Annotated in this window: 52 protein-coding genes and 6 pseudogenes (2 of these 58 cut by a window edge); 29 read left to right on the forward strand and 29 right to left on the reverse strand. The window is 69.9% G+C overall.

Annotation, left to right across the window (positions count from 1 at the left end):
• Nucleotides 1-309 carry the beginning of a dihydrodipicolinate synthase family protein gene (locus FB563_RS31885; protein WP_055707388.1) on the reverse strand. The gene continues 618 nt to the left of window position 1, outside the view, so 309 of the gene's 927 nt are visible here — the first part of the coding sequence; its start codon is at nt 307-309; the stop codon falls past the left edge of the window.
• A 71-nt stretch (nt 310-380) separates the two neighbouring features.
• Here FB563_RS31885 and FB563_RS31890 point away from each other — a divergent pair, with 71 nt between their 5' ends.
• Complete coding sequence (locus tag FB563_RS31890; protein ID WP_055707387.1) at nt 381-1,316, forward strand: LysR family transcriptional regulator; 936 nt, start codon at nt 381-383, stop codon at nt 1,314-1,316.
• Nucleotides 1,317-1,476: 160 nt separating this feature from the next.
• Here the strand turns inward: FB563_RS31890 and FB563_RS31895 are convergent, their stop codons facing one another.
• Both FB563_RS31895 and FB563_RS31900 read right to left on the reverse strand, forming a co-directional pair.
• The gene (locus FB563_RS31895) at nt 1,477-1,815 is read right to left on the reverse strand and encodes a hypothetical protein (protein WP_055707386.1); all 339 of its coding nucleotides are present in this window, start codon (nt 1,813-1,815) and stop codon (nt 1,477-1,479) included.
• Nucleotides 1,816-1,981: 166 nt separating this feature from the next.
• Nucleotides 1,982-2,995, reverse strand: coding sequence for an alpha/beta hydrolase family protein (locus FB563_RS31900; RefSeq protein ID WP_234357824.1), 1,014 nt, complete (start codon nt 2,993-2,995; stop codon nt 1,982-1,984).
• A gap of 122 nt (nt 2,996-3,117) precedes the next feature.
• Between FB563_RS31900 and FB563_RS31905 the strand changes: the two are divergent.
• Both FB563_RS31905 and FB563_RS31910 read left to right on the forward strand, forming a co-directional pair.
• Nucleotides 3,118-3,327 (forward strand): annotated as a pseudogene (locus tag FB563_RS31905) (TetR-like C-terminal domain-containing protein); the annotation flags it as partial.
• A 758-nt stretch (nt 3,328-4,085) separates the two neighbouring features.
• A complete protein-coding gene (locus FB563_RS31910; protein ID WP_142219124.1) occupies nt 4,086-4,460 on the forward strand; it encodes a hypothetical protein in 375 nt (124 codons plus the stop codon).
• Nucleotides 4,461-5,072: 612 nt separating this feature from the next.
• Here FB563_RS31910 and FB563_RS31915 read toward each other — a convergent pair.
• The 4 genes and pseudogenes from FB563_RS31915 to FB563_RS31925 form a co-directional block, all read right to left on the reverse strand.
• Nucleotides 5,073-6,575 (reverse strand): ArnT family glycosyltransferase, encoded by a 1,503-nt coding sequence (locus FB563_RS31915; protein WP_055707384.1) that lies wholly within the window; start codon nt 6,573-6,575, stop codon nt 5,073-5,075.
• A gap of 68 nt (nt 6,576-6,643) precedes the next feature.
• Nucleotides 6,644-6,831: pseudogene (locus FB563_RS45590) on the reverse strand (transposase family protein); the annotation flags it as partial.
• Between the two features lie 338 nt (nt 6,832-7,169).
• Nucleotides 7,170-8,045, reverse strand: coding sequence for a PhzF family phenazine biosynthesis protein (locus tag FB563_RS31920; RefSeq protein ID WP_055707383.1), 876 nt, complete (start codon nt 8,043-8,045; stop codon nt 7,170-7,172).
• Nucleotides 8,046-8,616: 571 nt separating this feature from the next.
• Complete coding sequence (locus FB563_RS31925) at nt 8,617-8,946, reverse strand: helix-turn-helix transcriptional regulator (protein ID WP_055707408.1); 330 nt, start codon at nt 8,944-8,946, stop codon at nt 8,617-8,619.
• A gap of 139 nt (nt 8,947-9,085) precedes the next feature.
• On the opposite strand from FB563_RS31925, the gene FB563_RS31930 reads away from it, so the two are divergent.
• Nucleotides 9,086-9,454, forward strand: coding sequence for an STAS domain-containing protein (locus FB563_RS31930; RefSeq protein WP_234357823.1), 369 nt, complete (start codon nt 9,086-9,088; stop codon nt 9,452-9,454).
• 52 nt (nt 9,455-9,506) lie between these two features.
• Here the strand turns inward: FB563_RS31930 and FB563_RS31935 are convergent, their stop codons facing one another.
• Together FB563_RS31935 and FB563_RS31945 are read right to left on the reverse strand one after the other, a co-directional pair.
• Nucleotides 9,507-11,201: a SpoIIE family protein phosphatase gene (locus tag FB563_RS31935; protein WP_055707382.1), complete on the reverse strand. Its 1,695-nt coding sequence runs from the start codon at nt 11,199-11,201 to the stop codon at nt 9,507-9,509.
• 897 nt (nt 11,202-12,098) lie between these two features.
• Nucleotides 12,099-13,088: a helix-turn-helix transcriptional regulator gene (locus tag FB563_RS31945; protein WP_055707381.1), complete on the reverse strand. Its 990-nt coding sequence runs from the start codon at nt 13,086-13,088 to the stop codon at nt 12,099-12,101.
• A 93-nt stretch (nt 13,089-13,181) separates the two neighbouring features.
• Between FB563_RS31945 and FB563_RS31950 the strand changes: the two genes are divergently transcribed.
• The 5 genes and pseudogenes from FB563_RS31950 (at nt 13,182) to FB563_RS31965 (ending at nt 15,504) form a co-directional block, all read left to right on the forward strand.
• Entirely contained in the window at nt 13,182-13,580 is a 399-nt protein-coding gene (locus FB563_RS31950) for a VOC family protein (protein ID WP_055707406.1), read from the forward strand.
• A 128-nt stretch (nt 13,581-13,708) separates the two neighbouring features.
• Nucleotides 13,709-13,854, forward strand: a pseudogene (locus tag FB563_RS45595) (NF041680 family putative transposase); the annotation flags it as partial.
• 32 nt (nt 13,855-13,886) lie between these two features.
• Entirely contained in the window at nt 13,887-14,495 is a 609-nt protein-coding gene (locus FB563_RS44425) for an SDR family oxidoreductase (RefSeq protein WP_234357822.1), read from the forward strand.
• Between the two features lie 130 nt (nt 14,496-14,625).
• A complete protein-coding gene (locus FB563_RS31960; protein WP_055709291.1) occupies nt 14,626-14,976 on the forward strand; it encodes an antibiotic biosynthesis monooxygenase family protein in 351 nt (116 codons plus the stop codon).
• Nucleotides 14,977-15,117: 141 nt separating this feature from the next.
• Nucleotides 15,118-15,504 carry a VOC family protein gene (locus FB563_RS31965; RefSeq protein ID WP_055709292.1) on the forward strand — a complete coding sequence of 129 codons (387 nt, stop codon included), beginning with the start codon at nt 15,118-15,120 and terminating at the stop codon, nt 15,502-15,504.
• An 87-nt stretch (nt 15,505-15,591) separates the two neighbouring features.
• On the opposite strand, the pseudogene FB563_RS31970 reads toward FB563_RS31965, so the two are convergent.
• Nucleotides 15,592-15,727 (reverse strand): annotated as a pseudogene (locus tag FB563_RS31970) (IS5/IS1182 family transposase); the annotation flags it as partial.
• A 196-nt stretch (nt 15,728-15,923) separates the two neighbouring features.
• On the opposite strand from FB563_RS31970, the gene FB563_RS31980 reads away from it, so the two are divergent.
• A complete protein-coding gene (locus FB563_RS31980) occupies nt 15,924-16,532 on the forward strand; it encodes a GNAT family N-acetyltransferase (RefSeq protein ID WP_324615876.1) in 609 nt (202 codons plus the stop codon).
• 312 nt (nt 16,533-16,844) lie between these two features.
• Complete coding sequence (locus FB563_RS31985; RefSeq protein ID WP_324615877.1) at nt 16,845-17,588, forward strand: transposase family protein; 744 nt, start codon at nt 16,845-16,847, stop codon at nt 17,586-17,588.
• A 78-nt stretch (nt 17,589-17,666) separates the two neighbouring features.
• Here the strand turns inward: FB563_RS31985 and FB563_RS31990 are convergent.
• From FB563_RS31990 to dnaN, 3 genes and pseudogenes are all read right to left on the reverse strand, one after another.
• Nucleotides 17,667-17,867 (reverse strand): annotated as a pseudogene (locus FB563_RS31990) (IS5/IS1182 family transposase); the annotation flags it as partial.
• Nucleotides 17,868-17,962: 95 nt separating this feature from the next.
• The gene (locus FB563_RS31995; protein WP_055709294.1) at nt 17,963-18,484 is read right to left on the reverse strand and encodes a hypothetical protein; all 522 of its coding nucleotides are present in this window, start codon (nt 18,482-18,484) and stop codon (nt 17,963-17,965) included.
• 49 nt (nt 18,485-18,533) lie between these two features.
• Complete coding sequence (dnaN, locus tag FB563_RS32000) at nt 18,534-19,673, reverse strand: DNA polymerase III subunit beta (protein ID WP_055709295.1); 1,140 nt, start codon at nt 19,671-19,673, stop codon at nt 18,534-18,536.
• Between the two features lie 418 nt (nt 19,674-20,091).
• Between dnaN and FB563_RS32005 the strand changes: the two genes are divergently transcribed.
• The 5 genes from FB563_RS32005 to FB563_RS43240 all read left to right on the forward strand — a co-directional run bounded on the left by FB563_RS32005 (nt 20,092) and on the right by FB563_RS43240 (nt 22,901).
• Nucleotides 20,092-20,634 (forward strand): hypothetical protein, encoded by a 543-nt coding sequence (locus tag FB563_RS32005; RefSeq protein WP_425281748.1) that lies wholly within the window; start codon nt 20,092-20,094, stop codon nt 20,632-20,634.
• A 530-nt stretch (nt 20,635-21,164) separates the two neighbouring features.
• The gene (locus tag FB563_RS32010) at nt 21,165-21,701 is read left to right on the forward strand and encodes a rhomboid family intramembrane serine protease (protein WP_234357972.1); all 537 of its coding nucleotides are present in this window, start codon (nt 21,165-21,167) and stop codon (nt 21,699-21,701) included.
• Nucleotides 21,698-21,898, forward strand: coding sequence for a hypothetical protein (locus FB563_RS44430; protein ID WP_234357973.1), 201 nt, complete (start codon nt 21,698-21,700; stop codon nt 21,896-21,898). Before FB563_RS32010 ends, FB563_RS44430 begins: the two co-directional genes overlap by 4 nt.
• An 82-nt stretch (nt 21,899-21,980) precedes the next feature.
• Nucleotides 21,981-22,532, forward strand: coding sequence for a YwqG family protein (locus FB563_RS32015; protein ID WP_063797145.1), 552 nt, complete (start codon nt 21,981-21,983; stop codon nt 22,530-22,532).
• Nucleotides 22,533-22,586: 54 nt separating this feature from the next.
• The gene (locus FB563_RS43240; RefSeq protein ID WP_167528540.1) at nt 22,587-22,901 is read left to right on the forward strand and encodes a hypothetical protein; all 315 of its coding nucleotides are present in this window, start codon (nt 22,587-22,589) and stop codon (nt 22,899-22,901) included.
• Between the two features lie 354 nt (nt 22,902-23,255).
• On the opposite strand, the gene FB563_RS32020 is transcribed toward FB563_RS43240, so the two are convergent.
• The 5 genes from FB563_RS32020 to FB563_RS32035 form a co-directional block, all read right to left on the reverse strand.
• Entirely contained in the window at nt 23,256-24,407 is a 1,152-nt protein-coding gene (locus FB563_RS32020; protein WP_055709297.1) for an ARPP-2 domain-containing protein, read from the reverse strand.
• A complete protein-coding gene (locus FB563_RS32025) occupies nt 24,404-25,783 on the reverse strand; it encodes a hypothetical protein (protein WP_055709298.1) in 1,380 nt (459 codons plus the stop codon). Before FB563_RS32025 ends, FB563_RS32020 begins: the two co-directional genes overlap by 4 nt.
• A gap of 90 nt (nt 25,784-25,873) precedes the next feature.
• Entirely contained in the window at nt 25,874-26,536 is a 663-nt protein-coding gene (locus tag FB563_RS32030; protein ID WP_234357974.1) for a TFIIB-type zinc ribbon-containing protein, read from the reverse strand.
• A gap of 48 nt (nt 26,537-26,584) precedes the next feature.
• A complete protein-coding gene (locus tag FB563_RS44435) occupies nt 26,585-26,800 on the reverse strand; it encodes a DUF4339 domain-containing protein (RefSeq protein ID WP_244329065.1) in 216 nt (71 codons plus the stop codon).
• Entirely contained in the window at nt 26,701-27,639 is a 939-nt protein-coding gene (locus tag FB563_RS32035) for an SPFH domain-containing protein (RefSeq protein WP_244329061.1), read from the reverse strand. Before FB563_RS32035 ends, FB563_RS44435 begins: the two co-directional genes overlap by 100 nt.
• 381 nt (nt 27,640-28,020) lie before the next feature.
• On the opposite strand from FB563_RS32035, the gene FB563_RS32040 reads away from it, so the two are divergent.
• Both FB563_RS32040 and FB563_RS32045 read left to right on the forward strand, forming a co-directional pair.
• The gene (locus tag FB563_RS32040; protein ID WP_055705918.1) at nt 28,021-29,451 is read left to right on the forward strand and encodes a M14 family zinc carboxypeptidase; all 1,431 of its coding nucleotides are present in this window, start codon (nt 28,021-28,023) and stop codon (nt 29,449-29,451) included.
• Between the two features lie 184 nt (nt 29,452-29,635).
• The gene (locus tag FB563_RS32045; RefSeq protein WP_055705919.1) at nt 29,636-29,860 is read left to right on the forward strand and encodes a hypothetical protein; all 225 of its coding nucleotides are present in this window, start codon (nt 29,636-29,638) and stop codon (nt 29,858-29,860) included.
• A gap of 29 nt (nt 29,861-29,889) precedes the next feature.
• On the opposite strand, the gene FB563_RS32050 is transcribed toward FB563_RS32045, so the two are convergent.
• Nucleotides 29,890-30,384: an LUD domain-containing protein gene (locus FB563_RS32050; protein WP_107100602.1), complete on the reverse strand. Its 495-nt coding sequence runs from the start codon at nt 30,382-30,384 to the stop codon at nt 29,890-29,892.
• 481 nt (nt 30,385-30,865) lie between these two features.
• Nucleotides 30,866-32,482, reverse strand: a complete 1,617-nt coding sequence (locus FB563_RS32060) for an FAD-binding oxidoreductase (RefSeq protein WP_055705921.1) — start codon at nt 32,480-32,482, stop codon at nt 30,866-30,868.
• A 70-nt stretch (nt 32,483-32,552) separates the two neighbouring features.
• On the opposite strand from FB563_RS32060, the gene FB563_RS32065 reads away from it, so the two are divergent.
• From FB563_RS32065 to FB563_RS32095, 7 genes are all read left to right on the forward strand, one after another.
• Nucleotides 32,553-33,149 (forward strand): TetR/AcrR family transcriptional regulator, encoded by a 597-nt coding sequence (locus tag FB563_RS32065; RefSeq protein WP_055705922.1) that lies wholly within the window; start codon nt 32,553-32,555, stop codon nt 33,147-33,149.
• Between the two features lie 417 nt (nt 33,150-33,566).
• Nucleotides 33,567-34,829, forward strand: a complete 1,263-nt coding sequence (locus tag FB563_RS32070; protein WP_055705923.1) for a phenylacetate--CoA ligase family protein — start codon at nt 33,567-33,569, stop codon at nt 34,827-34,829.
• Between the two features lie 11 nt (nt 34,830-34,840).
• Nucleotides 34,841-36,097, forward strand: a complete 1,257-nt coding sequence (locus FB563_RS32075; protein ID WP_234357721.1) for an MFS transporter — start codon at nt 34,841-34,843, stop codon at nt 36,095-36,097.
• Nucleotides 36,094-37,227 (forward strand): GNAT family N-acetyltransferase, encoded by a 1,134-nt coding sequence (locus FB563_RS32080; protein ID WP_055705924.1) that lies wholly within the window; start codon nt 36,094-36,096, stop codon nt 37,225-37,227. The genes FB563_RS32075 and FB563_RS32080 overlap by 4 nt, the downstream gene beginning before the upstream one ends.
• Nucleotides 37,224-38,390 carry a LuxE/PaaK family acyltransferase gene (locus FB563_RS32085; protein WP_055705925.1) on the forward strand — a complete coding sequence of 389 codons (1,167 nt, stop codon included), beginning with the start codon at nt 37,224-37,226 and terminating at the stop codon, nt 38,388-38,390. Before FB563_RS32080 ends, FB563_RS32085 begins: the two co-directional genes overlap by 4 nt.
• Nucleotides 38,387-40,891, forward strand: coding sequence for an acyl-CoA reductase (locus FB563_RS32090; protein ID WP_234357722.1), 2,505 nt, complete (start codon nt 38,387-38,389; stop codon nt 40,889-40,891). The genes FB563_RS32085 and FB563_RS32090 overlap by 4 nt, the downstream gene beginning before the upstream one ends.
• 172 nt (nt 40,892-41,063) lie before the next feature.
• Complete coding sequence (locus tag FB563_RS32095) at nt 41,064-41,834, forward strand: class I SAM-dependent methyltransferase (RefSeq protein WP_324615835.1); 771 nt, start codon at nt 41,064-41,066, stop codon at nt 41,832-41,834.
• A gap of 66 nt (nt 41,835-41,900) precedes the next feature.
• On the opposite strand, the gene FB563_RS32100 is transcribed toward FB563_RS32095, so the two are convergent.
• The 3 genes from FB563_RS32100 to FB563_RS32110 all read right to left on the reverse strand — a co-directional run bounded on the left by FB563_RS32100 (nt 41,901) and on the right by FB563_RS32110 (nt 44,493).
• Nucleotides 41,901-42,863, reverse strand: a complete 963-nt coding sequence (locus FB563_RS32100) for a phosphotransferase family protein (protein WP_055705927.1) — start codon at nt 42,861-42,863, stop codon at nt 41,901-41,903.
• 155 nt (nt 42,864-43,018) lie between these two features.
• Entirely contained in the window at nt 43,019-43,852 is an 834-nt protein-coding gene (locus FB563_RS32105; protein WP_055705928.1) for a PIG-L family deacetylase, read from the reverse strand.
• A 317-nt stretch (nt 43,853-44,169) separates the two neighbouring features.
• Nucleotides 44,170-44,493, reverse strand: coding sequence for a hypothetical protein (locus FB563_RS32110; RefSeq protein ID WP_055705929.1), 324 nt, complete (start codon nt 44,491-44,493; stop codon nt 44,170-44,172).
• Nucleotide 44,494: 1 nt separating this feature from the next.
• On the opposite strand from FB563_RS32110, the gene FB563_RS32115 reads away from it, so the two are divergent.
• Nucleotides 44,495-44,824, forward strand: a complete 330-nt coding sequence (locus FB563_RS32115) for a hypothetical protein (RefSeq protein WP_055705930.1) — start codon at nt 44,495-44,497, stop codon at nt 44,822-44,824.
• A 158-nt stretch (nt 44,825-44,982) separates the two neighbouring features.
• Here the strand turns inward: FB563_RS32115 and FB563_RS32120 are convergent, their stop codons facing one another.
• On the reverse strand, nt 44,983-45,858 hold the full coding sequence (locus FB563_RS32120; protein ID WP_055705931.1) for an NAD(P)H-binding protein: 876 nt from the start codon (nt 45,856-45,858) through the stop codon (nt 44,983-44,985).
• A 93-nt stretch (nt 45,859-45,951) separates the two neighbouring features.
• On the opposite strand from FB563_RS32120, the gene FB563_RS32125 reads away from it, so the two are divergent.
• Both FB563_RS32125 and FB563_RS32130 read left to right on the forward strand, forming a co-directional pair.
• The gene (locus FB563_RS32125) at nt 45,952-46,800 is read left to right on the forward strand and encodes a LysR family transcriptional regulator (protein WP_055705932.1); all 849 of its coding nucleotides are present in this window, start codon (nt 45,952-45,954) and stop codon (nt 46,798-46,800) included.
• 669 nt (nt 46,801-47,469) lie between these two features.
• Nucleotides 47,470-48,165: a glycerophosphodiester phosphodiesterase gene (locus FB563_RS32130; protein ID WP_055705950.1), complete on the forward strand. Its 696-nt coding sequence runs from the start codon at nt 47,470-47,472 to the stop codon at nt 48,163-48,165.
• A gap of 81 nt (nt 48,166-48,246) precedes the next feature.
• On the opposite strand, the gene FB563_RS32135 is transcribed toward FB563_RS32130, so the two are convergent.
• The 3 genes and pseudogenes from FB563_RS32135 to FB563_RS32145 form a co-directional block, all read right to left on the reverse strand.
• Nucleotides 48,247-49,308 carry an alpha/beta hydrolase gene (locus FB563_RS32135; RefSeq protein ID WP_055705933.1) on the reverse strand — a complete coding sequence of 354 codons (1,062 nt, stop codon included), beginning with the start codon at nt 49,306-49,308 and terminating at the stop codon, nt 48,247-48,249.
• 591 nt (nt 49,309-49,899) lie between these two features.
• Nucleotides 49,900-50,109, reverse strand: a pseudogene (locus FB563_RS45600) (DUF6368 family protein); the annotation flags it as partial.
• 55 nt (nt 50,110-50,164) lie between these two features.
• Nucleotides 50,165-51,616, reverse strand: a complete 1,452-nt coding sequence (locus tag FB563_RS32145; protein WP_055705935.1) for a coproporphyrinogen-III oxidase family protein — start codon at nt 51,614-51,616, stop codon at nt 50,165-50,167.
• Nucleotides 51,617-52,109: 493 nt separating this feature from the next.
• Between FB563_RS32145 and FB563_RS32150 the strand changes: the two genes are divergently transcribed.
• Nucleotides 52,110-53,366 (forward strand): MFS transporter, encoded by a 1,257-nt coding sequence (locus FB563_RS32150; protein ID WP_055705936.1) that lies wholly within the window; start codon nt 52,110-52,112, stop codon nt 53,364-53,366.
• Nucleotides 53,367-53,437: 71 nt separating this feature from the next.
• On the opposite strand, the gene FB563_RS32155 is transcribed toward FB563_RS32150, so the two are convergent.
• The gene (locus tag FB563_RS32155; protein WP_055705937.1) at nt 53,438-54,412 is read right to left on the reverse strand and encodes an antibiotic biosynthesis monooxygenase; all 975 of its coding nucleotides are present in this window, start codon (nt 54,410-54,412) and stop codon (nt 53,438-53,440) included.
• 6 nt (nt 54,413-54,418) lie between these two features.
• Nucleotides 54,419-56,759, reverse strand: partial view of a molybdopterin-dependent oxidoreductase gene (locus FB563_RS32160; protein WP_055705938.1) — the 3' portion only. Its footprint extends 377 nt past the window's final position; 2,341 of the gene's 2,718 nt are visible here — the last part of the coding sequence; its start codon lies off the right edge, out of view; it ends in the stop codon at nt 54,419-54,421.

Here is a 56,759-nt window from a genome sequence, read left to right on the forward strand (position 1 = left end):
ACCGCTCTGAGCGAGCTCCCGCAGTGTCGTGATGGCGGCGGCGGTGTCGTTCGTGCCGACGCCGACGATCAGCGGAGCTGCGTGGGCCCGGCAGGCGGCCGAGCAGATACGGACCACGGCCTGCTTCTCCTCGGTGGTCAGCGTGGCCGCCTCCGCGGTGGTGCCCAGGGCAACGAGTCCGCGAGCCCCGCCGGCCGACAGCGCCTCGTCGGCGAGGCGGGCGAGCGCGTCCGGGGCAAGGCGCAGGTCGTCGGTGAACGGGGTCACCAAGGGGACAAACAGGCCGGTGAGGTTCGCTTCGGGCTTCATGCGCCCAGCCTGACCGACACAAACCCAATAGATCCAGTTGACGTTTCTTCGCTTATACGTAAGCTCACCTTATGCTCGATGTCCGACGTCTCCACCTGCTGCGCGAACTGGACCGACGCGGCACCATCGCGGCCGTCGCCGACGCGCTGTCCTTCACCGCCTCGGCCGTCTCCCAGCAGCTGAGCGTGCTTGAGCGCGAGGCGGGCGTACCCCTGCTGGAACGAAGCGGCAGACGGGTGGTGCTCACCCCCGCGGGCCGCACCCTCGTCACCCACGCCGACGCCGTCCTCGAACGCCTCGAACTGGCGGTCTCCGAGCTGGCCGGGGCACGCGAGGGCATCGGCGGGCCGCTGCGGATCGGCACGTTTCCCTCCGGCGGCCCCGCGATCGTGCCCGCCACACTGGCCGAACTGGCCCAGCGGCATCCCGCGCTGGAACCGATGGTGCAGGAGATCGACTCGGCGCGGGTCTCCGACGGCCTACGTGCCGGCGAACTCGACGTGGCCCTCGTACACGACTACGACTTCGTGCCCGCGTCCCCGGACACCACGGTCGACCAGGTGCCCCTGTTGGAGGAGCCGATGTACCTGGCCACGGGCGCCGCCACCGACACCGATCCCGCAAGAGGTCCCGCCGCCCGCGGTGACACGCTGGCGGAGCTGCTCGGACCGTGGGCCACGGCCCCCTGGATCACGGCCCGGGACGGCACGACCGGCCACGCGATGGCTGTACGCGCCTGTCAGGCGGCCGGTTTCCAGCCGCGCATCCGCCACCAGGTCAACGATTTCCGTACGGTCCTGGCGCTGGCCGCCATCGGGCAAGGCGCCGGATTCGTACCGGAGATGGCCACCGCACATGCCCCTGAGGACGTGGTCCTGACCCGCCTGCCCCTCTTCCGCCGCTCGAAGGTCGCCTTCCGCGCGGGTGGCGGCACCCACCCGGCGATCGCAGCATTCGTGGCCGCGGCGCGAACAGCGGTGGGCGCACGGGTCGTGCCTGAGTACTGATCGCTTCAGTGCGTTGAGTCGCGGGTCTTGTGCTCGGCGATCTTGGTCGGCAGGGTGTCCGGAGCGCGTGCTGAGCTTGTTCCTGACGACCTGTGGAGCGGCTGACCCCGCTGCTGCCGCGGGCTCGGTCCCTGAACGGGGCTATCCAGGAAGGCTCCGATCATTCCACTGCTTCAGGTGCTCCCTGCTCGAACGCGAGACGGCAGCGTTCAACCTGCCCGGCTACCTGGTCCATGAACCAGCGCATGATCTCGTAGGGGATGACGTGCTCGTCATGGCTGTGGATGTGGACGGCCGGCTCCAGGCTCCGGTCCTCGTCCGGTATCACCGCCACCATGAAGGCAGCTCCAGGCAGGTGGGTCTCCGCGTTGGGAACCTCAGCCCAGGCAGCCGGCGCCGGGACGGCCTCGCTCAGCTCCACGCACCAGGCGTCGTCCGGCAGGGCGTAGTGGAACTGGATGGCGTAGTGGCGGCCCGCATGAACGCGCAGCTCTGGCATGCCCGCAGGCTGCCACAGCCGCCACGCCGGAGTCTTGCGAGTATCCGCTCAGCACCTGGTGCCGCCGCCCCCGTCGACCATTCGCGGGACAGCCCTTAGGGGATGTCCTCAGTTGTGATCAACAGGCGTTCAGGAGACTGCTGGAGTCGTGGAGGGGCGGTGGCCGTCACGCAGCAACACCCCACCACACCGCCCAGGGCACGAACCCGACCACAGCCAGTACGACCGGGGCCAGGCGCAGCCAGACCGTCCAGCTGGGTGTCGGCCGTCGGCGCAAGAGTGCGGCTGCCGAGACACAGGCGGACACCACCGCGGCGACGGCAAGCCCCTGCACCACCAGCCACATAGCCGGACGGCCCCGTACAACGGGCGCCGCTGCACCGTTCCCCGCCGCGAAGACGGCGATCGGACAGGCCACCGTCGCCACGACCGCCAGCAGGCCGAGCCCGGCCAGCCACCGCATGGGGCGCAGGACCCGGCCCCGGAGCAGGAGGGCGCTCACCGGATAGACCGCGAAGCCCAGGAGCAGTAGCGCCGGGGCGAGACAGGTGTACCAGGCGTGGTCCGGTACGGGGGTGGCGGCGAGTGCCTGCCCGGGTGCGGGGGCGGCGCTCGACGCCGGTGGGCGGCCGGCGGCGACTGCCTGCACCCATGAGGACATGGTCTGCGCATAGAGCGGGGTCAACTCCCCTAGCTTCTTGCCGTGGAAGAGTGGGCCGCTGATCCGGTCGAACCCGCCCGACGTGCGGTGCCCGTTGTGCGCACCGTCGGTGACGAAGCCGATGACGGCGTGCTGGTTGCCTGCACAGGCCAGGGCCCCGCGGAAGGTGCGTGCGCTCTCCTGGGGCGGTACCTGCGTGTCGTGATCGCCCCACAGCGCCAGTACCGGCGTTCGGTGGAGCCGCTCCAGCACCGGCAAGGGGTCGTAGCCGGTCGTGGGGAACAGGCCTGTCGAGGCCATGAATTGGGCGGCGGGGCCGGCCACCGTGCGGCGGAACGGTCCCCCCACCCCCTGGTGCTGCAGGTGCGTGGTGAGGTTCCAGGTCTGGGTGCGCAGCGGGTCGTAGCCGGAGCCGCCGATGGTGATGACGAACGCGGCGTCGGTCGAGCGCGATGCGGCCAGCGGCGCCACCCAGCCCCCTTCGCTGAACCCCCACAGCCCGACCCGGCGTGGGTTCACCCCGTTCCTGGACTGCAGCAACCGCACTCCGGCAAGCGCGTCGTCGGCCAGCAGACCGAAGCCTCGGTGGAGCCGTGAGTAGCCGACGGTCCGCTTGTCGTAGACGAGCGTGGTGATCCCGGCCCTGCGTCCAGCAGGCCGTCGACCGGGGAGAGGTGCCCAAGGGCACCGATGTCCACGAGGTGATCCGTGCTGTCTCCGCCCCTCTCTACTACCGCCTGTTGACCACCGGCGACCGCATCGACGAAGCCGCCGCGGACCAAGCCGCCGAGGCCGCCGCGGCCGCGGCGCGTGCGGGAGCGTACGTGCGGGGCCACGAAGGCCGTGCGTGACCGGCTTCCCCCATCCGCCGCCGACGCGGGTCACCGTGCGTGATCTCCACGGTTTCCGGGCACCTCCGGCCTCGGCGGCGCGCTGCGCGGCGGCGGTCGACGCGTTCGCCGCACCGCCCACCGGCCGCCCCGCCAGGGAGCGTCCGCGCGGGGCCCAGAGGGCCGAGCCGGTCATTCGCCCCCGCCCCCACTCGGCCGGTGCCGTGCCCCGGAGCCGCACTTGCGTGATGGAGACCGGGACGGTCGGAAACGTCAGTGTTGATGCACCCCCACGGCGGTGACGCGAACGTCGAGCCGGAGCGGACTGTGCGGCAGCCCGTGTCACGGCCGGCGGGCGACATCGCGGACTGTCAGCAGCGTGAAGAGGCCCAGAACAGGACCGAGTGGTTCGCTGCGGTTGTGACGCCTCCGACGGGCAAGGCCCGGTGGACCTCGGACGACATCAACCGGCGGGTTGACCTCGCCGGCCCGCACCAGCTGGACGATCACCGGCGCCCGGTTCCCGCCGGCCGACGGCGCAGCATCCCCGGACCGAACCGCGAGAGCCGCCACGCCGCCGTCCCCCGTCCCGCGCCGATCTCATCCCCGGCCTCGTCAGCCCAGTTCAGAACGTGGGACGTCCCGAAAACGCGTCCTTTGACCGGCGGCCGCTGTGAGCCGTGAGCACAGCCGTGGAGCATGAACCCAAGCGACGTCCCGTGAGAGGGACTCGACCCGAAGGGGGAAGTATGCGGAAGACGATCACGCGATGGGCCGGCATGGCTGGCGCACTCGGTCTCGCGGCCGCGCTGATGGGTGCGGGGGCCCCGGCTCAAGCGGCGGTGGCGGCGCCTCATACGGCTGTCCAGCCGATGACCTACCGCTCCACCACGCTGTGGCTGCCGGACGGCAAGCGCACGGCGACGGTCTGGAAGACCTGGTACCGCAACTCCGACGGCCGCTACCACGGTCACTACGGCTTCACCTCGGCCAGCCACGGCGTGTCCGTCTACGTGGTCCTTTGGACCAGTGACAGGACCAAGTACCTGCCCACCGAGGGCAAGAGGTACTCCTACTCCGACGAGTCCACGGTCCAGCTCTTCGCCTGCGACAACTCCTACCCCAACGACGAGGACTGCACCGCCACCTGGTAGAGCACGTGGTGTTGCCGACACCTATGGCCAAGGCCACGGCAACACCGCCCTCGCCAGCAGCGCGCTGGGGTCGCGGATCGTGGGATGGCTCTCGCCCAGGTGAAGAATGCCAGCTCGAAGCGGCGCCGTGACCGGGCCCGCCACTCGACCAAGGGACGGGCGCCCTGCTCGTGGCCCGGGGTGCGAGGCGGCCTTCTGCTTCCAGCCGCTGCCGCTGCAGGCGTCATACAGGGGCGGGAACCGGTGCCCCTGCACGTCGGTGCCGTACTCCTGACCCTGGCCGCAGTCGCATTCGTAGATCCCGGGCTGGGGGACGATGGGAGGTGGCGCAGCCGCTCGGCCGTGGGATCGAGGGCTTCCACGTCCGTGCGTGACTCCTGTCCGGCTTCCGGCTCCTGCTCGCCGTGCCCGGCGGGCGGCGGCCGGGGGCGCGAACAGCTGCTCGGGCATCGCCGCCTGCTGATGCGCGACGACGTCGTACGCCCGAACCGCACGGCGACGGTGGTGGATTGTCTCCCACTCCCCCGGCGCCAGGTCCGAAAGCCGCGGCGCCGCGGTGTAACGAGCGCAACGGCACTGTCGTCCACGGGGCGAGGTCGTTCGTGGGGCTGCTCAGTATCGGCGCAGCAGCGGCCAGAGCACGGGCCATGGCCGGTCCGGCCCCGCGCAGAGCACCACGGCCGCGTGCTGCTCCTGGTTCGCCGTGCCGAGCCCGTTGTCGACCCGCGCCACCGTGTGGCAGGCGGTGAAGTGTTGCTCCAACTCGGCATACCCCGCTGGGTGGACGAGCAGCACCGGACCGGTGGCGCTGGCCGGTGGCGGGCCCCAGGCGTGCAGGCCCATGTGGCCGGAGTACGGTGCGGGCAGGCCGAGAGCGGGCCCGTACCGCGCGATGGCCCCGGCCTCGCCGTAGTTCGCGGTCAGCAGTACGGCGGTGGCTCGCTGGTCGGCGGGGATCGCTTCCCAGCCGGTGGCGGTGGCGCGTGCGAGCTGTGGCCAGCCGACCTCCTCACCGAGGTCGGGGTCAACGGCCATCGGCACGGTCAGCGCCGACGCGGGCAGCACCGGCAGGGCGGCCAGGGCGCCGGTGAGCAGGGCTGCGAGCAGTCCGCCGGCCAGTTTGGCGCGATGCTCGTGGATCCAGTGGGCGTATGGCTCGCAGCCGGCGGCGCTGATCGCGTACAGCAGCGGAATGGGGTAGTACCCCTTGCCGCCGCCGGCCAGCACCAGCAGGCACAGCACCACCCAGGCCACCACGACCGGTCGGGCCCAGCGCAGCTCCGGTCGGCGCGACAGCCGGCTCAACCCGGTCAGCCACAGGGGTGCCAGTACCGGGGAGAACTGGAGCAGTTGCATCGGCAGGGCGAGCAGACGCCCGCCGACTCCGACATCGGCGCTGATTCCGTGAGCCACCGTCAGCTCGGGCCAACCGCGCACGGCCTGCCACCACAGCGTGGGGATCGCGAAGGGCAGCGCGGCGAGGACCGCGGTCAGCGGGCCCAGCAGTGCGCGTGGACGCGGTACGAAGAAGCCCCGCGGTCCGGCTGTCAGCGCGCCCAACGCCAGGGCCAGCAACGGCCCCAGCACCAGCAGCTTGTTCAGCAACGCGATGCCCACCAACGCTCCCAGTACAGGCCACCAGCGGAATTCGCCCGTGCGCAGCAGTCGGAGCGTCAGCAGAATGATCGCCAGCCAGGCCGTCAGGTCGAAGGTCGCGGTGGAGAGCAGGTGGCCGATTCCCAGCGTGTAGCCCGAGCAGGCCGCGGCTCCCGCCGCGAGTACCTGCCCGCCGCGTTCGGCGCCCAGCTCTCGGGCGATCAGCGCGGTGAGCGTGATCGTGATCGCGGTGAGCAGCGCGGGCAGGATCCGCACGCCCGTCGGGGTGGGGCCGAAGAGCTCCGCGCCAAGCCGGGCCAGCAGCGGGGTGAGGGGTGGCTGGTCCGGGTAGCCCCAGGCCGGGTGCCGGCCGGCGAGCAGGAAGTACAACTCGTCGCGATGGAAGCCGTAGCGGCCCGACAGCGCGATCAACAGCGTCGCGGCCGCAGCCGCGATCCCCCCGACCGGCCCGGCTGCGAACCGCCGCGGGCACGGCTGCGCATCCCCCCGAACGTGCATGGCGGCATTCTGACAGTCCAGACGGAGCCGGAGAAGGTCCCCGAAGACGATGGGTCCCTGCTGCCGGTGAGAAGGGGTCGCTGAACGCCGTGGCTCTTCAGCCGACAGTCCCGCAGGATCCTCCAGTTCTTCAACCGCCGCAGGGCGTTTTCCACCCGGGCCCGCGCCCGGCAGTGGACGCCGTTGTCGCTTCTTGCCGTGGACTGAAGTGCATCTGACCTCACCGATTGCGGTGTGGAATGAGATCGCCACCACCGGGCGGCTGTTGGCGTCGATCACGACCGCAGGTTCGTCGAGTACCGATAGTTCTCGACAGCCGAACGGAGGGACAGGAGCATGGCCGACGGCGGCCTCCGCGGTCGTCGGCCCGCTATGGGCGATCCCGATCCGCAGGCAGGGCGAACAGGCCGACGGCGGTGGCGACTGGCCACCACCCCGAGTTGCCGCTGCCGGCTGCCCTCCGATTCGAGACGGCTTCTGTAGCCCGCCACACACCGCAGGTCGCCTCCACCGCACCCGGAGCAGGCGACCTGCACGCCGCGGGCCGGCCATGAGCCGGCACCACTTGAGTGCCCAGCCAGCTGCGCGGGGCTCTCAGCTGATGCGAGTTCCTGCGCCACTGACACGGACGCGCGGGTCACCCGCGCGCAGCGTCACCGTGAGCTCGCCAGGGCGGCCGAGGTCTTCGCCCTGGTGCAGGGTGAGGACGGCGTCCTCGGGTACCAGGCCGAGTTCACGGGCATACGCACCGAACGCTGCGGCCGCAGCGCCGGTTGCCGGATCCTCGACGACGCCGCCGACCGGGAACGGGTCACGGACATGGAAGACGGTGGCCGACTCCCGCCACACCAGTTGGAGCGTGGTGAGGTCCAAGCGGAGCATCAGCGCTTCGAGGCGCGCGAAGTCGTACGCGAGATCTGCGAGGCGCTCGCGCGTCGCCGCCGCAAGAACGAGATGCCGGGCACCGGCGAACGCCACACGGGGCGGGAAGGCCGGGTCGAGATCGGCGGCCGGCCAGCCGAGCGTGGCGAGTGCCTCCGTGAGGTCGGCGTCGGCGATCTCCTCGATGTACGGCTCGACGCTGGTGAGCGTGGCCCTGACCGTCCCGCCGTCCTCGGCCACCTCCACCGGCACGATACCGGCGCGCGTCGCGAAAACGAGTTCCCCGGGGCCCAGCCGCTCGGCGAGCGCGACGGCGGTCGCGACGGTGGCGTGCCCGCAGAACGGCACCTCGGCCTTCGGGCTGAAGTAACGGATGCTGTATGCCCGCCCCTCCTGACCGCCGAGGCCCTCCGGAGGCGCTGTCAGGAACGCGGACTCCGAGTATCCAAGGTCGGCGGCGATCGCCAGCATGTCGCTGCCGTCCAGGGCTGCGGCGTCCAGAACAACGCCGGCGGGGTTTCCGCCATCGGGGGCACTGGAGAAGGCGGTGTATCGCAGCACCTCGGGCTGCGGCGCATTCGTCGTCATGCTCGTAGCAACGCGAGGCAGCCAGCGGCTATTTCACAGGAGCAGCCCAACCGAGGAGCTGATCGCCTGCGACAGACCCCGGCGGGAACCAGTGACGGGTGTTTGCGGCCCTTCGCATCCACCGGGCCCGTCTCGCTCGCCGAATGCAGTCGGGCCCGAAGGAGGGGCTCAGCCTTCGGGTTCCCGCGCCAGGGCAGGGAGAAGGGGCAATGGCCGGGCAAGGCCTGCCGGCAAGCACTCCCCCGCGGTTGGCGGTGCCACAGCCGGCTCGGGGACCGGCCACAGCACCGCAACGCCGCCAGAGGAGTGCCGCCCCGATGAGTCCGTGACGCCACGCGGCACGTCCTACGCCTGTAGACGTGGCCGGCTCGAGCGGGCGAGAACGAAGACGGCACGGTTGCCGCTCAACGCAGTCGGGTCAGCCGCAGGCCCGCCGTCGATCGGTCCGGGTGGCAGGCGACACCGTACTCCCGGCCGAACCGATCGGCCTCCGCGACGAACCGCCCATCGGGTACCCGGCCCCATCGGGCTTCCGGTTCCGCTTCTCGCCGACGACGCTCGCCCAACGCCGCTACCGAGCAACCGGGTTACTGACGCGCTCGCTCTCATCCTGCACGAGCAATGAAAGCAGAGAGGCCACGGAGAGGCCGGCTTCCGCTGGATGGCGCAGCACCTTGTCCGGCTCGATGCGATAGGTGTTCGTGCGCCCATCACGCGTGTGGGAGAGGTAACCGTCCTGCTCAAGATCGGAGATGATCCGCTGGACGGCGCGCTCCGTCAGTCGGCAGCGGGCGGCAATGTCGCGGATCCGGACGTTCGGGTTGTCGGCGATGGCTGCCAGTACGCGCGCGTGGTTGGTGATGAACGTCCATCCGGTGTGGGGTTCGGGCACTCCAGCCATGCCCAGCATTTTACGGCACACCATTGCCGGAACCCAGATACATGACATACTTTTCACGTATTCGCTGACTACTCCCGCGTTCAAGAGGCACGGAAGGAGCCTGAGGGTGTCCTGGGATGAAGGTGTCATGCCAAGACTCATGAGCAACATCGGCGGGAAGCAGTGGTCGGACCAGGCCGGCGAGGACGTCCCGGAGGCTACGGTGATTCAGTACGAATGGCGCGGGGCCTGGGTCGTCGCCGCTCACGGCTCCTACGACATGCACTCGATCCCGCCTCTGGCGGACGCACTGAGCGCCGCCGCCAGCAAGCATCCGAAGGTGGTCCTGGACACCTCAGGGGTTGTCTTCGCGGACTCGTCGTTTCTCAATCTGTTGATCCTTACCCACCAAACGGGCACCCTGCGCGTGGTCGCCCCACCCCAGCAGCTTCAGCGGCTCTTTGAGATCACCGGAGCCGACAACGTCCTGGAGATACGAGAGACGGTGGATGACGCTGTCGTCTCCTGAGTCCCCCCGCCGGAGAGGTCGGCCGCGCGCCACTGGATTCAACCGCCACCCTTCAAAAGGACGAGGCCGGCGGCCCGTACCGTACGGCCAGCAGGGCCACGTCGTCGTCGTTGTCCGGTGGGCGCGCCCGCGCCAACAGCTCGTCTGTGAAGGATTCCAGGGGGCGGTGGGCCAAGGACGCGGCGTGGCGGCTCAGACGCGTCAGACCCTCGTCCAGGGTGTGGCTCGGGGACTCGATCAGGCCGTCGGTGTAGAGGAGCAGGGTTGCCCCGGGTGGCAGTTCCGCTGTCGCGTCGGGGCGGACCTGGGCGGGTGTGACGCCCAGCAGGATCCCGTGGCCGTCGGTCAGATAGCGGGCCATGCCCTCATGGGTGACCAGCAGCGGCGGTGGATGACCCGCGTTGGTCCAGGACAGCTCGCACTGGCCGGCGTCGTTCTCACTCATGCGGGCAAAGACCAGCGTGGCCATGGAGACCTCCGCGATGTCCAGGGTCGCCCGGTCGAGCCATTCCACGATCTTGCTCGGTGGCTTCTGCTGGGACACCGCGTACGCGCGGAGCATGTTGCGCAGCTGGGCCATGCCGGCCGCGGCGTCCAGGTCGTGGCCGACGACGTCGCCGATGGCGAGGGCGGTGGCGCCGTCCGTCAGGGTGAACGCGTCGTACCAGTCGCCGCCGACCTCTGAGGCGTCCGGCGCGGGCAGGTAGCGCGCGGTCATGCTGCGGCCGGGCGTCCGCGGGAGCTTCGGCAGCAGATGGCGTTGCATGGTTTCGGCGACCTTGCGCTGGCGCTGGTAGAGGCGGGCGTTCTCCAGGCCGAGGCTGGCACGTCGGGCGATGTCCTCCAGCAGGGCGGCGTCGGTCGCGGTGAACCGATCGGGCTGGTCGGCGCGGCCGAGGGTGAGGGCGCCCAGTACGTCGTGCAGGCTGCGGAGGGGGACCACGATCGCCGAGTGCATGCCGGTCGCCTCGAACAGGCGCCGCTGCTCCACCGCAATGCCGGAGTCGGGCGGTCCCTGGTAGGTCTCGGGGCCGGCGAAGGAGGACGTGACGCCGCGCAGCGCGCGGGACAGGGGCATCGGGGACTCCTGCGGCACCGGCGGCATGGGCCCTTGGAGGTCCTCCCGGAACACCACCGTTCCGCCTTCCGCGTGGGCGACGGCGAAGCGCGATACTTCGTCCCGCTCGCTGATCAGGTCGATGACGGCCCAGTCGGCGATGCGGGGCACCACCAGGTTGATCAGGCGGCGCAGCGCCTCGTGGATGTCCAGGGTGGAGGTGAGCAGGGTGGTCGTCTCGGCGAGCAGAGCGAGCCGTTCGAGTTCGGAGAGCCGTCCGCCGGCCGGTGGCCGCTGGGCGGGACGTCCGGCGCGGCCGACGGAGTGAAAGAGGAAGAGCGTGACCGACGGACGGATACCGATGTCGCAGGGTGTGGCCAGCCACGCCACCGGCAACAGCGTGCCGTCTCCGCGCTCGAGCCACTCGTCCTCACCCTGCTCCGTGCGCCCGCCGAGGGCGCTCTCCCGCATCCGGCACTGGGCTCTCGACACTGGTTCCCCGCAGCTGGTGCGGTGCAGTAGATCGTGGGCGTCCTGGCCGACCAGATCCGACGCGGGGCGGGCCAGGAGTTCCTCGCCACGCGCGTTGACGGCGAGGATGAAGCCCTGCTCGTCCGTCAGGTAAGCACCCGTACCGAGGGCGTCGAGAGCCCTGACAACCGCTTCCCGCGGACCATCCGGGCCCCTCATTGCTGCCTCCCGTCACTGGAGGAATCACCTGGGCCATCGCTGCGATCCGGGTTCCCCCTGGGACACGGCCGACCCTCGCAAGGCGCACCGGACCGAGCGGGGACCAGCGGGGAATCACGGTTCAAGCAGCCGCCCGACGCGACCACCGCAACGCCGTTCACCCTGGTCAGCGCGCGAGCCCGCGGCAAATGATCGCAGCTTCCCAGGCTGCGATCATGGCGAGGCGATCAACTCCGCGCCGCCCTGCGGCCCGGTCGGCGCGGCTTGCTCCCGTCGACGGCACCGCACCGTGGCTGAGGTCGGTGGGGGTGCAGCGAGGCATGCGCACGCTTATCCGTCGACACACCCGCCAATCCGCCGACGCACCCGCCAGCGTGGCTGACTGTCGTCGGATGAGGTTCATACAGTCCCCATCGAAGGTATCCGCTGTTGACGGACTGGCTGATGCGTATGGACTGGCTCTGGGCCGTCCATGAGCCGTGCGCGGTCACCCGATGCCAACCAATAACGACCGAAGCTCACGGCATCCGACCAGGTCAGAGCAGTGAGCCTTGGTTCAGTCCTGCTGGGCAGCGAGACCGGTGATCAGTAGACCGACGGCTACAAGGCGGTCTGCTCGATGAACATCACCCCGCAGCGGCTGACCGCCGCGTCGAACGCGCCCGCCTCGAAGCCGTGCACCTGTCGCCTTGGGCGAAGGAGACATTGTGATGCTCTCCCCCTCCGCACGGGACCGCGCATCGGCCAGCATGGGAGCGGAGCGGTCGAGGCTCGGCGCGTGCCCTCGGGTTGCGCGGAGGGCGGCGAGCCATGTGGTCTGCCCGGAGCCGAATCGGTCCTGCGATTGCGTGCCTTCGTTTCCAACGGCGACCTCGAATCCCACTGGCGCTTCCGAGGTCAGGCTTGGCGGGCATAGGACGCGAGACGATCGGCGAGCGCGATGACAAGGTCGCGCAGTTCATCGGGACGCTCGATGACGAACGGCCGACCGAGTGAGGCGAGTACTGGCGGCAACCAATCGAGCCGCTCCGCCCGCAGCTCGACGCGCAGCCAGCGCTCGGTCGCCCCGTCCTCGCCCACCGCGGGCGCGTGCTCCTCCACGCTGGCGACGCTGGCGGGAAGGTGGGCGTGGATCTGCTCAACCGTCCCGTGGATCCGCAAGGTCACCTCATGCCGGTACTCGGCCGTGGCGAAGCCTGACAACACGCGCTGTGCAGGAGCGGGACCCACGGGTGCTTCGAATGAGCCGGGCAGGGTCCGCGCGTCTGCGATGCGATCGAGCCGGAAGGTTCGGTCCTCGCCGATCTCGGCGTCCCTGCCCGTGACGTACCACCGGCCCGCGTGGGCGACGATCCCGTCTGCGTGCAGCGTGCGTTCGCTGCGCCGTCCGCCGCGGTCGGTGTAGCGGATCGAGACCGGTCGGCGGTGGCGCACCGCATCGGCGATGGTGAGCAGGACCTCGGCATTCGGGGTGTCGTAATCATCGAGCTGATCCGTGAAGGCGAGAGCTTCCAGGAGTGCGTCGAGCCGACGGGCGATGTGCTTGGGCAGCACCCGCCGGATCTTCGCCGATGCCGTCTCGCTTGCCGTCTGCTCTGTCGTGGTCAAGCCTGCTCGGCGGCCGGCGACCAGGCCGAGCAGCACGGCCAGCGCCTCGTCGTCGCTGAGCATGAGCGGAGGCAAACGGTACCCGGGGGCGAGCCGGTACCCGCCGTAGCGGCCGCGCACCGACTCCACGGGCACGTCCAGGTCGATCAGCTGGTCCACATACCGCCGCACGGTGCGCCCTTCGACGCCGAGTCGGTCGGCGAGTTCGGCCACGGTCCGGGTGCCGCCCGACTGCAGCAGCTCCAGGAGTGTCAGCACGCGGCCGGTAGGTCGAGGCATGGTCGCACCCTAACGCGAATACAGGACCGATTCTGTCCCCTATTTCTCCTAGCCTGCGACGTGCACGCCTCCAGCACCGCCAAGGAGAACTCCATGGACTTCGTCTCGATCCGCATCATCACCAGCGACGTAGCGCGCCTCGTCGAGTTCTACGAGCGAGCCACAGGGGCGCGGGCGACGTGGGCCACCAAGGACTTCGCCGAACTCAAAACCGCGGGCGCCACGCTCGCGATCGCCGACACCCGCACCGTCACGCTGTTTGCCCCGGGCTCTGCCCGCCCGGCAGACAACCACAGCGTGATCATCGAGTTCCTCGTCGACGACGTGGACCGCGTTCACCAGAACCTGACCGGCTTCGTCACCGACTTCGTCAACGAGCCCACCACGATGCCCTGGGGCAACCGGTCGCTGCTGTTCCGTGACCCCGACGGCAACCTCGTCAACTTCTTCACCCCCGTCACCCCAGCGGCCATCGAAAAGTTCGCACGCTGACGCCAGGCAGAGCCGCTCACGCCGGGAGCCCGGAGATCCCAGGGCTCCCGGTGCATGCGGCCGCCGAGTCCAGGAGCGCCACCAGCAGGGGACATCGGAAAGCACCGCTGCCCCCGAAGGACGTCTGGCTGGTGAACGCGTTACTGCGTCTGGACTGGCCAGGGACGGCGCCGGTGGACCTGACGCAGGTGCCGAGCACCGACGCGGACACGGCGCCATGTACGACGCGCTGAACCTCGGAACCGTGGACGTTCCCCGTTTCCCGTTTCCACGCTTGCCGAGGCTCGGGGCCGTGTCGTGGTCGGCATGGAGGCTGCTGCGCTCACTCGCATCTGCCTGAAACAGCTGGGAGCCGGCGCCGCTGCCCGGGTCCGCCAGCGTGCCCGCCGCCCGTTGCCGATGATGATCAGCTCAGCAGCGGTGGCCCAGACGTGCGGCCCGTGGCTGCTTCCGGTCCTCAACACCGGCGCCGGTCATCTCGACGCGCCCCTCGCCTTCTCCGTCAAGGGCCCGGTCGCCGCGGTGAACGCCGTCCTGCCCGGCATGCGCGCGCTGGGCAGAGGCACCCTGCTGTTCGTCAACGGCGGCAGCGCCGTACGCCCCCACCCCGAGCGGGCGGGCACCTCAATCGCCTACGCCGCCGAGAGCGCGTACGCGCGCATGCTCCACGACGCCCTCGCTCCGGAGAACATCCACGCCACCCAGCTGATCATCGCCGAAGCCATCCGGCCGGACGCCGAGCACAGCAGTCCCGCCCTCCTGGCCCGGCGCCTGTACGACGTCCATCGCACGCGCGAGGGGTTCCCCGGGTATCTGCAGCTGGCCTCCCGCGGATTGACGGAGACTCACCTCTTCGCCCGCTGGCCGCGAGCCCGCGCCGCGCCCCTCAGGGTTCGGTGTCGTGCCCAGGTATGACGCGGCTTCGCGCGGTCCGACCGAGGGTGCCCATCGGAACGGGAACTGCGGCTGACTTCACGGCCGGCTTTCGCCGGGACGATGGAACGGTCCCCGGAAAGCAGTACCCGTGCGAGAGGAAGTACCGAAGATGGCCAAGCTGCAGAGCCTGGACCCGATGACGCCGATGTTCGCGCAGTTCAAGGAGAAGAGCGGGCCCATCGTCCTGGCCAACACCTTCTTCGTTCCGAAGGAGAGGACTGAAGCGTTCCTTCCCCTCTTCCGGAGGCAGGCGGAGTACATGAAGGCTCAGCCGGGATTCGTCTCCCTGCGGATGCACAAGGGAACGGCGGGCAGTCAACTCATGATGAACGTCGCGGTCTGGGAGTCGACCCAGGCGCTCGCCACGGCGTTCGGCAGCCCGGAGTTCCAGCGCATGGCCGCCGAGTTCCCCGACGACATCGTGTCGTACCCGCACATCTTCGAACCGGTCGACGTGTGACACAGCAGCGGTAGCCGGGTGAGGGCAGTCGGAGAAGCCCCGCCCTCACCCGGGCAGTCACCCATCCATGCACCATGCCGGGCCGCCGAGGCCCGCCGAGCACCCCACCACGCGTAGCCCCGTCCCCGAAGAGGAGTCACCATGACCGTGGAACTGAATCACACCATCGTCCCCGCCCGTAACCCGCAAACCTCGGCGCAATTCCTGGCCGAAATCCTCGGCCTGCGAGTCGATCCGCCGGTGGCGCACTTCACGCCGGTCACGCTGGCCAACCGGGTCAGCCTGGACTACGACCAGCTGGACGACTTCGAGGCACACCACTACGCGTTCATGGTCAGCGAGCAGGAGTTCGACGCCGCCCTCGCCCGCATCCAGCACGGCGGAATCACCCACTACGCCGATCCGGCATGCCAAGAAGTTGGGCAGATCTATCACAGCAAGCACACCGAAGGCCGCAGGGGCACCTACTTCCGCGACCCCGACGGACATCTCATGGAACTCCTCACCCCGGGCGGCGCCGGGTCGTGAGGCCGATGGCCGCCCAGCGGAACATGGCTTCGCCGGGGGCGGGATTGCATTCGCTACGGTGTGCTGGTTGATCAGCCCGTTTCTGTGTTACCCGGCCAGGGCGAGGCTGTGCAGGCGGGCGATGCCGGGCATGGGGTGCTGAACGCCGGCACCTTTCAGGCGGCAGTCGCGGAGGAACCCTCCAACTCTTCATCCAGGCGAAGACGAGCTCGACGTAGGTGCGGATCTTACGGGCCCGGGGCAATTGAGCTTCGGGCGTGCTGGGCTGGTGGGTGATCAGCAGGTGGTGTCGCGGACGAGGACGAGTTCGGTGCTCGTCCGTCGGTGGGTGGCCCGCTGCGCGGATCGGCCGGAGACGAGCGAGACGATCGCGAGATGGGTCTCGGCGTGGGTGTCGCGGCGTCCGTGTGGCCGTCTCCATGTCCGCCAAGGCCGAAAACCGGTGGACAGTTCTCCGGCTCTGGGTGAGCATCACCGCGATGAACAACGAACCTCTCTCCGCCCCCAAACGCGTCCGTTTCGTCGAGCTCAGTGCAAAGGCACTGCGGGCGCTTGCCGACGGTGACCTCGCTGGCGGCAGCGCCGAGGCCGGGGTCGCCCTTGACGAACACTTCGTCGGTGAGCGAGCCCGCTGGATCTTCGGCTACCGCGCCGACCAGCTCGCCAAGGACCCCTCTGCCGCGCCCTGGATCACGCGTGCCGCGGTGTCCGAGCCGGACGGGGTCGTCGTTGGCGACGCCGGGTTCCACGGGCCGCCGGATGAGGCCGGCATGGTCGAGGTTGGCTATACCGTCGTGCCCGGGTACCGCCGCCAGGGCTATGCCCGCGCCATGCTGAGGGCGTTGCTCGTCAGGGCCGCGGCCGACCCCGACGTCAGGACCGTGCGCGCCAGGATCGGATCCGACAACACCGCCTCCCTGGCGTGCATCGAGGGCTTCGGCTTCACGCGCATCGGCGAGCAGGGGGACGAGCGCGACGGACTCACGATCATCTTCGAGGTTCCGGCAGACGCCATTCAGGCCGGGTAGCTGTACGGTCTCGGCGGACACGGTGATCGTCCCGGTCGGGCCGTGACATGAGAAGGGCCGCACGGGTTGGGCGAGTTGTGAAGCTGACCTGGGCCCGTACGGCCTGTTCCCATCCTGCCCTGTCCGGCGTCTCACGCGCACATTCCGGCGAGTTGTTCGCCGAACTCGCCACGGCATGGGAGGCTGCGCGGCAGTCCGCGCTCCGCGAGGCCCGGGGCGGGGAGCGTCGGAGGGGCGGAGGGTGCCGGCAGAAAGCCCAAGCTGGTCTTCCTCGATCGGCTGCTGGTCACCCTGGTCCATCTGCGCCATCAGTTGCCGCATGCGGTGCTCGCCGAGCTCTTCGAGGTGGATCGCTCCACCGTCTCCGCGGCCATCCGCCAGGTCCGCCCGCTGCTGGCAGCCCGTGGTTTCGCTGTGCCCGACCGGCCCGGCCTGCGGCTGAAGACGCTGGAGGACGTCTTCGCCTACACCGAGGCGGAGGGCGTTGAGCTGCGGCTCGACGGGGCCGAGACCCAGGTCCGCCGCCCGCAGGCCGACCGTCCTGGGCGCCGGGCGTTCGTCTCCGGCAAACGCAAGCAGAACACCATCAAGACCACCACGTTCAGCGAAGGCCAAGGCCGCCCCCTGCTGTCCGGCTTGGTCCGCCCGGGCCGGATGCACGACCAGACCGCCGCGCGGACCGAGGGCATTGCCGAGCAGTTCCGCACCCGTCCCGGCGTGAAGGCGAAGGTCGATTCCGGCTACCTCGGGCTGGCCAAAGAGTTCCCCGGCCAGGTCAGCGCCCCACCGAAGAAGCCCAAGGACGAGGCGTGCGACGGTGACAAGCATGCCTGGCGCGAGACACGGCGACGGCAGTCCCCGGCGAGGATCTGTGTGGAGCACACCAACGCCGAACTCCGCCAATGGGCACCCCTGCGCCGTTTCACCGGACGCCGCGATACCTACGCCGAGACCCATCTCACGATCGCCTCACTCGTCTCCGACCGATCCGCGCAGCGGGCCACCCGCCGACGGACGAGCACCCAACTCGTCCTCATCCGCGACACCGTCCGCTGATCACCCACCAGCCGAACCACCAGGCGAGCACGCCCGAAGCTCAATTTCTCCCCAGACCGTTACGGTGAGAGGCGTTGTGTGTGCCTCCTTCCAGTCCGGGGGTTCGGTCCGGCTGCGTTCGCGTCGGTGCGGGATGACCAGGCCGGTGCCCCGGTAGCCGCCGTCCGCGATGACCGTGGTGCGGCCGACGGCGTCCTTCGTGCCGGACAGCTCCCACGCCTTGCAGTCGTTACGGTTGCCGGGTAAGGGCGGGCCGACGGCGAGCACGAGCCGGGTGTTCCTGGTGCGGGATTCCAAGCGGGCCACCGCCAGAGCGCTTCTGGGACGGCCCGCGAATACGTGGGCTGTGACTTGCAACCGGCGAACTACGCCGATCAGCGATCCCACCACGCGGGCAGCTCCGGGACGTCGAGCAAGAACCCACCCCGCCGACCGGGCAACACACCGATCGCCGATTCGACGCCGTGGCGACGCTGGAAGTCGCGGGCACGCTCGGCGTTCCGCTCGGTGAACCTGAAAGCCTTGCTCGCCTCGTGTGTGCATCCGTTGCTGGGATCCGTCCAAGCCACCTTGAGCCGCACCGTCCAGTGCCCTGGCCCTCGCGGGTTCTTGACAAAAGCGGTGCGCGCCGCGACGACCTTCCCCCGCACGGCCGGGCCGGAGCGCCGCCGCCGTCGCAGGCGCCGGTAGTGCGCACAGCGCAGCAGCCTGGTCCAGCAGATGACAGCGACAACGGCTCCGCCGATGCCAACCAGCGGGATCGCCGTGTCCACGGTAGTCGGGTCACCGGTCAGCCGCGTTGCGAGGACAGCGGCAGCCATCGCGCCCAGAGCAAACCCGACGAAGGGCGTGACAATGGCTCCCATGACCAGGAGCGTGATCCGGACGATCCGCATGAGAGGCGATCCTAGGTGATCAACTCCAAGGGATCGCTCCGGGTGTTCGTCAGCTCAGTTGCCGTACGGATATGAGCAGATGACGGTGGTCTTCACGCGCCGTGTCTTCCTCGTCCGGTGCGCCACTGAGTAGTGCCCGCCGGCCTGGGCCCAGAAGTTCAAGACGCACTTGGGAGGCGTTGAAGGAGTTGAGCGCTTCCAGCAAGTACGCCGGGTTGAAGGCGACCGCCAGATGATCGGCGCCGGCCAATGTGGCCGCGAGCTGCTGTGAAGCGATGTCGTCTTCGTACCCCGCTTGCAGGAGGACGGTTCCCTGGGCGGAGAAGTCGAGCCGGATCGGGCTGTTCGGCTCCGCGACGACCGCGACACGGCGGACCGCGTCGGCGAGCGCCTCCCGCTCCGTGACCGCGACTGCCGGGCTGTCCAGTGTGAACAACTTGTCGTAGCGTGGCAGCCGCCCCTCCAGCAAGCGTAGTGTTGTACGCATCCCGGTTCCCTCGAAGGCGATCGAGCCACCACTCGAGCCGCCCGTGCCGTTCAACCCGATGCGGAGCAGCCCCGACTTCGTCAGCGCACGGGAGATCTCGGTCAGCCTGCGGCCGGGAACGACCACCTCCACCGCATCGGAAACCGCCCCCTCCGGCTTCCACGGCACCACACGCACGACATACCGGTATCGGTCCGTAGCGGCCAACGTCATGGACTCGCCGTCCAGCCGGAGCTGGATCCCTGTGAGCACCGGGAGGCAGTCGTCACGGCCGGCGGCTATCACGACCTGTGCGACCGCCGCCGCGAACTCTGCCGCATCCAACGTTCCGCGAAAGGCGGGGAGCCTGGGAAGGGCCGGATACTCCTGTATGGGCAAGGTCGACAGGCCAAAGCGCGTACCGTCCCCTTCCATCGTGAAGCGCGCTCCTTCCAGCGCGCACGCCACCATCGTCTCGGGCAACACCCGGCAGATGTCCAGCAGTCTGCGCCCGGGCACGAGCACCCGACCGGCTGTCAGCGTCTCGGCCGGGACCTCGACGGTCGCGGACGCCTCGTAGTCGAAGCCCGAGATACACAGCTGTCCCTCCGCCACGTCCAGCATCAAGCCGCCCAGCACGGGCACCGGCGAACGTGCGGGCAACGACCTGGCCGCCCAGGCCACGGCCTCGGCGAGAGCGCCTCGCTCGATCCGGAACTCCATCCGTACATTCCCCATCGCGTCGCACCAGTTGGTCCACGCACGCTATATGTCGCCACTGACAACGCTCGGTCCGTCCCGGCACGCCCCGCACAGGGCGAGGGAGCCCACGATGGTCGTGACGCCCGACTTGGACTCCCTCGCGACCGCGCTCGGTGCCAGAACCGCAAGCTCCTCCTCCGAAAATCCAACGGGCGGTGTCGGCACTGGCAGTCCATGCGCTGGGGGACCTGCGCCGTTCCGCCACCGCGTCGCTCAACGCCGTTGAGCTGATTACGTCCCGTCGGCCACATCGGCTGGCAGGATGACGGCCCTTCCCCCGTTTGTCTGATCCCGCCGCACGGGTCTCGTGCAGGCGGCTCATCCGAGTCCGCCGCGCAGGCTGACGCAAAGCATTGGGGCGCGCGTGAGCATGACTCGCATGAGCATTCACCCGCCTTCGTCTCCCGCCCCGTCCGCAGCGGCGCCACCCCGATGGGCCATCCGAGCCGCGCACCTGACCACACTGGTGGTCCTGCCGAGCGGGCTCTGGCGCATGGCCTTGGTGCTCGGATACCCCGCCGGTTACACAGAGACGGGCTTCAGGCCCTTCGACACGTTCGGGGCCAAGGTGTGGATGCTGACGCTGAGCGTGCTCTGTGAGCTCGCCACCCTGCTCACGATCGGCCTGGTGCGGCCGTGGGGCGAGGTCGTCCCGCACTGGATACCGCTGATCGGAGGACGAAGGGTTCGTCCCATGGCCGCCGTCGTCCCTGGCCTCCTCGGCGCCGCGATTCTGACCGTGATCTGGGGCAACGTCCCTTGGTGGTGGACGTATCCACACGAGAACATGACACCTACCGGGAACCTGGTCGTCGGCGTTCTCTACCAGCCGTTGGTCCTCTGGGGCCCCCTGACCGCAGCCGTCACGATCTCCTACTACCGCCGCCATCGCACCGCGCAGCGCCGCAGTTTGGCCGGTTGACGAACCCGACGCCCGTGGCTGGGCTCATTGGCAGCGGACACCGGCTTCCAGGTGCTGTCCCTTCTCGTGCGGCACAGCCACTGCGGGTTGCCAAGTAAGAGGCGGCAGACTGGCCTCAGCCCGAGCGGCTCGACCGCCCGCTACCCACCGGCTGGCCAGCGCGGAAGGTGACGCCGCACTCACGGCCGAACCGGTCGGCCTCAGCGCCGAGCCGGCGCGCGGTGCGCACCTTCTCCTCCAGGCCGTCGGCCGGGCACCGAGGTGCACGCACAGCCGCAGCGCGTCCATCTCCGAACGGCGCGGCCCGACCAGCCGCTCACCGCGAGCCGGTCCGTCACCCCGGTGGTCAGGTGCGGGGCCGGCTTCGGTGCAGACCGGCGCATCCCGGCCGCTGCCGGTGAGCCGGGCCGCCCGAATTCGACGGCTGTGGCAGTCGCCCGGCACCTCCGTAGCCTGCAGCGACACCCGAGACTACGTAGAGTGTGCCGTGTTGCGGTGCGGATGGGATCCGCCGGGGGAGGGAGCGTGCCATGGGTGCGTCGTACAGAGGCCAGGCGGACGCCTTGCCTGTCAGCGCGGAGCAGGTCATCGCGGAGGCGCGCAAGGCGTTCTTCGTGATGTTCGGGGGCCTCGCGCTCGTCTGGGTGCTGCAGCTCGTCAACTACGCCGACCACTACTCCCTTTCCAAGGACTACGGAGTCAGGTCCGGCGACGTCGGCACGCTGCCCGACATCCTCGTCGCGCCTCTGCTGCACTGGAGCTGGGCGCACATCGAGAGCAACTCCGGGCCACTGTTCGTCTTCGGTTTTCTCGCCGCCTACCGAGGGGTGGCGCGCTTTCTCGGTCTGAGCCTGCTGGTCGGCGTGACCAGCGGGCTCGCGGTGTGGTTCTTCGAACGAGGCGACGTGGATACGGTCGGCGCCAGCGGCCTGATCTTCGGATACTTCAGCTACGTCGTCGTGCGTGGACTGTTCGACCGGCACTTGATCGACACGCTGATCGGTGTGGTCATGGCGGCCTCCTTCGCCTACCTGCTCACCGTGGCCGTCCTGGGACGCCGGGAGTGAGCTGGCTGGGACACTTGGGAGGGCTCATCGGCGGCCTGGTGGGGGCGTGGGTCTTCCGGGACCGGCGCTCGCGGGCCGACGCAGGCGCGGGCTCTCGCCAGGGGCCGGGGCCGGCCACGCGCGGCAACGTTCAAGGGCGCTCCGACCACCCGCGCGCCGACCTCCACAAGGAACTCGGCGACCTCGGTCTGCTCTGAGGCCGGTCCGGCGCATCTGGGCGCGGCAGCGCCCGGCCGACCCTCGGTGGGGGTGTGATGAGGCTGCATTTAGTGTGTGGCCATGCTGCTGATCCACGGCGGGGATGCCCTCGTTGATTCTCCTGAACTGCGCACGGGGGGATTGCCCCTCGTCCCGGATGGCTTCGTCTGGCCGAAGTGCCGCGAGTTTGGCGGGCCCATGCAGTTTCTCGCTCACCTGCCCCTCGACCTAGGGGTGGTCGCGGTGTTCTTTTGCCAGAACGAACCCGGCATGTGCGACGACTGGGATGCCACCGCCGGCGCCAACCGAGCGTACGTGTTCAGAGGCCCACTCGCGGCGGCCGCCGTCCCCGCCGACGGCGAGACACTGCTCAATGCGGTCACCGCTCTGCATCCCCACCGCTCAGATGTCCCCACCGAGGAGCCGGTGCTGGGACGGCTGGGTGGTGAACCCGATTGGATCCAGGGCGATGAGACTCCCGACTGTCCCTCCTGCGCCGCCCGTATGACATTCACGGCCGAGCTCGAAGAGGGATACGACTTCGCGACCTCCGCCAACTTCGGCGGAGGTGGCCGCGGGTACGTCTTTCACTGCCGTTCCTGTACCGAGGCCGCCTTCCTCTGGCAGCGATGAGGACCCCACTCGGGCGTACCCAGGGTGACGTTCTCGCGTGCGGTGTGGGCCGGCGTGGCTCTGACGCCCTTCAGCGGACCCAGCATGTTGGCCTTCTGCGGGCGGATCTGGACGCGCCGCGCCAACAGCGGCACACCGTGCGGCGGATCGTCGCGCGGATCGAAGTGCGGACGCTACTACCTGTTCGCCTTCCGGCTGGGTGCACGGCTGGACAGGTTGGGTGGTGTGCCGGCCGGGCAGGTCCGCTATGACAACCTCACCTCGGCCGTGGCCGAAAGTAATCTGCCGCAGCCGCTCGGCACCTCGGCGAGGGAAAGGCTGTTCCCGTCGGGGTCCAGGACGACGACGTGGCGTACGCCGTTGCCGTAGGTCTCATAGTCGTTTCGGACGTGGGCCACTCCCGTGACCGAAACTCATCGGAGGAGGTAGCCCGGTTCTCCACGAGGAAGGTGAGGCCAGGCGAGAGGCTTGAGGGTGGCGATGGCCCGTTCGACGAGCGCGCGGATCGTCGCGTACGCGCGGTTGACGGCCTGCTGGCGTGAGCGAGTGCGAGCGAGGAGGCGGAGGGCGGAGCCGGGCAGGTCCAGCCCGGTCGGGTAGACGAGCGACAGGTTGGAAGACGCTCACTGGTTCGGTCGCCGTGCCCGCCCCGCCCCGCCCTGCCGCGCCCTTCCGGCGCTGCCGCCTTCAATCCGGCATTCACTGTGCCAGAACGTGCCGCGCTCATCCGGTTCGGGTTCGGGCCTGCTTGCGGTATCCGTCCAAGACGTCCTGGCGGAGCAGGAAACCGAAGCCGGCGGACTCCAGCCGGAGCCCCAGCTGAGCCTCACCGATGCCAAGATCGACGGCGGTGTCCGCAAGGTGCCAGTCGTTTGCGGCAAGCCTGCTGAGAAGGTGGCCGCGCCGAACCTGGGTCTCCGACAGGCGAAACGTCTTGAGGTAGGCGATCCTGCCGCGGTCGTCGGTGATGGCCTCACCGATGTGGTTCTCCTGCTTGGGGCGGAACGGCGGCAGGAAGCGGGAGAGCGTGAAGCGTCCCATCCGGTGGACCGACTGCCAGGTGTACGGACGTTCCAGCAGGCCGGTCGCCATGGTCGTGTCGTGGAAACGCGTCCAGGCATGTTCCTGTTCGGCAACCGCCGTGCGCAGGTCCGTCAGGGAGCGGATCTGCGAGTCAGGTATGCGGGCCCGGAATTCGGGCACCGGCGGCATCAGCGTGGCGTAGTGGTGGATCAGTTCGCCGTACAGGTCCTGCAGGAGCGTGGGGTGGAGTGCACGGTAGTCGTCGGGATGCGGGACCACGAACGCGGCAGCGAGCGCGTCGGCGACGTAGACGATCACGCCACACTGGTTGGGGTGGATCTCGAAGACGCGCAAGGCGTCGGCGAGCCCGCGTACTTCGGCACCCATATAGGCTTCCTCGACACGAGGAGAGAGTCCCTGGCGGATCGCACGCTGCGACCACTGCTCCCAGGCGAGGGAGGGACCGCCGAAGTGCAGTGCCAGGTAGCCTTCGAGTGCCAGGTGCACGGGGAGGAACCGCAGCCGGTCTTTGGCCTGGCGGCGGGCCATTCTGCGGTGGAAGCGCAGGCCCATCGTGGCGGCGGGAGCCGAGTTGGCGTCAGCGGAAAGCTGCGTGCCGTAGGCGGCTGCCGGCGTGCCGTCAGCAGTCCACGTGGCGACGAATCCGTGCGGGACGTAGGAGACATAGGCATGGCGTGGGCCGACCTCGACCAGCCCGGCCGCGTCGCCGTAGAGCTGCGCGTGCAGACGGAGGTCGCCGACGGGTTCGTCACGCACGAGGGGCACCAGTCGGACGGCGTTCCAGACCTGGGAGGGGCGGGTGGCCAGGCCCGTCAGGTCCACTGTGGTCATCGCGCCCGCTCCTGGTGGTGTCCGCTCGTCATGCGGGCCGCGCGGGTGTCCATGTAAGTGATCAGTTCGGCCAGGCCGGTCCGGCCTTCCGCGAACTGGGCGAGTTCCACCAGTGCGGGAAGGTCCTCGGCGTCACGGATACCCGCGGTGGGCACTGTCGCGGACAGCCGACGCACATCGAAGTCGGCCGCGTCGTAGACGGGGTTGAGATGCACGATGCTGGTGCGACGCTCGGGGTCGAGCCGGGTCCGCCAGATCCGCAGCACCTCGGCGGCCAGGCCGGGAGGCGCGTTGTCCCATCCGTCGGAGACGATCACCAGCCTGGACGGGGCGGTGTCCAGCGCGTCGAGGATCCGCCGGCCAACCGGCGTCGGCCCGTACGGATACGTCAGCAGCGTGTCGGTCCGCCCGGACGTCCACAGCCCGGTGTAGTCGCCGGCAAGGGCCGCGAGCAGATAATGGCAGGCCAGGGCCACGGCCAGCGGTCGACGACGCTTGTGCACCGAACCGAAGGCGGAAAAGCTGTCGTCCAGGACTGCGGTGACCTTGCCCCAACTCCCCCGGTGGCGGCCCGCGACCCGGTCGGCGGCCGATTCCAGGGCGTGGGTGAGCTCGGCACGCCGGCGCCGACGGGCCTCGACCGGCAGCGACAGCACATAGGTGGCCAATCGGGTCAGTGGCATCCCGGCCAAATCCGCTTGTATCCCTGCGGTACCACGTTTGTGCGCGGAATCCTTCAGCCGCAAGGTCTCCAGGCGGGTCATCCGGGGAGCTATGCGCTCCAGGAAGACATCCCGGGGAATGCCGTACCTGGCGGCGAAGCCCTCGGCAACCGTATAGGGCAGCTCATACAGGGCGGCCTGCTCGTAGTGCGCGCGGCGCCACGTCTCCAGGAGGGGTGTCGCATAGTGCGGGCGGTCCAGCGGCGCGAACATGAACGTCCCCAGCTCTTCGCCGGCGGGGGCCAGGTGTGCATGGCGCAGGGCTCGCTTGAGGCCGCTGCGGTACTTCACGGCGTCGAAGGCCAGGTCCGGGCGGGCGGCCAGCCAGTCACGCATGATCGCGCGGCTGCGACGGTTGTTGACCCTGGCCCGGCGCAGGGCATCGAACAGTCCGTAAACGCGTTGTGGCGGCAGTGTCGCAAGACGGGACGCGATCAGACGGCCCTCGCTGCGGCGCTGTTCGGCGGTGGCCTCACCGCCGGTCTCCAGCAGGCGACGGATGATGAGGACTGCGTTGTAGTCGTTGATGTCGAGCGCAAGGACCCCGGCGTACAGGTCACGGTAGTTCCCCAGCATGTATTCATGGAGAAAGTCCAAGGACAGCCGCTGCTCGCCCGCGTCGCTGTGGAATTCACGCTGGCCGGTGGAGGTGATCGCCGCGTTGACGAAGGAAGCCCGCCAGGTACTCCTCCTGGTAGGGAACCGTCTCCTCCAGCGGCCAGGGGGCCGGCCTGTCCAGTTCCTTCACCGGTACCTGGCCGCTGCCGGGCACCAGCACGTCGTCGAAGAACCGGCCCACCGTCCCGGACGTGTGGTGCCAGTGGGTGTGCCGCACACCTGCCGGGTGCGGCCCTCGGAGTCCTCCTCCTCCACCCAGTAGTGCTCGCCGCGTTGGCCGGTGTACTGGGTGGTGGTCTGCGCGTCGTACGTCCAGTGCGGCACGTAGCTGCCCTGGAAGGTCTCCGCCTCGGTGACCTTCTTCAGCTCGTTCGGCGCGAACCAGCGGGACCTGGTCCACCTCGCCAGCGCGTCACGGGCCTGCTCACGGCCCACCCCGAAGCGCAGTACCGCCTCGGGTACCACCCGCTCGGTGCCGGAGGCGTCCGCGACCAGCGGGGTGGCGCAGAACTGGCACTTGTCGCTGAGCGTCTCGCTCTCGGTCACCGCGTGGCAGCCCGGGCAGGTGTACACCTTCACCCGGCCCGGCGCGGATGCCCGGCGGGGCAGCGCGGCCAGTTCCTCGATCGGGTGCTCGGTCACCTGCCGCGGGATCGGCGTGATGTCCTGCTCGTGCCTGCAGTACGTGCAGCGCAGCGCGTACGTCCCGGGCGCGTACTCGCTGACCCCGCCGCACGCCTCGCACGGGAACGCCCGGTCGGGCGCCGGCGCGACGCCCTGATCCGTCAACTCGCTTCTCTTCGTGGCCTGTTGCGGGCAGGTTGCGGGTGGCGGCGCTCAGCCCTGCGGGGGCAGCGGCGGCGGGACGTCGGCCGGCAGCGACGCCAGCTCCGGGACCTGGTCCGCGGGCTGCCAGGCGGCCTGCCCGCTGCGCCAGACCAGCGTGGTACGGGTCAGGTTGCCGGCCGCCACCTGCCCGGCCAGGGCGCTCTCCTCGTACGGGCCCTGCTGCTGTCCACCGACCGCGAGGAACCAGCGCGGCGGGGTGGGCAGCGGCGGCGGGACGTCGGCGGGGGCGGGAGCGGGCTGTGCGGGGGGGCCTGCGCCGCCGGGACCGGGGGAGCCGCCGCACCGGACGTGCTCTGCACGATCTGCCGGCCGAGTGCCATGCCCACGCCCAGCCCGAGGGCGTCGCCACCGGTGCCGGGATTGGCGGCGGCGATCGAGATCGCGTCGGCCCCCTGGAGCTTGGCGTAGTCGTCCAGGTTGCCGGTGATCGCCATCCAGGAGCGGGTGTCGATCGCCGCCTCGACCTCCGGCGGGACGCTGATGTTCTCGATGCAGAACCGGGGGATGGCGATGCCGGTGGAGGACAGCTCCAGGGTCAGCGCCTTGGCCAGCTGCTGCCCGATGCCGTCCTGCCGGGCGGCGAGGTCCAGCAGCGGCACGCCGGACGAGCCCAGCGCCCCGCCCAGCTTGGAGACGATCAGCTGTCGCAGGTGCTCGCCGACCTCCTCGGTGCGGAACTGCGGGTCGGTGCCGACCAGTTCCCGCAGCAGTGCGGCGGCGTCCGCGACCTTGGCGGCGAAGGTGCCGAAGGCGCGTACCCGGACCATGCCGAAGTCGGCGTCCCGCAGGATCACCGGGTTCTGGGTGCCCCACTTGAAGTCGGTGAACTGCCGGGTGGTGACGAAGTAGACCTCGGCCTTGAACGGAGACTCGAAGCCATGCTTCCAGCCCTTCAGTGTGGACAGGACCGGCATGTTCTGGGTCGAGAGGGTGTACGTGCCGGGCTGGTGGACGCCCGCCAGCCGGCCCTCGTTGACGAAGACGGCCACCTGCGACTCGCGTACCACGAGCCGGGCACCCATCTTGATCTCGGTGCTCCCCACTTCCCGCGTTTCCGGAGACCGCCGCTCCCCGGTCGGTCCGGGTCGGCGACCACACGGCGATCAAGCGATCAGCCGACAGCATGCCCATTACGGTCCGTGCGAGGCTCACCGGTCCTGAACGGCCGGGGAGTCGACCAAGGATTTTCGCGTTCCGGCGGCAGAGCTTCGGTGACTACGGCATCCCCTCGCTGCGCCCGAGGGAGGGGCTGGAGCCCGCAGGGCCCGCGGGCGCCGGGCGGCTGCACGGACGCAGCCACCCACCCTCGTCGCACAAGCGCACACGCGTTCAGGACAACTCGGGGCTGCACCGCACCAGCCATGTCGTTCTCACCATGAACATGCCATATTGGGCACGACCATCCCCCACGAAAGGTCACCTCCATGGCATACAAACGCCTGGCGGGCCTGACCGCCGGTGCCGTCATCGTCGCCACGGCCCTGCTGCCGCAGGTGGCACTGGCCGGCACCGGCGCGGACGCCACAGCGGGCCGCGCCACCACCACCGGCCGCCCCCACGGCGGGCACCGTACGGTCGTCGTCTACCGCGTGCCCACGCGGCATCCGCTCGCCGATGCCGAGCGCCTCACCGACTCCGGCTACGACCTGCTGGAGAAGCGGGACGGCAACAGCCTGTTCGTCTCCGGCGACGCATCGACCGCGGCCGGACTGCGCCGACTCGGCTTCACCCCCGCCATCGCCTCCACGCTGACCGAGGCGATCCCCTCCCCCGCCGCGGTGACGCGCGCCGCCGCGGGCGACACGTTCGACGGCGGCTACCACACCGTCACCGCGCAGTACTCCCACATGGACAACACCGGCTCGCAACACCCCGATCTCGCGAAGGTGGTGACCTACGGTCAGTCGTGGCTCAAGCAGCACGGGCGAGGCGGCCGCGATCTCAAGGCGATATGCATCACCAAGATGCAGGCGGGCGACTGCGCCCTCAGCCCGAACTCGGCCAAGCCGCGGTTCTTCCTGATGAGCCAGATCCACGCCCGCGAACTGACGACCGGTGAGATGTCGTGGCGCTGGATCGACGCGCTGACCGGCAACTACGGCAAGGACCCGGCGATCACCAAGCTGATGGACACCACCGAGATGTGGGTGGTGCCCGACGCCAACCCCGACGGCGTCGACATGGTCGCGGCGGGCGGCGACAACCCCGTCCTGCAGCGCAAGAACGCCGACGACTCGCACGGCTCCCGGTGCGGGGTGAGCGCCTACAGCCAGATCGGGGTCGACCTCAACCGCAACACCGGCTCCCACTGGCACACCTCCGGCACCTCCAGCGCAGCGTGCGATCAGACCTACGGCGGCCCGGCCGCCAACTCCGAGGTGGAGAACACCGCTCTGGAAAGCCTCTTCCGCGAGCTGTTCCCGGCGGTGCGCACCGGCACCGGCGACACCGCCCCGGCGCCGTCGAACGCCAAGGGCATGATGATCACGCTGCACAGTGATGCCAGCATGGTGCTCTTCCCCTGGGAGTACGACGCCTCCGTGCACACCGGCAACGACACCGCCCTGCGCGCGCTGGCCGCCCACATGGCCTCGCTCACCGGCTACCAGTACGGCCAGGCCGGCGAGATCCTCTACAACGCCTCCGGCGGCACCGACGACTGGACCTACGACAAGCTCGGCCTGGCCAGCTTCACCATCGAGATCGGCGACAGTGACGGCGTCGGCTGTGACGGCTTCACTCCGCCGTTCTCCTGCCAGGACAGCTACTTCTGGCCGAAGATCGAACCGGCCCTCCTCTACGCCGCCCAGCACGCCGCGGCCCCCTACACCACCACGTCCGACGCACGCCGCTGACCTCCCAGGTCGGGTCCCTCCCCCGGTCTCGGCGGGAGGGACCCACGGCCCCCGTGCACGCCGCGAGTGTCAACGGGGTCTTGCCTCGGCGAGGACAGGGCCGCGACGGCGAGCTACACGGCGAACTGGCCGCGCTTCTGGAGGTGGAGGCAGCCCCCACCACGGTCGGTTTGATGGTCGGGACTTGAGCGGGAAGGCCGTCCTGGACCGGCGCGAGGACCCGTCCGACCGGCGGCGCCGGATCGTGGCCATCGCCCCCGACCGGCACGACGCGATCGCCGCCTGGCTTGCCCCCGGCGCCGCAGCCTGGCGTCGGGTCCCCGCCCCGCTGACACCGGCACAGCGACGCCTTTTCGTCGACACATTGCGCGCTCACGAGGCGGCGGTGGCGGAGGAACGCGAGAGCTGAAAGCCGCCGGAAACGCCTCCTGGGCCGGGTCAGTATCCAATGGCCTCGCGGAGAAGCAGCACGGTGCCGCGCCCTGGGCGGGGTTCCGCCTTCAGGATGAGCAGGCGGTTGACGGCGCTGGGCATGCCGTACACCGCCTGGGCGCGGGCGTTCTCCAGCGGGAGGGCGTGCTCCTCGACGCGGCGCAGGGCTGTGCTCAGATCGGGAACCACCTTCTGCGCGCCGACGATCCAGACCGCGTGAGCGGCGCCGCCCGCGTTGGCAGGGAGTTGGCTGCCGCTGCCCGAGGCAAGGACGAGCGAGCCGGTCTCGGTGACCGCGGCGACGCTGTTGACGACGAATTCCGGGCCGGCGACCAGCCTTCGGATCTCGTCGGCGCCGGTGGCACGGTCGAGGGCCTGGATGCGCGGCCTGATGGCGTCGTGCTGGCCGCCTGCGTTGATGTCCTCGTCGATGCCGGACAACCGGAGGGTCTCGCTGGCTCCGGTGAGCACGCCGGCGCCCGCGGGGACCAGGCCCTTGATGCGGGCGCACCGTCAACGGCCTGCCCGGCCTGACAGCGCTCCAGGACGGCAACCTGGCGACCGTGTTCGCGTTCGAGATCGCGGGCGACCGGATCAGGCATGTCTGGGCGGTGAGAAACCCCTAGAAGCTCCGTCCCCGGCAGATCGGCTGAGGGGCCATTCCAGACCCCCCGGCGATCGCCAGGACGACCCGGGAACGGCGCGGTGCGTGCTCGGGCGACAGGGGTCCGCTCGTCGGCGAACCACTCCAGGTCGGCGTCGCGGGCTTCCTCCCGCGGACGGCGCGCGCTCATCGAGGAGCTCACGGTGGGGCACGGCGGCCGCGTACCGCGCGCCCGCAGGAGGACCACGCCCGCCGCGTCCCACTGACCCGACTCCATCGCGTCCATCGCCGGTCAGGACGGCGGCCCGGGACCGTCCGCTCCGTACCGAGTCGTCGTCCGACGGTGCGTACGCGGGCTTTCCGCGTACGTGGCCGGAGTCAGGGCGTGGGAAGAAGCACTCCGGGGTTGAGTACGCCGGCCGGGTCCAGGGCGCTCTTCGCGGCTGTCAGCGCTGCGGCGAAGGGGTCGGGGCGCTGGCGGTCGTACCAGGGCCGGTGCTCGCGCCCGACCGCGTGGTGGTGGGTGATCGTGCCGCCACATGTGTGGATCGCCTCGGACACCGCGTTCTTGATGTGGTCCCACTGGGCCACAGTGCTGCCCCAGCGGCCCGGCGCGTACACGCCGAAGTACGGTGCCGGCCCGTCGGGGTACACGTGGGTGAACCGGCAGGTCACCACTCCTGTGCCGGTGACTTCACTGATGGCCTGCCGTGCCGCCTCGGTGACCGTCTGGTGGAGGACCTCGAAGCGGTCCCAGGTGCAGGCCGTCTCGAACGTCTCGACGATCATCGAGTGCCGGGCCAGCGCGTCGCGCTGGTAGGGCATCCGCAGGAACGATGATCGCCAGGTCTCCGCGGCGGCGTCACCGGCGAAGGCCGTCCCCGGCGCTCTCGCGAGGTCCCTTTCAGACTCCTCGGTGGTGTCGACGGCCGGCACTCCGCCGTGGTCTCGGCACAGTTCGACGGCCCGCTCCAGATCGCGGCGGACGGGATGGTCCGCCGACTCGAAGGCGAGGACGAGCAGACCGCCGGTGACGCTCACGCCGGCGTTGATCAGGGCCTCGGCCGCGTCGAGGAGGCGGCAGTTGGCCGGGTTCAGCCCGCTCTGCGCGATCGCGCGGGTGGCCGCCACCGCCGCCGTGTAGTCACGGAACCGCACGGATGCCTTGGCGCGCCAACGGGGGCGTTCCTGAAGGCGCATCCACGCCTCGGTGATGATGCCCAGCGATCCCTCGCTGCCCAGGAAGAGCCGGTCCGGTGACGGTCCCGCGCCGGAGCCCGGCAACCGCAGCGACGCGCTCACCCCCGCCCCCGTCACCACCCGCATCGACTCGACCAGGTCGTCGATGTGCGTGTACAGGGTCGCGTAGTGGCCACCGGCGCGGGTGGCGAGCCAGCCGCCCAGCGTGGAGAACTCGAAGGACTGCGGGAAATGACGCAGCGTCAATCCGTGCGGCCTCAGCTGGTTCTCCAGGTGCGGGCCCAGTACGCCGGTCTGGATCCGCGCGGCACGACTCGTCCGGTCGATCTCCAGGACCCGGTTCATGTGCCCGAGGTCGACGGTGACCACGGCGGGGTGACCTTCGCACCGCGCCTCGACGCCGCCGACCACCGAGCTGCCGCCACCGTACGGCACCACGGCGATGCCCTCACGGGTACACCAGTCGAGGAGATCGATCACGTCGCGCTCCTCGGCGGGCCGGGCGACGAGGTCCGGTGTGTGGCGCAGATCCCCGTGCAGGTTGCGCACCACGTCCCGGAATGCCTTGCCGTGCGCATGCGCGGCCCGGTCCTCAGGTTCCGCCGAGCACAGGCCGGCGAGAGAGGCCGGAGGGGTGACGCGGGGCCTGGGCAGGTCGAGGGAGGAGATGTCCGGTGGCTCGTGATCGGTCAACTCGCCCGGCATCAGCGCTCGAACGCGTGCCAGCAGCCCCTCGAGCTCGCCACCGCGCACGGCGTCCTCGACGCTTCCCCATCCCCACCACGACCGTGCCACGCCTCGGCTCCCTTGAATTGACCCACGGGTAAATTACCCAGCGGTCACATCGTGGACTAGGGTGCGAGCCATGAGCAAGGCCGGAACCAAGGGCGTCTCTCGTGCCGACCGGGAGGGGCAGATCCTCGACGTGGCCGTGGAGGAGTTCGGCGACCACGGCTACGCGGGTGTCTCCGTCGCCGCCGTCGCACGGCGCGCGGGGATCTCCAAGCCCCTCATCTACAGCTACTTCGACTCCAAGGACGGGCTCTACCTCGCCTGCGTGCACCGGGTGGGCGGCCTCCTGGTCGAGGCCGTTGCGGCAGCCCGGTCCCGCAGCGGAACGACCGGCCACGCACTGGACACCCTCTCCGCGCTCTTCACCGCGGTCGAGGGCTGCCGGCACGCGTGGTCCGTCCTCTACGACCCCGCTCTGCCGTCGGCCGGTGAGATGCGCGACGCCGTCAACCACTACCGCGGACGTCTGACCGCCATGGGGGCTGCGGGCGCATCCGGGCTCCTCACCCACGCCGGACACGACGACCCTCTGGACCATCAACTCCTCAACCAAGTCTGGCAGTACGCGGTCACAGCCGTGATGCGCTGGTGGTCCGATCATCCGGACCAGAGCGCGGCCGACATGACGACCCGTTGTGCCCGCCTCCTGACCGCGCTCGGCACCGTCTGACCCGCATCACAGCGGGACATCGGGGGGACGGCACCGCAATACGACGCCCCACTTTGGGCCAGCCGGAGCCACATTCAAGCCATGGAACGGATTACCGGGAACCGGCTTTCCATAAGCTTTCCTTGAGTCACCCTCAAAGGGGATTTATAGCTGGCACGTTGGATGTGATCACCATCTCGGGTCTCGCGGGAACCAAAGTTCCCCACTAACCGTCCACGAGCACCAATGTCCCTTTCACGGGTGGCCAGTTGGCGCAAATTCGTTCCGCATGGTGAGATAAACTCGCTTCCGAACGCCCGCTTGTGACGGGCGTCCGCTCGCACACCTTCAGCGAACGAAGCCCACGTCAGTGGGCTCATCTCGTCGCACCCGCCGGTCTGTACCGCGCCGGTGGCCCACGCCTTCGAGCAGGAATTGATGCCCGTTCAACCAATTGCGGAACTGATACGTTTCGCCCGGCACAACTCGCCTTTCTACCGCGACCTCTACGCTCACCTCTCCGCCCCCGTGACTCGCCTCACGGATCTCCCGGTAGTACCCCAGGCCGATTTCTGGCGAGCCAACGCACCGCGTGACAACCGGCTGCTGACCGCCCCTTTGAACGAAGCGGTCGTGTTCCGCAGCGGCGGAACCACAGGCTCGCCGAAGTTCTCCTACTACACCCGAACCGAATGGCGTGAATTCACCACCGCGTTCGGCGCCGGGCTCGTCCCCGCCGGGCTGCGACCCGGTCACCGGGTGGCGGACCTCTTCTACGCGGGCGACCTGTACGCGAGCTTCAGTTTCGTCCTCGACTCGTTGCACCGCTCCCCCGTGGCCAACGTCCGGCTGCCCATCGGTGGCGCGACACCCTGGGAATCCACCGCGGCGACCCTGGAGGAGTTCGGGGTCCAGGTCGTCGCGGGCACCCCGACCACACTGTGCTCGCTCGCCGAACGGCTGGCCGGCGCAGACCGGACCCTGCCGGACGTGGAGCTGCTCCTGTTCGGCGGGGAATGCCTCTTCGGCGACCAACTCCCGCTGCTGCGGCAGGCGTTCCCGCATGCAGAGCCACGCTCCCTGGGATACGCGAGCGTCGACGCAGGCCTCCTCGGCGAGGCCGTACCCGGCGGGGATCCGCGCGTGCACCGCGCGTTCACGCCGTACACGGTGGTCGAGATCCTCCGTGACGAGACCGACGAACCCGTTGAGGGTGACGGTGCGCCGGGGCGGCTGGTCGTCACCGATCTCCGCCGACGGCTCATGCCCGTGCTGCGCTATCCGGCGGGCGACAGGGCCGAGTGGGTGGACCGGGAGGCGGGTGTCTTCCGGATCCTCGGGCGCGCCGAGGAGGGCGTGCGGGTCGGTCCCGTCTCCCTCTACACCGAGGACGTCCATGCCGTCGTCACAGCCGCCGACCCTCGCGGTGAGGTGACCGGCGTGCAGCTCGTGGTGCGGCGCCAGGAAGGCCGGGACGGTCTGGTGCTGCGGCTCGCGGTCGCCGATCCCGGACAGGTGACCGCCGGGTTGGAGGAGTCCGTCACAGCGGCGGTCCTCGCCGAGCGGCCCTTCTATGCGAGCGCGACCGCCTGCGGGCATGTGAACCCGATCGGCGTCGAATGGGTGCGGCACCAGGATCTCGCGGTCAACTCCCGCTCGGGCAAGCTCATCCGGGTCGTCGACGAACGGCCGCACACGTGAGCGCGGGGACTGTGCGCGCACGACGTCTGCCGCTCGTCGTGCGCAATCCGCCGTTCGGCCGGGTCTGGGCCGGCCAGCTCCTCACCCAGGCGGCGAGCCGCATGTTCCAGGTCGGCGCGGTCTGGTGGCTCGTCGGGTTCGCGGGCGGCCAGCACCGCGGGCTCGACTCCGGCGTGTTCCTGATGGTGAGCACCGTGCCCGCGGTGGCTCTCGCCCCGGTGATAGCGCGCATCGTCGCACGGCACGCACCCCGCAGGGTGCTGGCGAGCGCGGCGATGGTGGCGGGCGCGGTGGCCCTGGCGGCCGCCGTCCTGGCCTGCGCCGGTGCCCTGCCCATGGCCGCCGTCTACGCGGTGGGGCTGGTGCTGGCCGGCTGTCAGGCGGTCTTCGATCCCTGTCTGACCACCTCGGTACCCGAACTCGTCGAGGACGCCGACATCGAGTCGGCCACCGGCTTCGAACTGTCCACCCAGTCCGTCGCCGGACTGTGCGGCGGCCTGCTCGGCCCCCTCGTCGTCGACGCGGGGGCACTGGCCGGCGTCACCGCCGCCTGCGGCGCCGCGTACCTGCTCGCGGCCCTGCTGATCGGCTCCACGCGCTTTCCGCACCGCCGGGCCGCGAACGGCCCGGACCCCGAGCGGCGCACCCTGCGCCGGGTACTGGCCGGGTTGCCGTTCATCCGCCGTGTGCTGGTCTGCTTCGCCGCCGCCAACGTCTTCACCACCGCCGTCTACGTCGTGATGCCGCTGTACACCCGGGAGGTGCTGCACGCGACCGGCTCGACCGTCGCCTCACTGGAGACGGCCCTCGGCGCGGGCACCCTGCTGGGATCGTTCACCGGCGGGCGCCTGCCCGGCCGCCCGGTCACCGTCAGCAGCTGGTGCCTGATGGTGATGGCCGCGGCCTTCGGTCTGCCGGGGTTGTTCGCCGGACACGCGGTGGCGGTCGTCTCGATGGCCGTCACCGGCTGGTGCCTCGGTGTGATCGGCGTGCGGTTCGTAGCGCTGTGCCAGCGGATGGTGCCCGCTGACGACAAACCGGCCTTTTTCGCGGTCATGCAGGCAGTGCTGGGCGCCACGTTCCCCCTGTCCTCGCTCGTGTTCGGCGCGCTGGGCGACCAGCTGGCCGCCCGGACGCTGTGCCTGGCGCAGGGCACGGGACTCGTTCCGGTCGCGCTGGCCCTGTGGTGGCTCGGCACACGCACGCAAACCGCCGGGTCGCGCAGCCCGGAAGCGGCGACGCCGGTACCTGTGGGAGAGGTCTCGTGACCGCCGTCCTCTCCCCCGCGTCCGTCCAGGACATCGCCGAGCTGCGGCAGTTGTACTTCGAGGTGTACGGGCACGGCTACCCGGTGCCGCTCGGCAGTGATCCGGTGGTCATGCGCCGGCTGATCACCGACGGCACCGCGCACTGGCTCACCGCCCGTACCCACGCGGGTGACCTGGCCGGTTCGGCGGTCGTCCTGACCGAACCGGGCGGCCGCATCGGCAAACTGGTCGGGCTCGCGGTGCACCCCGGCCATCGCGGCGGCGGACTGGCCTCACGGCTGACCGGGGCGGTCTGCGACGAAGCCTTCGCCACGGGCTTGCTCGACTCGGTGTACGCCACCGTCCGCCTGGTCACCGAAGGCCCCCAGCAGGTCGTCGTACGCAACGGCTTCCGGCCGCTCGGCCTGCTGCCCAACGCCGTCGAGGTCGAGGGCTGCGAGACTCTCGCCCTGTTCGCCCGCTACGCCGACGGTGTGCTGGAGCGCCGCGAACCAGTGGCCGGCGTGCCCGAGCGGTTGTCGGCGTTGCTGTCCGCCGCCTCCGAGGGCGTCGGCATCGACTACACCCGGACCAGGCCATCCCCCTGCCGCGCCACGGTGACCGCCGGCGGCGCCGAACCGCTCGAGCTGATCGAGGCCCCGGCCTTCGTGCGGCGCCGCTTCCTGGAGTTGTTCCCCGCGCCCGACGACCGCTTCTTCCCGCTGCACACACCCAACGCGGTTCTGGTGGCCGCCGACGGCCGTTTCGAGGCCTACGCCGACCTCGATCCCGTAGCGGGCAGTTGCGCGCTGGTCGCGGTCCATCCCCGCCCGGCCGCGGTGGCGGGGACGCTGGAGGCGCTGATCGCGTCGGTGGCGCGGGCCGGCGCCGACTATGTCGAGGCCCTGCTGCCACTGGCCGACACCGACGCGCTGGAGGTGTTCCTGGCCTCCGGTTTCGTCCCGAGCGCGGTCTACCCCGCGATGCGCCGCATCGGCGACCGGCTCCACGACTACGTCGTGCTCTCGCGCACCAGCCGTCAGATCGACTTCCGCACGACCGCCGTCAGCCCGCTGCTCCGGCCGTACCTCGCCGCGTACCTGAGTGCCTGGACCATCACCTACCTGCCCCTTCACGAGGTGTCCCGATGAAACCCCATCTCGCTCCCGTCGAGGTTCCCGGCCCCGCGGAGCTCGGCCAGGTGCAGCGCCTGTGCGACCTGACGGAGCCGTACGCCCACGGCCCCGACGCGGACGCCCTGTTCGCGGCCGCCATGGCGGAGGCCAACGCCTGGCACGCCCGCCGCTCCCCCTTCTTCGCCGCCCTGCTCGAGGACCCGGCCGAGGCGCCCGCTCCCACGGTCGGCGAGGGCGTGCGCACCCCGCTGGTGCCGGCCGCCTTCTTCAAGCGGCATGAGGTGCTCTCGATCCCGCGCGAGGAGGTCTTCCTGCATCTGACCTCCTCGGGCACCACGGGCCAGAAGTCACAGATGTTCTTCGACGAGTGGACCATCCGCTCGGCGCAGCGCATGGTGGCCCGGATCTTCGACCACTACGGCTGGATCACCCCCGAGCAGCAGGTGAACTACCTGCTGTACAGCTACGAGCCGGCTCCGGCGCTGAGCCTGGGCACGTCGTTCACCGACAACTACCTGTGCGACTTCGCCCCGGCCCGGCACACCACGCACGCTCTGCGGCACACCGGCAGCGGCCACGAGTTCGACGTGCACGGCTGCGTCGCGGCGCTGAGGCGCTACGCCGAGGACGACGTGCCGGTCCGCATCCTGGGCTTCCCCGCGTTCTTGTACTTCACCCTGGAGCGGATGCGGGCGATGGGGCTGCCGCCGCTCACGCTGCCCGAGGGATCGCTGGTGGTGCTCGGCGGCGGCTGGAAGGGTCACGCCGACCGGGAGATCGGCAAGGACGCCTTCTACGCCGAGGTCACCGACCGCCTGGGCATTCCGGCGGAGCGTGTCCGCGACACCTTCGGCTCCGTCGAGCACTGCGTGCCGTACGTCGAGTGCGCCCATCACCGGCTGCATGTGCCGGTCTGGTCACGAGCGGCCGTGCGTGACACCGGGACGCTGCGTCCCCTGCCCTACGGCGACCGTGGCTTCCTGCACCTGGTCAGCCCGTACATCACCTCGGTGCCCGCGCAGAGTGTGCTGATGGGTGACCTCGCGTCGCTGCACCCCGGTGAGGAGTGCCCCTGTCCGCTGTCCACCGACTGGTTCACCGTGCACGGCCGTGCCGGGGTGAGCCGCAACCGCAGCTGCGCGGTCGCCGCCGCCGAACTGATGAAGGGAATGTCGTGATCACCTCCGTACGTCACCTCTGGCAGGGCGAGTTCCTCGACGACGCCGAGGCCGGTCGACGCCTCGCCGGTCTGCCCGAGCTGGCGGGGCGGGTCCTGGCGCGCCCCCTGCCCACCGACGTGGTGCTCGGCGCCTGTGCCGCGGTCAGCCGTGACCTGGCCGATCCGGACTGCGCCCTGTACGGCCGGCTGGCCGGGCAGCTGCCCGCGGGTGAGGCCGCTGCCGTGCTGGCCGAGCTGGCGGCCGCACTCACCCGGGAGGCGCTGGAGCGCAAGCTGCGGCGGGAGCTGGGCGGCCCGCGCCCGGAGCGGCTGACCCGGCCGGACGCGCGCGAGACGGTGTACGAGGCCTGGGCGCCCGTCGGCCTGCTGGTGCACATCGCGCCGGGCAACGCAGCGGCCGTGGCACCGCTGAGCGTCGTCGAAGGACTGCTGACCGGCAACCTGAACGTGCTGAAGACGAGCAGCTCCGACTCGGCCCTCGCCCTCGACCTGCTCGCCGCGCTCGGTGCTGCCGATCCGTCCGGGCTGATCGCCGAACGCGTCATCGCCCTGCGCTTCCCCTCCGCGCGCAGTGAGTGGCTGCAGGCCCTCTGCGGGCCCGCCGACGCGATCGCGGTGTGGGGCGGTGAGGACGCGGTGCGCGCGGCGGGCGAACTGGCCCGGCCCGGTTGCCGGGTGGTCGAATGGGGCCACCGGATCTCCTTCGCCTACCTGACCCGGCGGGCCGCGTCGCAGGACGGTGTGCTCGACGCGCTCGCCGAAGACGTCTGCCGGCTGGAGCAGCAGGCGTGTTCCAGTCCACAGGTGGTGTATCTCGACACCGACGACACCGGAGAACTCTTCGCGTTCGCCGGCCGGTTCGCCGAACGGCTGGCCAAGGTCTCCGAGGCGCGTCGGGCGCCGTCGCCGGGTGCCGCCGAACAGGCGGAGATCACCACGGTGCAGCAGCTCGCCCGGCTCGAACAACACCTTGGGCTCGCCCGTGTGTTCGCCGCCGAGGACGGCTCCTGGCGGGTCCTGGCCGATTCGCGCTCCGCACTGGACGCCTCCCCGCTGCACCGCAGTGTCTGGGTCAAACCGCTGCCCCGGCACACGATCACCGCGGTCCTGCGACCCATGCGCCGCTACCTGCAGACCGCCGCGATCGGCGGCGACCGTGCGGAGGTGGCAGGCCTCTCCCGCGCGATGTTCGCCGCAGGCGTCACCCGCGTCACCCCGGTCGGCTCCATGCTGGACGGCTACGAGGGCGAACCCCACGACGGCGTCTACGCGTTGCAGCGCTACAGCCGCAGGGTGAGCGTGCGCGCCACGGACCCGGACTTCCGTACGGTGCCCTGTCTGGACGACCTGGTGGCACCGCCGGTGCTGCCGCCCGCGCCGAACGCTCCGCTCCTGGGCAAGGAGGGCGTGCAGCGCGCGCTCGCCACCCTGGATCCGCGCCACGCACACCTGTACTTCCGCAGCGGCGGCTCCACGGGCACACCCGCGCTGTCGGTGTTCACCTGCGACGACTACGACAACCAGATGCGCGCCGCGGCGGACGGGCTGCTCGCGGCCGGCTTCGACCCGGCACGGGACCGGGCGGCCAACCTCTTCTACAGCGGCGGCATGTACGGAAGTTTCATCAGCTTCTTCTCCATCCTGGAGCGCCTGAACGCCACCCAGTTCCCGATCGCCGCGGGCCCCGACCACGCCATGGTCGCCGAGGCACTGGTCGCCCACCGGGCCGACACCGTCTTCGGCATGCCGTCGTACCTGTGGCAGCTGCTCCACGCCGAGGCCGACCGCCTGCGTGCCTACGGCGGCATCCGCAAGATCTTCTACGGCGGCGAGCACTTCACCGCCGAACAACGCAGGGTGCTCACCGACGACTTCGGGGTGGAGGTGATCCGGTCCGCGGCCTACGGCAGCACCGACCTCGGCCCCCTGGGCTACCAGTGCGCGTCCTCCGACGGTTCGGTGCACCATGTGCTGACCGACCTGCACACGCTGGAGATCCTCGATCCGAGTCAGGACCGGCCGGTGGCTCCGGGTGAACCGGGACGGCTGGTGTTCACCTCCCGGGCGCGGGCCGGGCAGCGCCTGGAGCGCTACGAGATCGGTGATCTGGGACGTGCGGTGGAGGGCACCTGCGCGTGCGGCAGCACCGTGCCCCGGCTGGAACTGCTCGGGCGCCACGGCGATGTGGTGCGCGTGGGTACGTACTTCGTCAACTACCGGCGAGTCGTACGGGCGTTGGCGGAGCGGCTCGCGTACCACGGCGAGGTGCAGCTGTCGGTGGCGCCCGGCACCGACCGCGAGGAGCTGACGGTCCGGCTGGACGAGCAGTACGCCCCCGGCCCCGACGTCACACGCGTCGCCGTCACCGACGAGGTCCCGGAGGTGGCCGCGGCGGTGGAGGAGGGCCTGCTGTCCCTTGCCGTGCAGAACGTACGGAGGGAGGCGTTCGAGCGCACCCCGACCAGTGGCAAGCTGCGCACGGTCGTGGACCTGCGCTGAGACCCAGCGGGGCCTCGCGATGCGCGGCGCCGAGCGTCGCCTGCGCGTCCGCCCCGCGCCGTGGCTCCGAGATGTACGGTCCGCTCTCGGCCGCCAAGATGGAGGAGTGGCACGCGAGGACAGCGGCCGGATCCCGCGAGGACCGGCCGGACCGGGACTTTACGGGGAACGTGTGTTCCGCCCCCAGGACGCGGGGGAGGCGGAGCGGATCGACCTCGGGGCACTCGTCTACGACGCCTCGACGCTGGCACGCCTGCGGGAGCTCGGCGCCGGACCGGGGATGCGCTGTCTGGACGTGGGCGCGGGTACGGGAACGGTGGCCCGGCTCCTGCTGCGCGAGGCGGGCGTGGCCGAGGTCGTCGCGGTGGATCGGGACATCCGTTTCCTCGCCGGTGAGCGCGTCGCAGGACTGACCGCGCTCGAGGCCGATGTGACCTCCCCCGGTTTCTCCCCCGGCCGCTTCGACCTCGTCCACGCCCGGTTCGTGCTGATGCACCTGCCGTCTCCCGCCCGGATGGTCGAGCGGCTCGCCGGGCTGCTCGTACCCGGAGGCGTCCTCGTGCTGAGCGATGCCGTCGACCTGACGACAGAGAACGCACCCCGGACGCCGTACACGACGGCCATGCGGGCGATGTGGCTCGGTCTGCGGGAGACGATCGGCACCGATGTCTCCTGGGTACCGCGTTGTCCTTGGCTGATGGTCGCCGCCGGGCTGGAGGCGGTGGCCGCCGAGATCCACGTCCCTCCCCTGCTGCCCGGCAGTCCCATCAGCCGGTTCTGGGCCGAGACCTGGGACCGGGCGCGCGCCGCCATGGTGGGCACGGGCCTGGTGGACGACGCCGGGATCGACGAGGCGAAGCGGTGTCTTGAGTCGCCGGAGTACGCCGGGATGTCACCCGGCATGCTGACCACCTGGGGCCGGAGGCCGACGACACCGCCGTGACCGCGGTGCCCGTACCCGTCGCCGAGCCGGCCCCGCGGCCGGGCCCTCGCCCCGGCCTGTTCCGGCTCAGCCCAACGGGTCCACCAGGGCGGTGACATAGGCATCCAACCGCTCCTCGACGGCCCGCGCCGTCAGCTCTGTCCTCCCTGCCTCCCGCCACGCCTGCGCCACCGCCCGCACCTCTTCCGAGCACGCCAGTGCGTCCCGCACCGGCCAGTACAGCCGCTCGCTCGCGGCCGCGGCCAGCACCCCGCCGGCCTCCTCGTACGCCTCGGTGAAGTGCTGACCCCACGCCGGGCCGTGCAGCAGCGCGAGATGGGTGGAGCAGTGCGCCACATCGAGATCCGCCGGGCCCCAGGAGGTGGCTGCCCAGTCGATGACGCCGGTGATCCGCGCAGCCGCTGACCCCGAGGGTGGCACGGCGAACAGCACATTGCCGGGTTGGAAGTCCCGGTGGAGGAAGCGCCCTTCACAGGGCGGCGCGGGCCGGCGGATCACGTCGATCGCCGCGGCCCATGTCGCCGCGTCGGCGCCCTTCGGCACCACGACGGTGTCGGCGGTCGTCAACGCCACATACTCCGGGGGCCTCTCGGCGGGTCGCAACGCGTGGATCGCCACGAGCTGACGGGCCAGCAGAGGGACGCGCGTCTCCAATCCCTCATCGCCGAGGACCGCCCGGCCCGCCAGATGTGTCATAAGGAGTGACGGATACTCGCACTGCGCTGCGGTCGGATCAACCGCGACCAGTCCAGGAGCCGGCACGTCGGTGGCCGCCAGCACTGTCAGGGCGCCGGCCTCCCTGTTCAGCCAGTCCTGGGCGCGCTGCACGTAAAATGGGTGGACGTAGGTCCGCAGCACCAGGTCACGGGTGCCTCCGTCCCGCGTGCCGATGGTCAGCCTCCGCATCTCGGCAGTGATGCCGCCGTGCAGCGCCTCGGTTCCGAGAATCCGTTCGCCCACCTCCAGATGCCGCCGTACCCAAGCCTGTGTCAACGGTCGGATGCCCGCCGCCTCATCGCGGTTGATCACCGTGCCACCTCATCATCCGGACGGCAGCACGGGCAAAGGTTCAGGTGGTGGCTCTCGCCAAGAGGCGCCGAGCGCCTGACGGCCCGGTCGCCGCATCGCGACCAGGCCGTCAGGCAGGAGAGTCCCGGCCGGCTCGGCAGGTACAGGACTGATGATCAGCGCAGCCCGGCGAAGAGGTCGTTCTCGGGCACGGCCGCGCCGGTGGTGTCCTGGACCCGGACGAAGGTCTCCACGCCCATCAGCTCTGTGAACCTCTCCTTGCCCATCCTCAGGAAGAAGATGTTCTCGCCCTGGCTGGCGTGCGCGGCCAGCGCATCGAACTTCTGGCCGCCGAAGTCGGTGGTGTCCACCCAGGTGGTGATCTCCTCGTCCGGGAGTCCGATCTCGGGCATCGCGGCGGCCTCGGCCGGATCCGGCTCCTCCCAGTCCGCGCCGAACTCGCGCATGGTCTCCGCGAACCGCCGCATCATCGAGCGCGGCGCCGTCGTCCAGTACACCTTCGGGGTCATCTCGGTCATGGCCAGTGCCGCCATCGTGATGCGATGTGCCTGGATGTGGTCGGGGTGGCCATAGAAACCGTTCTCGTCGTAGGTCACGACGACATCGGGCTGGTAGTGCCGCAGGAGTGCGGCGAGGCGGGCCGCGCCCTCCTCCACGGGTGTCTGCCAGAAGGCCCCGGGGGCGTCGTTGGCCGGCCAGCCCATCATCCCGGAGTCGGCGTAGTCCAACATCTCCAGATGGCTGACCTTCAGGACTTCGCAGCTGGCTTTGAGCTCTTGACGCCGCATCGCGGCGACGGCCTCCGGGTCGTGCCCGGGCTCCCCCGGCTTGACACCCCCCGGTCCGTCACCGCAACCGCCGTCGGTACATGTGACGAGCACCGTGCGAATGCCTTCCGCCGCATAGCGCGCGAGGACACCTCCCGTTCCAGTGGCCTCGTCGTCGGGGTGGGCGTGCACCGCCATCAGCGTCAAGGGCCGGTCATTCATGAAACTGTCCTCCGGTCGAAAGTGCTGGCTCTGGTCTGCGGTGCCCGGGCGGACGGCCGCCCGCACCATCGGGGTGACCGCACGCAGGGCAGACAACACAAGGGCGCAGGAACGCGTCGAGGCGGATGACCTGTTGATCTCTGCTTCCCGCCTGCGCGGTGCCGGGCCCTCGGCCAGTCCAACAGTTCCGACCGGACCGCCTGTTCCCGCCCGGCGGGGGCGAAAGCCGCCCTCGGGGTGGCTCTGAGCGCCTCCGGGGCCGCCCGCACCCGCCTGAGTCGACTGGACGCCGGTGCGCCACCCGCCCACCGAGAGGATCAATCCTGGCCTGCCGTGGACGGGCAGTCGTTCCACAGGGCGGCTAGGCGGGCCGGGATCTGGGCGATGGCTGCACACCCCCGAGGACCGGCGGGGAAACTGTCGCCGGCCACGTAGCGCCAACCGGCGCCGGGGCGATCGACGAAGTACTTCATCGCAGCTCCGTCATCCTGCAGGGCGACCTGCTCCGCCTCCGTGCTGCCAGCGGTGAGGTGGAAGCGGGTTCCCGCGTAGAGCACTCCGCCACAACTGCCGTAATAGAACGTGCCCTTCACCGGGGCGATGTGGGTGAGGGGCGGTTGAGTCTGTCTGCGATAGGCCATCGTGACGCTCGCCTTGACCATGGGCGACGCCGGCAGCGACCGGCAGCCGCCGGTCTTGGCCGAGGAGCCGCCGGTCTTGGCCGAGGAGCCGGCGGCAGTGTGCCCGGCCGAGGTACCCGCCGTCGTGGATGTTACGGCCGATGAGGAAGGCGTTCGCGTAGCGTTCGCAGTGCCGCTGTTCGCTGTGGCGCTGTTCTGCGTGCAGCTCGTGAGGAGGACCACTGCGGCAGCGGCCGTCCCCAGAGCGGCGCCGCGGTACAGGGAACGGTTTCGGCGTGTCATTTCGAAGGAACCTCTCTTGATACGTCCAGACAGCCCCGAGATGCCGTAACTCCGACGTGATCTCCAGGCCTTGGGCATCAAGACGCTGCTCCATGCACCGCGGTTTCAGCGCGTCTACGTCAGTTCACCGGTGATCCGGTCACCGCAGGCGGCCCGTGTAGCACGTACCCGGCCCGGCCTCGCAGGGATCGACGGCTGCCGCGGCTCTCAGGCCAGAACAGCAGGCCTGAGCACCTCTTCGCACCACTGGCGGAAACCGGTGGGACAGGGCTGCGCGGAGTGGTGCTCGGCGTCGTACGCGCCGTCGATCTGGGCCGCTGCCATGTCGACCAGGCCCTGTGCCCAGGCCTCGCTGGCCCCACGGCTCAGAGCCGTCTCCTTGTATGCGTCGAGAGGGACCCGTTGGTACCGGACCGGCCGCTCCAGCACCTCGGAGATGATCTGGGCCATGTCATCCGGGGAGATACGGTCGGGGCTGACGAGCGGGACGCCGCCCTGCCCGCTCCAGGAGTCGTCGAGCAGCAGCCGCGCGGCCGTCGCGGCGATGTCGCGGGTGGCGATCGTCGCGAGGACCCGGTCCGCCACGGACGGGAGGAAGAACGTGCCCTGGTTCCTGATCGCCTCGACCTGCCAGAGCAGGTTCTCCATGAAGGCGGCCGCCCGCAGCGCGCGGAAACTCACCCCCGTGGACCTGATGAGATCGTCCTTGGCCAGGGAGGCCGACAGGTGTCCGGCGTTCTTCTCGATCCCGGTGCCCAGGGTCGATACCGCGACGACGCGCTTGACGCTGTGACGGGTGATCGCCTCGCACGCGGGACGGGTCCAGTCCAGGTAGTGGCCTTCGACGCTGTCCGCCCGGGAGTCCGGCGGCACGAGCCAGAACACGCTGTCCGCGCCGGCGAACGCCTCCATGACGACATCGAGGTCACCGTGCGAGCCGGGGACGACGTCGACCCGCTCGCGCGTGTGGGCGGGAAGCCGGGAAGGGTCACGGGCTATCACACGGACCGGCTGCTCGCCGTCGAGCAGGGCGTCGAGGACCTGTCGGCCGATCTGGCCGGTGGGAGTGGTGATGACAATCATGGAAGAAGCATCCGATGTGGTCCGGCAGGACGGAAGGATCCCAGGGATACCGCTTGTTACCCTCAGGGACATACCAAACGGAGGTGTCAGGCCGTGGAGTCCCGCCCGCTGCGCTATTTTGTCGCCGTCGCCGAAGAACTCAACTTCGCCCGTGCGGCAGAACGTCTCGGCATCTCCGCCCCGCCCCTGTCGCGCGCCATCCGCAAACTCGAAGCCGAGCTGGGCGTCACCCTCTTCGAACGGACCACGCACAGCGTCACGCTGACCCCGCCCGGCACCGTGCTGCTCGCGGAGGCGCGGACCGCGCTGGACGCCCTGCAGGCGGCCGGGCGCCGGGCACAACGCGCGGCCGAGCCGAAGCTGGTCCTCGCCGTGAAGGCCGATGGTGACGGGGGCCTTCTGGAGTCCATCCTCGCCCGGTACGCCGCCGAACCCGCGGCCGAGCCGGTCACGGTCCGCCTCTCCGGCTGGCGCGACCAGCCCAGCCTGCTACGGCGGGGCGAAGCCGACGCGGCCCTGATCTACGAACCGTTCGACCGCACCGGCCTCGACACGGAGCCGGTGACTGCCGAACGCCGCCTGGCCGCTCTCCCGGCCGACCACCCGCTGGCCGCCAGGGACCGCATCGCCGTCGCCGACCTCGGCCTCCCGCACACCGAGCACGACGCTCAGGGATGCCTGGCCCGCCACCTCGACACGATCGTCGACCGGTACGCGATCCAGGACCTCGCCCAACTGCTCAAACTCGTCGAACTCGGAGACGTCGTCACCCTGCTCCCGGAATCCGTGTGTGCCCGATACCCCCGCCCGGGCATCGCGTACCGCGAGGTCCCGGACGCACCCCCGGCCACCCTGTCGATCGCCTGGCCCCAACAGTCCCGCTCCAGGGCGACCGCGGCGCTGGTCCGCACAGCGACGTCGGTGGGCGGAACGCACGGATAGTGGGGCCCGACGCCAGGGCTGGTGTCGTTGCCGGGAGCAGAGCGCCGGGCGGTCGCAACCCCGGATACGAGGGCTGCGAGGGCGTCCGCGTCACAGGCCCAAGCGCCTGTGCGCCGGCCGCGGCCACGCCTGCGACAAGTACTTCCGCTACGAACATCGCGCTGATCTGCGTCAGAGGACCAGGTGGCCACGTCGAACCCGGCGAACCCGTCCATCAGGCCCTCGCGCACGAACTCGACGAGGAACTCGGCCTGGACCTCACAGCTGCGAATGGTGTTCCGCACTTGACCTGGATCCAGGACGCCATGATCACCCGGCCCGGTCCCACCCCGCCCCGCAAGCTCCACCTCGTCACAAGGACACGGCCGACAAAGCGCTGTTCCCACGGGTGCCGCTCGCCGAGCTGGCTACTCCGACCGCGCCGCTCGACGCCGCCCTGGCCCTCCTGCCGAACCTGGACGACGCCAACTACCAGGGGGTCTGATGCACCGTGAACCATGACGGAGTCCATCGGGGCGAGAAAGATGCCGAGACCTACAAGTCCCTACACCCGCGCGGCCGGGGGCGGGCCCACTAGGCTTGGGTGCGCCGACGGCGGTCGCCCGCCGCCGGGGGGCTACGGCACTCGTGCTGCTGCCCCGGACCACCGTACCCAAGGACGGCAACCGAGTGTCTTTCTTCACCATCGGCCACCGCGGTGTCATGGCCGCCGAGCCGGAGAACACCCTGCGCTCCTTCCTGCGGGCCGAACGCGAGGGGCTGGACGGCATCGAGCTGGACCTGCACCTGAGCAGGGACGGCGAGCTGGTCGTCATGCACGACGAGACCCTGGACCGCACGACGAACGGCTCCGGTCCGATCGCCGACCAGGAGTTGCGGCAGCTCAAGAAGCTCGACGCCGGCCTCGGCGAGCCCATCCCCACGTTCGAGGAGGTGCTGGACGCCGTCGGGCCGACGCTCCCGATCCAGGCGGAGATCAAGGACGTCGCCGCCGCCCGGTCACTGGCCAGGGTGCTCACCGACCGCGGCCTGCTGGACCGGGTCTCGGTGCTGTCGTTCCACGACGCGGCGCTGATCGAGATCCACAACCTGCTGCCGCAGGCCCGCACCGTGCTGGTGGCAGGCCCCAGCGCGCACCGCGACACCTTCGTCGGCCGCGCTCAGAAGGTCGGTTCCACCCTGGTCAGCGTGGAGCTGCGCCAGCTGAACCGGGCCATCGTGGAGAAGTGCGGCGCCGCCGGTATCGATGTGATGGCCTGGACCGTCAACGACGAGCGCGACCTGACGCTGGCCCGGACGCTCGGCCTGGTGGGCTGCGTGACCGACGAGCCCGGCATGAAGCGGCTGGTCGAGGCCACGGCCTGACGTCAGGGTATCGACGCCCAGAGCGCCCCGGTCGGGTACGTCGTGAGCGCCTGCCAGAGCCTTCACGAGAGACGGCCGGGGTCAGTGCGGGGCGGAGAGCCACTGGCTGAGCCAGGCGAAGGCCGGCGGGTACTCCTCGGACCAGGTGTTGTAGTTGTGGCCGCCGTTCGGCAGGAAGAGCGTGCGCACCGTGACCGGCGAGGAGGCCGCGGCTGCCTGGAACTGCGTGATGTAGGAGGCCGGGCTGAGACGGTCCTCGCGTGAGGTGGCGAGGAACAGGCTGGCGTGGGACTTCGTGTGCCGCACCAAGTAGGTCGGGCTGTTTTGGCGGCGCACGGTCGGGTCCGGGAGGACGGACTCGTCGCCGGTCAGCGGGTCGGGGTCGAGAGCGGCGCCTGCGCCGAAGACCTTCGGGTACTGCAGGGGAAGTTTCGCGGCGCAGAAGCCACCGGTCGAGAAGCCCATGAGACCCCAGCCTCTGGAACCGTGCAGCGTACGGAACTTGTGGCTGATCAGGTCCGGGACGTCCGCAGCCATCCAGGTCGCGACCTTGCGGTTGCGCAGATCGGTGCAGTCGGTGTCCACACTGCCAGGGTTGACCACGGGCATCACCAGGATGAAGGGGTGCGCCTTGTGCTCCCTGAGCAGGTCCGAGAAGGCGCCCGGCATCCCGCCGTGCTCCAGCCACGACTGTGGCGAGCCGGGCACGCCGTGCAGCAGCAGGATGACCGGGAACCGCTTCTTCTTGTAGGCAGGATCGTTGTACTGCGGCGGCGTCCACACCAGCACCTGCCCGGACAAGGCGGACTTCTGGCCGTGGAAGTACGTGTCCAGGACACCGCCCTTGGTGCTGTGGTTGAACTTCGCACGTTGCACCGGCGGCCCCGGCATCGCGATCGCGTTGGTGTTGTCCGTCTTGCCCAGGAGGTCGTCCCAGGACGCGTACAGACCGTAACTGTTGTTGATCCAGGCCGCCACGACACTGATCGCGGTGAGCTGGCACAGGCCGATCATCACGGCGTGCACCAGCCAGCGCGCCGGTCTGGGGCCGCGGACCCTGGTCCACAGGGCAATCGTGCTGATCATCGCCACGACCGTCGCGATGACGAGGGCGACGAAGAACGGCGTTCCGGTGAGGGACACGCGAACCACCTCTCTGGACCTGGGCGAGAGAAAGCAGGCGTTGCCGATCGCACCGACTGCAATGCCCACGCATGCAGGCTACTTGCACAGGCGCAGCCCATGATGACTGCCTTATGGTCACGCAGGGCCAGGAGCGCCCGCTCGAGCAAGCACCGACGCGCGGCTCCGGGAGTACGCCGCCACGGTCGCGCCCAGCCGAGCCCAGTCGCTGCGCTGCACAAGGTGAGCGAGGTGGTCGACGACCGCCGGGCGCTGCCCGAGGAGCAGCTGCGGCAGGGCAGAAGCCGCTGACGAGCTCTGTACGCCGGCGCGATCGCCCACCTGCTGGTCACTGCGGAGGGTCGGCCCCGCGGCGGGATATTCCGTGGCGTACTCCTTCGCCGGCTTGGCCATGCTGGATCTGGACGGCGCACTGCACGCATACTCGCGCCGGCGCAACGCCAACGCCCGCCGCCCAGGCGTCCTGGCCGCACAACGCCGCGAACGGGCGCGCATCCGCAGTGAGAACGTCCGCTGGGGCGGCCGTCCCCCCTCTCGCCGCGTGACCAGGCATCTCCCGGTCACGGCATCGCCTCCACCGCGGATCCGTCCGGGAAGGCCGACGCCGACCGACGCATGTCCGTCCGGCAGCTCGGCTGTGGCCACGCCCCCGATGACGTCCATGAGAGCGGCGGTCAGCAGGGCCGTGGCCATATGGTCGATCTCACGATTGCAGCCGGCGCCGGCATTGGCGGCCTCGAAGCGGCTTTCGTCGCCGACAAGAGAGTCCCACCAACAGCGCGCGGAACTCCCGCAGCGCAGCCGGGGGGAGCGGCTCCGCCAACTCGATCACCCGCTGACGCGCCGGAGCGTGATGTCAGGGGCGGGCCGTCTTCAGGCCCGAGATGCGGACCGGCTCGCCGCCCATGTGTTTCCGGGCCCGTCGGTTCTGCTGATGCAGGCGCTCGTAGTACGCACGATCGAGATCGATGACGTTCTTCGAGAAGAACATCCAGGACAGGATGTCCCGGTATTTGAAACCCTCCGGGGTCAGCTGGATTCGGTCGGTGGGCAGCCGACGCAGCAACCCGACTTCTTCGGCGGCAGAGAGCACCGGCTCGAAGAGGTGCGCCTTCTCGCGGTATCCGAAGCGCTCCAGCTCTCGCAGATCCAGGTCGAACGTGTCCAGCACCAGACGCTTGCGGATGATCTCCTCGTCATTGAGCACGAAACCGGTCTGTGGGGTCAGTTCGTGGTTCCGTGCCTTCGAGATGTAGTCCGCGACCTCGGTGATACTCGGCTTCACATCGCCGACCATGTAGTCGACCGCACTGGTGTAGCTGCGTGCGCCGGCCCCGAGTCCCAGCAGCGGAACACCGTGGAAGGTGAGGACCTTCTGCTGGTAGCCGCCACGTCCGAGTTTCTTGTAGCGGACGTTCGACTCCTGGATGTATCCCGCCTCACGGAACTTGGCGTTGGCGTAGTCGTACCGCTCGTACAGGTCGGGGTTCCACATGTACTGATAGGCACCGGTCTTGGAGAACCAGGCATCGGGCCGCACGGTGAGGAAGTAGGCACTGATCGTCTCGGGGGCCAGCGCCACCAGTTCGTCGACCGAGTGACACCAGCTTTCCGGGGTCTGACCGGCAAATCCCATGATGAGGTCGGTACTCAGGTTGGGCAGGCGCTTGTCCCGGATGATCTCGATCGCCTCGCGGATGACCCGCTCATTGGCCTGGCCGCGCCCGGCCTCGCGGATTTCCGCCGGCACCAGGGACTGAATGCCGATGTTGGCTCGGGTCAGTCCCATGGCGATCAGACCCTCGAGCGTGCCGGGCTCCTTGACGACCGAGTCGGGCGTGGCCTCGATGGCCACCTCTTCGACCGTGCTGCGCCAGTTGGGGTAGACCTCGTCGAAGGTGGCGAAGAGTTGCTCGAAGTGCCGCAGGCTCAGGAGGCTGGGTGTGCCGCCCCCGATGTAGATGGTGCGCAGCCGGCGGCTCTGGAGGATCTCGGTGTGGTCCCTGATCTGTGTGCACAGCGCGTCCGTGTACGCATCGTACACGTCCATGTCCTCGGAAATGACCGTGTACAGATTGCAGAACCCGCACTTGTAACGACAGAACGGCACATGCAGGTAGAGATTCAGTTCGGGAACGGAATGGCGCTCGAGGTCCTCGGCCCAGATGTTCTGGATGTTCCAGGAACCGTTGAGAGGGCGGTAGGCGGACCGCGAGGGGTATGCGTAGTTGAACGGTGGAATGACGCCCTGGCGGATGTATCCGGCCAGCTCGTCTCGAATTGCGCTCGTCGTTGCACTTCCTGACATGACTGTACGCCTTCCTCAGCTTGCTGTAGGCCCTGCGGACAGGGCGACTGCGGTGCTGCGGCGCGACAGGGGAAAGGTGGCCCGAAATTCGCGGCCGGAAAAGGGGTGACAGAAAGAGATCACCCTTATGACGCTGGTGCCCCCGTGGCAACCACGATCCGTCGGCGAAGACCCGGCCGCGCGTTTTTCACCCGATGCGCGAACCACGCCAGACAGATGCTGAGATCAGTCAACACACGGCCGCGGCGATCGCGGCACCCACGCAAACAACGAAGCCTGAACGCCGTCGGCGCCTCCGCTTTGGGTGATCGTCCAATGCTGTCCAGGAGTTGAGATATTCCGTTCGCGCTCAATCCACTGACGTCCACTCAGCGCTAGCGTCTTCACTCGCGATTGACGGGACGAACCGCCACTCAAGGAAAGTCTCTGAAGCCCAGGCGCCCACATGCCGCAGCAGGCCCTCCCCGGCCGCAGACAACCTCGGGAGATACCAATGCCCGTACTCGCGGGTTTCCGCGCCGTCTTCGCCGTAGCGGGGCCCGCCCTGCCCGCCATGTCGTTCCTGGCCCGCCTGCCCGCGGCGATCTGCCCGACGGGAACCCTGCTGATGCTCACACAACTCGACGGCATCGGCCGTGGAGGCCTCACAGCGGGAACTCTCCTGGCCGGCCAGGCCCTGAGCGGCCCGCTGCTGGGACGCCTCGCGGACCGGCGCGGCCACCGGCCCGTGCTGCTGGCCGCGTCACTCGCGAACGCGGCCGCCATCACCTTCCTCGTGGCCGCCGTCCTGTGCGATTGGCCCGGGGCCATGGCCGTCGTCGCCGCGGCGGGGGTGGGCCTGACGGTGCCGCAGATCGGCCCGCTCTCCCGCAGCCGGTGGATAGCCATGATCGACGGTCTGCCTGCCCACCACGCCGTAAAACCGAAGGAGTTGACGATTCGGGCGCTGTCCTTCGACACCACCATCGACGAGATCAGCTTCATCGCCGGACCGGCCCTCGCCGGCATGGCCGTCGTCGCGATCCACCCAGTGGCTCCGATGGTGCTCGCGGGCGCGCTCATCGCCGTGTTCGGCGTGCTGTTCGCGCTTCATCCCACCGCTCCACCAGGCGCGCGGCCCGCTCGTCTCCCGGGCGAGCCGCTGCTGACACCGGCTCTCACGGTCCTCCTCCTCATGGCGCTGTTGCAGGGAATGATCTGGGGCAGCGCCAACGCCGGCGTCAGTGCCCTGTCCGACCACCTGGGAGACGCGGGAGCGGCGGGGTTCGTCTGGGGCGCGATGGCCGTGACCAGCTCCTTGGCGGGCATCGCCGCCACCGTGCGCACCGCCAGGCTCACCCTGACCAGACGGCTTCGGCTGGCCATCGCGGGCCAGACGATCCTGCTGCTGCCGCTGCCGGCCGTGGAGGGCTTCGTGGGCGTGACGGCCGCCATAGCCGCCATCGGCCTGGCCGTCGCACCGCACCTCATCGCCGTGTTCTCCCTCGCCGAACGAGTGGCCCCGCCGCAACGCATGAGCGAAACCATGGCCCTGCTGGTCAGTGCCCTCATAGGCGGGCAGGGCATGGCCGCCGTCGCCGCAGGACAGTTGGCGCAGCACTCCGGCTTCCGCTCCGCCTTCCTGCTGACGTGCGGGTGCGGCGCCGCAGCGCTCCTGGTCGCCCTCGTCTTCGTACGGCCCACCGTCTTCACTCCTGCCGTCGAGCACGCCTTCGCCCCCGCCGGGCCGGCCGCCACGGTGACTGACTGATCAGAACGAGCGCGGCAGCTCATTGCCGTACGAGACCTGCGTCGGCGTCTGGTCTTCGAACAGGTCGCCGGTCAGGGCAGCGTCCAGAACCGGACCGTGACGAGGTAGAAGACGACAGCCCAGAAGGCCATCACCACCGCGATGAGCCCGAGCCCACGGAGGTTGCTCCTCGCCGCCGGTTCGTCCGGCGATGGCCGCAGCCATCGGCCGAGCAGCGGGTTCACGTAGTAGGGCATGGTCAGGAAGCTCATGAGGAAACTCGACAGCAGGTTGCCCACGAGCAGGCCGATCCAGAGCGGCATGTGCAGCGGGGACAGCGCGAGTGTCAGCAGCACGACCGTCGGGTACAGACCGACCCAGATGGCGAGGGAGGTCTTGGTCTCGGAGGGCGGCGGCGGTGCCTCCTTCCCGTTGCCCTCGAAGGCGAACCAGCTGCCGAACGAGTTGTCGATCGTGTGCAGTTTGAAGTCGCTGAACTTCTCGCCCTCAGCGAGGATCTGCTGCCGTTGGGGCGACGTCAGCCAGGCGTCGAGGTGCTCGGCGCTGTCGTAGCGGTAGAGCGTGGTCCATTCCTCCTGGAGTCCCTCGATGGGGCGGAAGAGCTCGGTCCCGCGGAACCCCTCGAACTTGCTCTCTTCCTGGACCATGCGGTGCTGCCACGCAAGGAAGTCATCGACCTGGTTCGGCAGGACCCGGTGCGTGACCACCACGGTGACCAGCGGATCCAGTGACTGGGTGCCGCTGCTGACCACCTGCTGGGTCGCCGGACCGTCGAAGTACTTGGCGCCGGCGTCGAGATACGTCTGCCTGGTCGCGCTGTTGATCCATGTCTGCAGATGCGCCACCGAGTCGAACCGGTACACGACGACCCAGTCGGGTTGCAGCGGTGTCGGCGGGGAGATCTCGGCGCCGAGGAATCCGGGGTAGTAGGCGGCCGCGGCGTTGAGGTCCTCCTGCCACGCCTCGAACTCGCGCTCCATCCCGGGCAGGACCTTCTGGCCGATGATCGCTGTGGCCGCGGCGGCTACGTTCTTTCCGGTGTTCATGGCGGCTCAACCTGTCGACACCGACTGCTCCGCAGGGAGTCGGCCGTAAATGCGTTCCGGAGTCAGCGGCAGCGCACGGTAGCGGACGCCCGTGGCGTCGTGGACCGCGTTCGCGAGCGCGGGGGCGACCGGGTTGATACAGCATTCGGCCATGCCCTTCGACCGCATGGGACCCACCGAATCCGCCGAGCCCACCAGGAGGACCTCGGTACGGGGGATGTCGGCGTAGGTGGGGATGCGGTAGTTCCGGAGGTTCGGGTTGACCATGACGCCGTTGTGGTCGACCTGATGGTTCTCGGTCAGGGCGAAGCCGATTCCCTGTGCGACACCGCCCTCGATCTGTCCCCGGACCTGCGCCGGATTGATGATCACTCCGGCGTCCGCCGCCTGCACGCTGTACAGGATCCGTATCTCACCCGTCACGCGGTGCACGGCGACCCGGAACCCCTGTGTGTTGGAGGTGACGCTCCGGGGCGAGCCGTACGCCTTGCGTGCGGCGGTGAAACGGATTCCACGCGTCCGGGCCAGCGCGACAAGCTCGGCCAGCGACACCCGCCGGTCCCCGCAGACGACACCGTCGTCGTCCATCGTGCACATCACGACATGGATGCCCGTGTGCGCCGCGGCGAACTGCAGGATGCGGTCGCGCACGGCGTTGGCCGCCCGCAGGACCGCGTTGCCCGCCACGAAGAGTCCCGCGCTCGCGAAGGCGCCCGTGTCGAACCCCGTGCGGTCGGTGTCGGACTGCACCAGACGGATCCGTGAGGGCGTCGTGCCCAGTTGGTTGGCCGCGATCTGGACATGGGCCGTGGAGGTTCCCTCGCCGAACTCCGGGGTTCCGACGGCCAGTTCGTAGATGAGATCGTCGCCCAGCGTGACCCAGGCCTCGGAGAGGTGATCCGTCGGGGGCGCGGTCTCGTGCAGGGAACTCGCCACGCCGGTTCCGACGAGCCACTCGGGGCCGGGAGGTGGCCGGTCGGCCGTACGGGCCAGGGCATCACCCACCAGGTCGATGCATTGGGCGAGTCCGTCCTCGGTGAAGGTCACGTCGTCGGGGCCCTCGTGCATGGCGACCAGGGGCTCACCCGGCCGCACGATGTTGCGTCGGCGCAGTTCCAGCGGGTCGATGTCAAGGACGCGGGCCAGTTCGTCCATCGCCGACTCCACGGCGAACGCCGGCTGCGTCATCCCGTAGCCGCGCAGCGCCCCGCTCGGCACGCTGTTCGTGTAGACGGAGTACGCGTCGTACTTCTTGTTGGGGCAGCGGTAGATCATGACGGCGGCTCCGCCCGCGTACAGCGTTTCGCCGCCGTGGTTGCCGTAGGCGCCCGTGTTCGACACGTTGCGGACCTGGAAGGCGGTGAGCGTTCCGTCGGCCTTCGCGCCGAGCTTGACCGTCAGGGTCATCGGATGCCGCGGCGAGGCCGTGGTGAACTCTTCCTCACGGGTGTACTCGAGACAGGTGGGCCGCCCGGTGTCCAGGGTGGCCAGCGCGACCAGGTCCTCCGCGATCACCTCCTGTTTGCCGCCGAATCCGCCGCCGACGCGCTTGCAGAACACCCTCACCTGGTCCGGGCGCAGCGCGAACAGGTACTCCAGTTTGACCTTCGCGATCGACGGTGACTGTGAACTGGTACGGACGTTCAGCCGGCCGTCCTCCATCCACGCGATCGAACCGTGGGTCTCCAGATGCGCGTGCTGTACCCGCGGTGAGACATACGTGCCTTCGTGGATCACGTCGGCCGCGGCGAATCCCGCGTCGACGTCGCCGATGTGCGAGTGGAGTTCGAGCAGGATGTTGTGGGCGGGGTCGCGCACGAACGGATCGTGGGAGTCGTGCAGCTGGGGTGCGCCGTCGGTCATCGCCGCCTCGGGGTCGAACACCGCCGGCAGCACCTCGTACTCGACCGCGAGACGCCGGCAGCCCTCCTCGGCCGCCCCGACCGTGTCGGCCAGGACCGCGGCTACGCGCTGGCCGGCGAAGCGGACCGTGTCGTCGAGGATGTAGGTGTCGTCCGGGTCGACGAGGTGGTCGGTGTGGATCGCCGTGGTGAACCGTCTGCGGGGTACGTCTTCCCAGGTGTAGACCCGGTGCACGCCGGGCACCGCGAGGGCGGCGCTCTTCTCGATCGAGCGGATCCGGGCGTGCGCGTGGGGTGAGTGCAGCACCTTGAGGTGCAGCATGCCGTCGATCCGCGTGTCCATGGTGAACTCGGCGTGCCCCGTCACCACGTCGTGGCCCGCGGGTGCGCCGACGCTCCTCCCGACGGCCTTGCCCGGCGCTGCCGTCTCCACCGCGCCGACACCCTTCACGGCGTCCTCGATCGCCCGGTATCCGGTGCACCGG

Origin of the sequence: Streptomyces puniciscabiei, assembly GCF_006715785.1 — a bacterium.
In the GTDB taxonomy this organism is placed as follows: Bacteria; Actinomycetota; Actinomycetes; order Streptomycetales; family Streptomycetaceae; genus Streptomyces; species Streptomyces puniciscabiei.

Bases quoted from the DNA above. Each gene is read 5' to 3' on its own strand.
- FB563_RS32070 (WP_055705923.1), top strand. From the start codon at position 33,567: ATGCCCGTTCAACCAATTGCGGAACTGATACGTTTCGCCCGGCACAAC.
- FB563_RS31910 (WP_142219124.1), top strand. From the start codon at position 4,086: ATGGCTGGCGCACTCGGTCTCGCGGCCGCGCTGATGGGTGCGGGGGCC.
- FB563_RS31995 (WP_055709294.1), bottom strand. From the start codon at position 18,484: ATGCGGATCGTCCGGATCACGCTCCTGGTCATGGGAGCCATTGTCACG.
- FB563_RS31965 (WP_055709292.1), top strand. From the start codon at position 15,118: ATGACCGTGGAACTGAATCACACCATCGTCCCCGCCCGTAACCCGCAA.
- FB563_RS32020 (WP_055709297.1), bottom strand. From the start codon at position 24,407: ATGACCACAGTGGACCTGACGGGCCTGGCCACCCGCCCCTCCCAGGTC.
- FB563_RS32110 (WP_055705929.1), bottom strand. From the start codon at position 44,493: ATGGCCTATCGCAGACAGACTCAACCGCCCCTCACCCACATCGCCCCG.
- FB563_RS32150 (WP_055705936.1), top strand. From the start codon at position 52,110: ATGCCCGTACTCGCGGGTTTCCGCGCCGTCTTCGCCGTAGCGGGGCCC.
- FB563_RS32085 (WP_055705925.1), top strand. From the start codon at position 37,224: ATGAAACCCCATCTCGCTCCCGTCGAGGTTCCCGGCCCCGCGGAGCTC.
- FB563_RS31890 (WP_055707387.1), top strand. From the start codon at position 381: ATGCTCGATGTCCGACGTCTCCACCTGCTGCGCGAACTGGACCGACGC.
- FB563_RS32145 (WP_055705935.1), bottom strand. From the start codon at position 51,616: ATGTCAGGAAGTGCAACGACGAGCGCAATTCGAGACGAGCTGGCCGGA.
- FB563_RS31945 (WP_055707381.1), bottom strand. From the start codon at position 13,088: ATGCCTCGACCTACCGGCCGCGTGCTGACACTCCTGGAGCTGCTGCAG.
- FB563_RS32005 (WP_425281748.1), top strand. From the start codon at position 20,092: ATGAGCATTCACCCGCCTTCGTCTCCCGCCCCGTCCGCAGCGGCGCCA.
- FB563_RS32155 (WP_055705937.1), bottom strand. From the start codon at position 54,412: ATGAACACCGGAAAGAACGTAGCCGCCGCGGCCACAGCGATCATCGGC.
- FB563_RS31935 (WP_055707382.1), bottom strand. From the start codon at position 11,201: ATGAGGGGCCCGGATGGTCCGCGGGAAGCGGTTGTCAGGGCTCTCGAC.
- FB563_RS32065 (WP_055705922.1), top strand. From the start codon at position 32,553: ATGAGCAAGGCCGGAACCAAGGGCGTCTCTCGTGCCGACCGGGAGGGG.
- FB563_RS32010 (WP_234357972.1), top strand. From the start codon at position 21,165: ATGGGTGCGTCGTACAGAGGCCAGGCGGACGCCTTGCCTGTCAGCGCG.
- FB563_RS32105 (WP_055705928.1), bottom strand. From the start codon at position 43,852: ATGAATGACCGGCCCTTGACGCTGATGGCGGTGCACGCCCACCCCGAC.
- FB563_RS32040 (WP_055705918.1), top strand. From the start codon at position 28,021: ATGGCATACAAACGCCTGGCGGGCCTGACCGCCGGTGCCGTCATCGTC.
- FB563_RS31895 (WP_055707386.1), bottom strand. From the start codon at position 1,815: ATGCCAGAGCTGCGCGTTCATGCGGGCCGCCACTACGCCATCCAGTTC.
- FB563_RS31920 (WP_055707383.1), bottom strand. From the start codon at position 8,045: ATGACGACGAATGCGCCGCAGCCCGAGGTGCTGCGATACACCGCCTTC.
- FB563_RS44425 (WP_234357822.1), top strand. From the start codon at position 13,887: ATGGAGGCTGCTGCGCTCACTCGCATCTGCCTGAAACAGCTGGGAGCC.
- FB563_RS32120 (WP_055705931.1), bottom strand. From the start codon at position 45,858: ATGATTGTCATCACCACTCCCACCGGCCAGATCGGCCGACAGGTCCTC.
- FB563_RS31960 (WP_055709291.1), top strand. From the start codon at position 14,626: ATGGCCAAGCTGCAGAGCCTGGACCCGATGACGCCGATGTTCGCGCAG.
- FB563_RS31980 (WP_324615876.1), top strand. From the start codon at position 15,924: ATGTCCGCCAAGGCCGAAAACCGGTGGACAGTTCTCCGGCTCTGGGTG.
- FB563_RS31915 (WP_055707384.1), bottom strand. From the start codon at position 6,575: ATGCACGTTCGGGGGGATGCGCAGCCGTGCCCGCGGCGGTTCGCAGCC.
- dnaN (WP_055709295.1), bottom strand. From the start codon at position 19,673: ATGGAGTTCCGGATCGAGCGAGGCGCTCTCGCCGAGGCCGTGGCCTGG.
- FB563_RS31930 (WP_234357823.1), top strand. From the start codon at position 9,086: ATGAGCAACATCGGCGGGAAGCAGTGGTCGGACCAGGCCGGCGAGGAC.
- FB563_RS31950 (WP_055707406.1), top strand. From the start codon at position 13,182: ATGGACTTCGTCTCGATCCGCATCATCACCAGCGACGTAGCGCGCCTC.
- FB563_RS32015 (WP_063797145.1), top strand. From the start codon at position 21,981: ATGCTGCTGATCCACGGCGGGGATGCCCTCGTTGATTCTCCTGAACTG.
- FB563_RS31925 (WP_055707408.1), bottom strand. From the start codon at position 8,946: ATGGCTGGAGTGCCCGAACCCCACACCGGATGGACGTTCATCACCAAC.